The following is a 56676-nucleotide window of genomic DNA, read 5'->3' as shown; positions in this document are numbered from 1 at the left end:
GAATCAGGAAAGGATCAATGCGCCGTCCGTTGTCGGAACGGCAGCGCTGATGTGCGCCGTTCCTCTCGGAATGGTCTATATGCAGCCGAACCTGTCCACCACCATCGTTATTGCTTTTACGCTTGTCTGCATTGTGTATGCCGCAGGGCTCAGTTATAAATGGATTGTGGGAGTACTGGCTGCCGGAATCCCGCTTACGGGACTCTGTCTCTACCTGGCCCTGTTTGATATGGTACCGTTCCTTAAGAAGTATCAGGCACAGCGGATTCTGGCGAAAATATTTCACAGTGACAGCCAGTATGCCGATTTAAACCGGCAGCAGGATAATTCCATTATGGCCATCGGCTCAGGACAACTAAATGGCAAGGGGTTATTTAACAATACCCTGAGTTCTGTCAAAAACGGAAATTTCCTCTCAGAGGAACAGACCGATTTCATCTTTGCGGTAATCGGGGAGGAACTGGGCTTCATCCGCAGTGTCATAGTGATTCTTGTCTATGCTCTGTTGGTTTATGAGTGTCTTTACATTGCCAGCCGTGCCAAAGATACGGCAGGCAGACTTATTTGTACCGGTATGGCGGCTCTGCTTGCTTTTCAGAGCTTCGCCAACATAGCTGTGGCAACGGGAATATTCCCCAATACGGGACTGCCGCTGCCGTTTATCAGCTCCGGTATCAGTTCACTTCTCAGCATGTTTATCGGTATGGGAATTGTCTTAAATATTGGACTTCAAAGAAAAAGCAGCAATCATTAAGGAGGCAGGTTATCGATGAATATAGGATTAATCGCACACGATTCAAAGAAAAAACTGATGCAGAACTTCTGCATCGCTTACAAAGGGATTTTAGCCAAGCATTCTCTTTATGCGACAGGCACGACGGGCAGGCTGATAGAAGAGGTTACAAACCTGTCCATACACAAATATCTTCCCGGTCATCTGGGAGGATCTACTCAGCTTGGTTCACAGATCGAGCATAATTCCATTGATCTCACCATATTTTTAAGGGATCCGCTGTCACCAAAGTCACATGAACCGGATGCTGATATTGTTATCCGTCTTTGCGATGTACACAATATTCCTCTGGCCACCAACCTAGCCACGGCTGAGCTCCTGATCAAGTCTCTGGATCGCGGCGATATGGAGTGGCGCGAGATGTATAAATAGAGGTGCGCCATTGAAACGTATAATAATACAGAGCTCCGTTCTGCTTGCGGCAGCAGCGCTTTCACTTTCAGCCTGCGGTAAAAAAGGCGGGCTGGAGGAAGCTTATTCATATGAAGACCGATCACAGCTAATGTCCACACATGGGGGCAGTGAGCTGGCTCCTCTTTTCGCGGAGGATCTGTGCGTCGTCACAGACAGTCAGGACGGGGATACATCCATGAATGCGGAGGCCGGAGCTCTCTTTAATGTTACAGACCGCTCTGTTGTCTACAGTAAGAATGCATTCGAACGGCTGTATCCGGCCAGCACTACCAAAGTTATGACTGCCATCATCGCCCTGGAAGAGGGGAATCTCTCGGATCAGGTGACGGTGACAGAGGATGCGGTTATAACCGAGGCAGGCGCTACCCTCTGCGGAATCAAGCCGGGAGACGTGATTACAATGCAGGATCTTCTTTACGGCCTTATGATGCCGTCGGGTAATGATGCGGCGAACGCCATTGCCGTACATATGTATGGTAGCATTGACGCGTTTGCAGACAGAATGAATGTCAGGGCCAGGGAACTGGGCGCCACAGGGACCCACTTTATGAACCCCAGCGGGCTTACTGACGAGAACCATTATACTACCGCTTATGATCTCTATCTGATGTTCAATGAAGCGATGAAGCTCCCGCTTTTCAGAGAGATAATCGCTGAAGATTCTTACACAGCTAATTATCAGAACGGCGCCGGGGAAGCCGTATCGAAAACCTGGACTGTGGGGAACTGGTATCAGAAAGGAGAGCGTGAAACACCGGCCGGAGTCAGCGTCCTCGGCGGAAAAACCGGAACGACTCAGGCTGCAGGATATTGCCTGATTATGGCCTCTAACGACAGCCAGGATAAAGAGTATATTTCCGTTGTCCTTAAATCAGACAGTCGTCCTTCCCTCTATGATAATATGACAAATATAATTTCTAAAATTGTCAATTAGTGATTGCGCTTTTTATGAATTTATACTATAATTATTTATAGATTAAATGACTTTTTATACAACTTAAATAAAAAATCCAAGGAGGAGATTGTTATGGTTCAGATTATTGCGGGAAATAAGGGTAAAGGAAAGACTAAGTATTTACTGGACATGGCGAATACAGCAGTAAAAGAATCCAAGGGTTCGATAGTTTATCTTGACAAAAGTGCAAAGCATATGTACGAGCTGAATAATAAGATTCGTCTCATCAACGTACAGGAATATCCGATTACTTCCAGTGAAGGATTTATAGGTTTTCTTTGCGGAATCATCTGTCAGGATCATGATCTGGAACAGATGTATTTAGACAGCTTCCTCAAGCTGTCCTGCCTGGAGGGCGAGGATATCGAAGCGACCTACCGGACGCTGGAGACTATCAGTGAAAAATATCATATTACATTTGTTCTCAGCATTTCCATGGACGCAGATACGTTACCTGAGATTGCAAGACCAAATGTGGTTGTTTCGTTATAAATGGGTAACTTACAGTACCTTCATACGTTACCGCTTCGCGATGCGCAAAAACAGCGGAAAACTGTTTCGTGCCGTATGAGCAGTTACATTAATGGTACATAACTTACAGAAGAAAGAGTGCTGCGGCCGCGGCGCTCTTTCTTTTGCTTGAATTTTTTGACAATTACTCTTATAATACAAAGGAAAGGAGAACGGCATTACATCATGGCTAAAAACAAAAAAGTTATCCGCTATAAAAAACCACTGAACATAAACGTTGGCATGATTATTTTTGCCATGATATTCGTTTATCTTTCCTTCAGTGTTTACACGTATATCCGCCGCGATAAGATACAGTTCTATGAAGTGGTCGAGGGCAGTATCGTAAATGACAAGAGCCACACAGGGATTATTCTGAGAGAGGAGACTGTCAGACAGGCCGACAGGACAGGCTTTGTCAATTATTACATAAGGGAAGGCAAACGCGCCGCTGCGGGTGCCCGTGTTTATTCATTGGATGAAACAGGACAGCTGGGCAAATTTCTGGAGGAGAACCAGGAAAACGCCGCCCCTCTCTCCGATGAAAATCTCTCCGAACTGAAGAAGCAGCTCAGCTCCTTCTGCCTCTCTTACAGCGACAGCCGCTTCGGAGCTATTTATGATGAGAAATATTCACTCCAGGCCTCCGTGGCGGAGTATATGAACTTCAACGCACTTGACGGTATGGACGAGCTATTAAAGGAACGGGGGATTAATTACCAGCAGGTTTATGCGGATCAGCCCGGTATTGTTTCTTATGCGATAGATTCCTATGAAGGGATGACCGCCTCCGATATCTCCGAGGCATCCTTTGACCGCACACTCTATAAACGCTCCTTTGGCAAAGCGGGAGATTTAATCGAGAACGGCACGCCGGTTTACAAACTGATCACCTCAGAGAACTGGTCCGTTGTGTTTCCTCTCAGCGAAGAGGATCAGACGGCCTATGCAGACAGAGAGACGCTACAAATCAAGCCGGCAAGCACGGATTTCTCGATGCGGGGTTCCTACAGCCAGATCACGGGAAGCGACGGAAAGCTTTACGGCAAAGTAGATTTTGATAAGTTTATGGTACAGTTTGCTTCCGACCGGTTTATCGATTTTGAAATCGTGTCAGATGAGGCAGCCGGTCTCAAGATCCCTGTTTCATCCGTAACATCAAAAGAGTTTTTTACGGTTCCGGTCGATTATCTGACTCAGGGCGGAGACGCCACCATGTCGGAGTCCGGCTTCTTAAAGGAAGTCTATTCGGAATCCGGAGAATCCTCCATTGTATTTACACCGGCCGATATATATAATTCCACGGAAGAATATTATTATGTGGATAAAAGCGATTCCGGACCGTTTAAGAGCGGAGATTATATTGTAAAGCCGGATTCCAGTGAGCGTTATCAGATTGGTCCTGTCGCAACGCTTAAGGGAGTCTACAATATTAACAAGGGCTATGCCGTGTTCCGTCTCATATCGGAGCTGACGAATAACGGTGAATATTACATAATAGAAAAAGGGACAAAATATGGTCTTTCCGTGTATGATCACATCGTGCTTAACGCCTCTACGGTAACGGAAGGACAGATTATATACCAATAACGCTGGGAAAGGTGTGTCAGAATGATCAGAGAAAATTTAAATGATGTAAAAGAAAATATTGTTTCGGCCTGCCGGGCTTCAAACCGGCAGCCTCAGGATGTAACGCTGATAGCTGTCAGTAAAACAAAACCGGTGGAACTTCTCAGGGAGGCATATGATGCCGGCGTCCGTGACTTCGGTGAAAATAAGGTTCAGGAGATTCTTGAAAAGGCGCCCGCACTTCCGGATGACATCCGCTGGCATATGATCGGACATCTGCAAAAGAACAAGGTACGCCAGGTCATCGATAAAACAGTCCTGATCCACTCCGTTGATACAGTGGCTCTGGCTGAACAGATTGAAAAAGAGGCGGCAAAAAAAAACATTGATGTCGACATCCTTCTGGAGGTCAATATCGGGGAAGAGGAAAGCAAGTATGGGTTCAGGGCCGGCGAAGTTCTGGAGGCAGTTACCATTATTTCCAAATTCTCCCATGTACACATAAAGGGACTGATGACAATTGCTCCATTTGTTGAAAATTCTGAAGAAAATCGCGATATTTTTCTAAAATTATATCAATTAAATGTTGACATAAAAAGCAAAAACATCGATAATGTTAATATGGCTGTGCTCTCGATGGGAATGACCGGTGATTATATGACAGCAATAGAAGAGGGCGCAACCATGATTAGAGTCGGTACCGGAATCTTTGGTGCCAGGACAAAGATGGGAGAGAATTTAGTATGAGTATTCTGAACAAACTAATGGATACAATGCGTTTAACAGAAGAAGACGATGAAGACTACTTCATCGATGACGACTATGAAGATGAGAAACCTGCCAAAAAGCGGTTATTTAATAAAAAAGAAGAAGAAGACTATGACTATGATGAGGAACCGGAGCCAAAGCCCCGTTTTCTTTCACGTTCCTCAAGCAAAGTAGTCCCTATGAGGAGGGGGATGGAAGTGACTCTAATAAAACCTACCTCCATGGAGGATTCCAGGGAGATTTGCGATTATCTGCTGGCAGGAAAAGCTGTCGTCATGAACATGGAGGGCATCCATATGGAAGTGGCGCAGAGAATTATTGATTTTGCATCAGGCGCCACGTATTCGATGAACGGAAACCTGCAGAAGATTTCCAATTACATATTTATTGCAACACCAGAAACCGTAGAATTATCCGGCGATTTCCCGGAGCTTTTAGCTGACGGCTCTTTGAATATTTCCGGAATGAACCTTCACTTTTAACATTATTATGCAGGATAAAGACGAACAATTACTGAAAAAGCGTATATCGGAGCTGGCGGCGCTCTGCTATCAGCGTGATATACGGTCATATACCGATTTTCTGACGTTAAATGAACAGACAATTTTCCATTCCATGAAACGTACGCTTCCTCCTGTCACCTGGCTGATGGGCGGAGGTTATGAGACTGCCGAACGGAAAATTGTTTGTTTTCTGCCGTCTTATGAGGATGAAACAGCCGATTTACCAATCAGTATACTGGAAGCCGTTCCGGCCAGTCCACGCTTTGCAGAGGCTCTGACACACCGGGATTTTCTGGGGGCCATTATGAACCTTGGAATATCGCGAAGCTGTATTGGTGATATTCTGATGAATGAAAACGGCTGTTTTATTTTTTGTCTGGAGAAGATGGCTCCCTTTTTAATCCAGGAGCTTAAGATGGTGCGCCACACCCAGGTCAGCTGCCGGCCCGCCACGCAGGCCCCGGCGGCCGCTCCGAACTGCGAGACGGTGAGCGGAAGCGTGGCATCTCCGCGTCTGGACAGCGTGATTTCCCTCGTTTTTAAGACGTCCCGGTCAAAGACCCTCCCATTTATTGAGGGGGAGCGGGTATTTATAGACGGCCGCCTGTGCATCTCTCCCGGCCGGCAGTTAAAGGAGGGAGAGATTATATCGGTCCGCGGCCTCGGCAAGTTCCGCTATACCGGCGCCGGAAATCAGACAAAGAAAGGGCGCCTTTTCGTCAATGCCGAAAAATATATATAGTCCGCAAATACATGCCGAAAGTTACGATTCGTTTTCGCGCCGTTAAACTCGGGATTTTCACTCAAAATACGAGTGAAAACACCTCTCGGAATAGCGGCTGTAACAGTAACTGCCCAAATACGGATAAGGAGAAACGATTATGAATGGCAAAAATACATCTGAGAATACTACAGACAGACTTACCGTGCATTTGAACGGCGAGCCTGTATACGATATTGTTATGACACAAGATTTTAACGGCCTGCAGGAGGAGGTACGCAAACATGTCTCTGCTTCCGGTAAACTCTGCATTGTCACCGACTCTACAGTGTCGGAGCTTTACCTGAGGGAAGTGGCCGAAATCCTGTCATCCTGCTGCAGCAGCGTGATTTCTTATGTTTTTCCGGCGGGAGAGGCGCATAAAAATCTGTCTACTGTCCAAAAGCTCTATGAACGGCTGATTCTGGAGCGCTTTGACAGGAGTGATATGCTGGTAGCCCTCGGGGGCGGGGTCGTGGGCGATCTCTGCGGCTTTGCCGCCGCCACCTATCTGCGCGGAATTTCTTTTATCCAGATTCCAACCACCCTGCTCTCCCAGGTGGACAGCAGTATCGGCGGAAAAACAGGCGTTGATTTCGACTCTTACAAAAATATGGTCGGCGCTTTCCATATGCCGAAACTCGTTTATACGAATATCAGAACCCTTTTAACCCTGCCGGACAACGAGTTTGCCGCAGGGCTGGGCGAAGTGATCAAGCATGGCCTGATACGGAACAGGGAATACTATGACTGGCTGCTTTCACATGCCGGTGAAATTGAAACCAGGGATCTCACTGTCCTGAGACAGACCGTCGCCGGAAGCAATTTGATTAAAAGAAAAGTTGTGGAAACGGATCCGACGGAAAAGGGAGACAGGATGCTCCTGAATTTTGGACATACCCTGGGCCATGCCATCGAAAAACTCAAAAATTTTGAACTGCTTCACGGCGAATGTGTCGCCCTCGGAGCGCTTGCCGCCATGCGTCTGTCCGAGAGCAGAGGTATGATTACAGAAGCGGAAACTGAGCGTTTTAAAGAGGCATTAATGCGATTTCATATTGCGGTGCGTGTTTCCGGCCTGACGGCCGGCGATATTATCGAGGCGACAAAGAATGATAAGAAGATGGAATCCGGAGTGATTAACTTCATCCTTTTAAAAAGCGTAGGCTGTGCCTATGTGGATCGGACCGTCACGGACGGTGAGATGGAGGAAGCGCTTAAGTTCATCCTGACACAGGAGGAATTCAATGAATAAAAAAATACAGCAGTTTCTGTTTTTTCTCGCCGGTCTCGTTGTCAGCATCGGCTTCGACCAGTGGACAAAGTATCTGGCAGTCGTAAAATTAAAAGGAAAGCAGCCGTTTGTAATCTGGGATGGTGTCTTTGAACTGTATTACTCGGAAAACCGCGGGGCTGCATTTGGAATGATGCAGGGCAAACAGGGATTTTTCTTTCTGATCGCCATTGCCGTCATAGCTGTTGTGGTATTTCTCCTGTTTCGCATGCCGTCTGATAAAAAATATCTGCCGTTTACCGGATGTCTGTTCCTGCTCGTCTCCGGCGCCGCAGGCAATATGATCGACCGGGTGGCGAACGGCTATGTGGTGGATTTTTTATATTTCAAATTAATAGATTTTCCGATTTTTAATGTGGCAGACTGTTACGTAGTGATATCCACGCTGCTTTTGATTCTCCTTTTCTTTTTCGTTTATTCCGACGAGGAACTGGAATTTCTTTCATTCGGAAGACAGAAGAATAAAAAATCGGAGAATGGAGAATAACAGGAAAAGGAGAATGCAGTTTGAAACAGGAATACATTGTTCCGGAAGAAAGCTCCGGCCTGCGAATTGACAAATTTCTGACTGAAAGCTGTCCCAATTATACGCGTTCCTTTCTCCAGAAGCTCTTAAAATCAGAGCTGGTGGAGGTGAATGGAAAACCGGTAAAAAGCAGCTACAAAACAGCGGCCGGCGATACGGTCACTTTCGAGGTGCCGGAAGCTGTGGAAGCGAAGATTACGGCGCAGGAGATGCCCCTTGATATCCTCTATGAGGATGAGGATGTGATTCTGATCAATAAGCCCAAAGGCATGGTAGTTCATCCTGCCGCCGGACACTATGAAGGAACTCTTGTGAACGGCCTGATGCATCATTGCCGGGAGCAGCTTTCCGGTATCAACGGCGTCATGCGCCCCGGCATTGTCCACCGGATCGATATGGATACTACAGGAGTCCTTATCGTATGCAAGAACGACCTGGCCCATAATTCCATTGCGGAGCAGTTAAAGGTTCATTCTATCACAAGGAAATATTATGCCGTGGTATTCGGCAGTCTCAAAGACGATGAAGGGACAATTCGCGCTCCTATCGGACGTCATCCGAATGACCGGAAAAAGATGAGCATCAACAGTAAAAACGGCAAGGACGCCGTCACCCATTATAAAGTGCTGGAACGTTTTCACGGATATACACTCGTGGAGTGCAGGCTCGAAACAGGACGCACGCACCAGATCCGGGTTCACATGGCAAGCATCGGACATCCGCTTCTGGGCGATCAGGTATATGGCCCGGCGAAACAGCCCTTCCGTTTACAGGGGCAGACCCTGCATGCCGGAGTTCTCGGTTTCCTCCATCCGCGCACAGGAGAGTATATGGAGTTTTCAGCGCCGCTGCCAAAATATTTTGAGGAACTGCTTGAGAAACTGCGCCGCTTAACTTGAAACATCCGCAATACAGCCCGCCGCTTTTTGGCGGGGGTAAAGAGTAACATTTCTGGAGGGTACAAATGAATATTTTTGATATACTGGGTCCGGTTATGGTCGGCCCGTCAAGCTCCCATACAGCCGGTGCGGTGCGTATCGGGCTGGCGGCGCGCAAGCTTTTGGGAGAACCGCCGGTCAAAGCCGCCATCACTCTGTCAGGTTCTTTTTCTTCCACCGGAGCCGGCCATGGAACGGACAGGGCGATTGTCGCCGGGCTTCTTAACATGGAGCCGGATGATATGAAAATTCCTGAAAGCTTCAGGGAGGCTGAAAAAGCTGGGCTTGAATTCGGTTTTATTCATGACACAATCGGCGGAGCGCATCCAAACACGGCTCTTCTCGACATTTTGTCCGCGTCTGGCCGGAGGATCCGGATGCAGGCGTCCTCGCTCGGAGGCGGCCGTATCATGATTAACAAACTGGACGGTGTGGAAATCAACGTAACCGGAGAGCGTCCGGTGCTGATTATCCACAATATCGATAAGCCCGGCTACGTATCCGAGGTTACGTCTCTGATGGCCTCCGGCTCGGTCAATATCGCAACCATGACGCTCCACCGCAGCAAAAGGGGCGGTGATGCCGTGATGGTGATTGAGACGGATCAGAATATCCCGGTTGAGGCTGTGAGGCAACTTGAAGCCGTTAAGGGCATCTTTAAGGTTACCTGCCTGAATCTGTAGCTATTTTGTAACTGTTCATCTTATCGGAACGGATACGATATTGTATCCCAAACGTTACTATTCACGGCCTGTATCCCGCGAGGTGCTTTCGTGCGTATTTTGCGCGAAAATCACGAGTTACACGGAGCGAAGCTGTGAGTAGTAACCCCTAAACCATAACGGCACTGAAGCATGCCGTTTATTCTAATTTTCGGAGGTTCAAATCATATGGCATATAAATCACTTGATTCCATTGTGCAGTACTGCGCCGAACACGGAGCAGCTTTTGATGAAGCCGTGCTCGAGGACGATATGCAGGAGAGGGACGTCACCAGAGAGGACTCCTTAAGCAGTATGAAGTCCATGTGGCAGGCCATGAAGGAAGCGGCCTCTTCCTATGATCCGTCCCTCAAATCGGCAAGCGGCCTGTCCGGGGGGCAGGGTGCGCTGATGTCGGCTTATATGGAGCAGGGGGATACTCTGTGCGGACCATTCATTAATTCCGTCATCAGAGCGGCACTTCAGATGGGGGAATCGAATGCCTGTATGAAACGGATTGTGGCAGCCCCGACTGCTGGAGCCTGCGGAGTGCTTCCGGCCGTCCTGATTCCCGGCTGTGCCGAGTTTGGTTTTGAGGATGAAAAAATGATACGCTCCCTCTATGTTGCCGCCGGGATCGGACAGGTCATAGCGGAGCGTGCGTATATTGCCGGAGCCCTGGGCGGCTGTCAGGCTGAGATAGGGAGCGCATCGGCCATGGCTGCCGGAGCCCTCGTATTTTTAAAGGGAGGCTCACCGGATATGATTTTAAATGCAGTGGCAATTGCCCTTAAAAGCCTGCTGGGCCTTGTATGCGATCCGGTTGCCGGACTCGTGGAAGTGCCCTGTATCAAACGGAACGTCCTGGGAGCCGTCAATGCGCTGACCAGCGCAGATATGGCTCTGGCTGGGATTGTCAGTTTTGTACCCGCGGATCAGGTAATCGACGCGATGAAAGAAGTGGGCGATAAAATGCACGCTTCCTTAAAGGAAACAAGTCTGGGTGGATTAGCCGCTTCAAAATCTGCACGTAATTTGCAATTTTAATAATGACTTTTCAGAATTTTTGCGTTATAATAGAGGCAAGAAGCAGAATAGTTTTACAAATTGAAAGGAGTGAGATCGATGATGGGTAATTTAGTAATTACAATCGGTCGTGAATGTGGCAGTGCAGGACGACTGATAGGACAGAAACTGGCAGCAGATCTCGGTGTGAAGTGTTATGATAAGGAGCTTTTAACTCTCGCTGCAAAGAACAGCGGTTTGTGTGAAGAACTGTTTAAAACTCATGATGAGAAGCCGACAAGCAGTTTTCTCTATTCGCTTGTTATGGATACATATTCTCTGGGATACAATACCTCCGCATATATGGATATGCCGATTAACCACAAGATCTTTCTGGCCCAGTTCGATACAATCAAGAAGCTGGCGGAGGAAGAATCCTGTGTCATCGTAGGCCGCTGCGCTGATTATGCGCTGGCTGATTATCCCAATACCGTCAGCGTCTTTATCTGCGGCGACGAGGAGGATAAAATCCGCCATCTGATGGAACGCCACAATGTGGATGAGGCAAAAGCAAAAGATATCATGATCAAAACAGACAAACGCAGGGCCAGCTATTACAATTATTACTCCAGCAAACGCTGGGGAAGCTGTAAGAGCTATGACATGTGCATCAGCAGCAGCGCCGTAGGCTATGACGGAGCAGTTGATATAATTAAGGAATTCGCCAAAAAGAAACAAGAATTTCTTAAAACAAAGAATTATAAGTAACTGATATAATAAGACCGGTATGCCTGTTTGTTTTGAACAGGCGTATTGGTCTTTTATAATGTCAATAACTTAACTAGAAAAGAGTTACCCCAATGAGAAAGTTCCATCCACTGATAACGAGAATCCTGGTTATGACTGCATCCGGGTTTCTGCTTATTTCAATTGCAGGATCCTATAAGCCGGCTGTTTCACCAGCGCCGGAACAGGCAATTCGTATTTCTCATGATAATGCGGCGGATATATCACAGTCCGGCTCGCTGCCTGTCCGGATTATGAATCTATTAAATCAATTTGCCGGTAATTCAGCCTCCTATCTCTCAGGGCTGGATTCGAAAACGGAGGAAACCTATTCTCCTTCCGTTTTTAAGTATAATCTGATGGCGCTCTATCCCGATGAGCAGGAGATATCCCCGGAGGATGAGACGGCCACGCAGCAGGAGCGCGTTATGCGCCTGCTGAATTATAACCTGAAACCATTCTACGATTTTTTCAAGCTGTCCTTTCATACAAGGGCCTCTGATTCCTACGGCGGACAGATGTATGAGTATCTGAACCGTAAAGATGCGGAATGGACATCCGAGCTTTACCGGTGGCTGCAGGCGTCGCCAGAGCAGGCCGCTAAAATGCTCCGGCATCCGGCATCCTCCGTCACCGGTAAGTACGATCCGACCAACAAAGCCCACGATCCGGCCAATCCGGCTACGTGGCTGATCCCGTCGTGGAAAAACGTCTCTTTTCAATTTTACGATGGAGACGGCAAAAGTATTTCCCTCTATTCCAACGCACAGGAAATCGCTTCCATGGCCAGCGTTTACACCTGGTTTACCGGATGGACCGATGTGGATAACTTCAAAAGCTATATTGATGAATTATGGCAGTTATCCCACGGTTACAGCGTGAAAGTCGGTGCTGTTTATTATTGCGACGGCTGTGTGGATCCGAATGATGCGGAATCAGATGACGATGCAGAGACGGAACCCGCCTTATCAGCGCCTTCAGAGACCTCCGGTGAAAGTCAGGCGGAAATTCCTTCAGATGTCTTGCCGGAAGGGCAGAATGGGGCATCTGAGACTTCACAGGAAGCGGCTGCAGCCCAGGCATCACCGTCAGAGCTGTCCGGTCCCTCCGAAGATACCGCCGCCGCGGCAGGAGAGCATGCAGTGGGCGGCCAGGACGGTGAATCCAATGCTGTTCCGGCAGCCGAGGAAACGCAGATACAGCTCAACGAAGAAGGAAAATTTTGTCCCGGCCATGTCGATTTGACCATCACGGCCCGTATTACCGGGCTTTCAGAACAGAAAAACCTTTTTACCCTGGATAAGAGAGGCCACATGAAGACAGAGGCCTGGAACGGATGGTCCGATTACGGCAAAGCCTATGTCAACCGGCTGAACAGCCAGGACTGGGCGCTTTTATATAATCTGTCCCCAATTGAACTGGCACTCGGAAAGCCGCTGACCTTTACGGAGATCAGTGAGTATCTGAAACTGCTTCCCGACGATATATCGAGGGAGAGAAAGGCAGTCATTACATACGCCCTGCAGTCTGTCGGCAAAATTCCATACTATTATGGAGGTAAGGCAAAGGTGCCGGGTTACGAGGGCAATAATTTTGCCGTTATTACCCCGCCCGACAGAAAAGGACGTATCATATCAGGACTTGACTGTTCCGGATGGGTAAACTGGGTTTACTGGTCTTCCCTTGGAAAGATCCCGACTAATCTCGGCACCAGCGGTCTGATATATGCCGGAAGGGCGGTAAGCCGGTCCGACTTAAAACCAGGCGACATTATCATAAGACTGGGGGTAAATTCCCATGTCGTCATGTTCCTGGCCTGGGCGCCGAACGGCCAGATGATATGCATCCACGAGACAGGCGGAAGCGTCAGCAACGTCACAGTCAGTGTTATGGATGCAAACTGGCCTTATTACCGTTCTTTATTAGATTAAGATAACACGCTTTGCTTTGCATCATTTTATTGTTTATGATAAAATAAGAGCAGAGTAAACGTTACTGTTAATCATATTTCATCAGAAAGAAGGTATGTTCCATGGAGAAAGATATTTTAAGCTTCGCAGTTGAAAAAACTCATGAGTTAATCGGTGCGCCAACCTGCAGCAGCGAGACAAAAGCTGCAGCCGAGGCATGGCTGAATGCGGTGGGAACAGAGCAGGAGGCAGAAGAAACCAAAAAATATATTGATGAACTTGAGGCGGATATCATGCCGATTGACAATTTGATCAGCTTTGCGGGTTCGGAGGCCGGAGCTGCGCTTTTTGGAGCCGATACCGCTGCCAATATTGCAGTTCATGCAAAGGAAATCAAAGCTGCCGGAGCGAAGTTCTGTGACTGCCCGGCCTGTGCGGCTGTTGAGGCAATTCTTGAGAAAAAAGAAGACATACTTAAATAAAGAATCAATACGTATATAAACTTCCGTGAAAAGTAACGGCAAGTAATTAAGGCAACGCAAAATATATTTTATTGAAGTGCGGAGCAATCCGGTTTCAAAGGGGTCAAAAGACCTTTTGACCCCAACATCATATCATTCGGACGGAAAGGTGTATCCTGCGTTCTTGGACTGAGCGCAGGCTATGCCTTTTTGCCGATTCAGAAGAAGGAGTAATCAGAAATGAATAGAAATCCTGATAAAAAGAATGGAGGAAATCCGGCTTATTTCAATCCGATACAAAACGGTGAATGAAGCGGCAGCAAAGCTTATGCAGATGACCGTCGGATTGAGTTGCTGAGTCGCTTCTTAAGTGTTATAATATTATCCTATTTCGGATGAAATGTTCCGAATGATTTGCCCGTATATTTAAATATTAACAGAGAAGGACACAGACCATGATAAACAGAGAAGATATGCTGGAGCTTACAAGGCGGATGACCCTTGCCCGCACTTCCTTCACAAGGATTGCAGGATGCTATGTGGATAAGGATGGTGATTTTGATGGGAGTTTTAATACAAATTTTCTAAAACTATCGTCACCGGAACGGACGAAAAAGCTTGCACTTGCAAAGGAAATCCCGTTTTCACCGACAAATGTAAACCTGAAGAAATATGAATTTCCCCAAAGTGTCCGCAAACCGGGCAGCATGTGGCAGCTGCTTATGGCAATGAAAGAGTGCGGTCTGAAAAATGACGCCCTGATGGATACATTTTATGATATTGTCATGGAGAAATACAGGGCGGATAAAGAATATGCCATTCTGGTATTTCATGATCGTTTCGACATTCCCTCAAAGGCTTCCGATAAAGAAAGGCTGTGGGAATCGGAAGAGGTATTTGAATATATCATTTGCGCTGTCTGCCCGCTGTCCGGCGAGTATGAGCCAGGAAAACCGGAATACGGATTTTTGTTCCCTGCCTTTACCGACAGAAGCGCGGATCTGAACCATATTGATATATTCCAGATGGATGCAAAAAGGCCGCACAATGAACTGCTGGAAACTTTGGGAGTATGTCCCGAAAAATAGCGGATTTTGATGAATTGCATGTCCGGGAACTGCCTGAGTTTCAGCACAACATCGGACCGCACAAAATGTCAAGAGAAAACCTCCTTAATCCTTTAAGATATGTATATACGCAGCAACAGTTCAGACAGGTTTTCACACGCGGTAACATTCTTGCCGGCTGAATTGTGACGATGCGTAACGCAGGGAGAGGGGAAAGGAGAAAGATGGATTGGATTACAGGTATACAGAAAGCCATTGACTATGTTGAGGCACACATCACAGAACCGATTGATTATGAAGAGGCTGCAAAACGGGCTTATTCCTCAAGCTTTCATTTTCAACGTGTATTCAGTATTCTGTGCGGATTTACATTAGGTGAATATATCCGTTGGAGAAGGCTGTCGCTGGCCGGAAGCGAATTGCTTCAATCTAATGAAAAGATAATCGACCTTGCAATGAAATATGGCTATGATACACCGGAAAGCTTCAGCAGGGCATTCACACGATTTCATGGAATTGCTCCGTCACAGGCTAAAAACAACAGTGCCGTCTTAAAATCTTTTTCCCGTCTTTCCGTAAAACTTATTTTAAACGGAGGTAATACGATGGATTACAGAATTGAGACGAAAGAGGCATTTAAACTGATCATGAAAAAGAAAAAGGTTTCCCGCAGCCAGGAACTGACAGCAGCAGAGATTGGGGAATTCTGGAAGAAGTGCGGTTCGGACGGCACGATAAAATCTCTCTGCAAATATATTCCGGAGGAAAATATTTTTAAAGACTGCATTGTAGGAGCCAGCTTCGGCAAAGATGCCACTGATGAGGAATTCCCGTATGCAATCGGTGCTATGTACAATGGTTTACCGGTGGAAGAGGAAGATTTAATCGTGGAGGAGATACCTGCTCACACCTATGTTGTATTCCCATGCGTGGGAAAGATGCCGGAATCGTTCCAGAAACTGTATCAGCAGATTTACAGTGAATTTTTCCCATCAAGTGAATACCAGCCCTGCGGAGGAACCGACTTCGAAGCATACCCGTCGGCAGATGTCTATTCACCGGATTATCATTGTGAAGTCTGGGTCGCGGTTGAAAAGAAATAAGAGATAGAAAAACAGGCGCTGTGCTTATACATGACGCCTGTTTTTCATCTCTGTTTTTCATCTGCGGCCAGGAGCTTATTATATAAATATAAAAATTAATTCCTTCAATTTGATTGATTTTTATATAAAACAGTAGTATACTGTCCTATATCTAACTATTCGTGAAAGTCTACTTTATCGAATAGTTGGACAATAAAACCTACCAAGGAGCATTCTTCTTATGAAATTACAGCGATTACTCAGTCTTACCCGTCAGGCCGTGGATGATTACGCTCTGATTGACTCTGGTGACAAAATTGCCGTTGGCATCTCCGGCGGCAAGGACAGTCTGACTTTATTATATGCATTGCATGGACTTAAACGTTTTTATCCTAATGAATTTGAATTGTCTGCAATTACTGTAGACCTCGGTTTTGAAAATTTTGATTTATCACCGGTTCGATCCCTGTGCAGTGAATTATCTGTCCCATTTACCGTTGTACCGACGGATATTGGTAAAATCCTATTTGAAACCAGGAAAGAATCAAATCCCTGCGCCCTCTGTGCTAAAATGCGGAAAGGCGCCCTCAATGAAACGGCAAAACAACTGGGCTGCAATAAAATAGCCTATGCACATCACCGTGATGATTTGATTGAAACTATGTTATTATCTTTAATTTATGAAGGCCGCTTTTATGCGTTTTCTCCTAAAACCTTTCTGGACCGGACGGAACTTACGGTTATCCGTCCGATGATTTATGTATCTGAAGCTGATGTAATTGGATTTAAAAACAGATTTTCACTTCCTGTATGCAAAAATCCCTGTCCGGTGGATGGAAAAACGAAACGCGAATATGTTAAACAATTAACAAAACAACTGAATTTACAGGCGCCTGGGGTTAAGGAACGCCTTTTCCATGCCATAACCGAAGGAAACATTGAAGGATGGCCGGATAAAAAATTGCCAAATAATGCGAGGTGAAAATAATGGCTGCTCTCTCCTATCATGAACAGGAAATAATTGAGAATACAAAAAGGCTCCGCCAGATGTTAAAGGAACTGCCGCCCTTTTGCGCTGATTTCTTCAGAGGAATTGAACCCAGGACTTCTTCCCGGACCAGAATTGCATACGCTTACGATTTAAAGACATTTTTTGATTTTCTCAGACAGGAAAACCCGCTTTTTGCCAACTGTGAAATGCGTGACTTCTCTCTCACTGTTCTGGATGAAATCCAGGTGATGGATTTTGAAGAATACATGGAATTCCTGAAATGCCATTCCACGGAAAAAAGGGAAGATTTAGTTAATACAGAGCGGGGAATCATGCGGAAAATCGCATCATTAAAAAGCTTTTATAATTATTTCTACCGACACGAACGTATTAAGAATAACCCGGCCGCATTAGTTCAGCTTCCAAAACTTCATGAAAAGGAAATTATACGTCTTGAGGTCGATGAGGTCGCCAGCCTTCTTGACCAGGTTGAAGCAGGTGCGCAACTGACTGAAAAGCAGAAGGCGTTTCATGCCAAAACTAAAATCCGCGATCTTGCATTAATGACACTCCTGCTTGGAACCGGAATACGTGTCTCCGAATGCGTCGGCCTGAATATAAATGATGTGGATTTTAATACGGGCGGCATCAGAATCCACCGAAAAGGCGGCAAGGAGGTCATCGTCTACTTCGGCGCGGAGGTTGAAGATGCGCTGGCCGATTATATGGCAGAACGTAAACACATCACTCCCGAACCGGGACATGAAGACGCACTATTTTTATCCCTTCAGAAAAAAAGGCTCAATGTACGAAGTGTTGAAAACCTTGTTAAGAAATATGCCAAAATTGTAACCCCTTTAAAGAAGATTACTCCCCATAAGCTCAGAAGCACCTACGGCACGAATCTATATCGGGAAACCGGCGATATTTATCTGGTGGCAGATGTTCTCGGCCACGAAGATGTCAACACGACCAAAAAGCATTATGCTGCCTTAGAGGACGAAAGACGGCGGAGCGCACGTAATAAAGTGCAATTAAGAGATAAATAGTAACAATAAATAACATTCTCTCCCCTTCCGGCCCTTCATGTGGTTTTCATCCGGCATAAAAGCAAAAGTGCATCGGGAGGCAGGGGCATGGATACAAGCCGCTCTGCTTCATGCTCCTCCGCTCCCAGATACAATGTTTCTGAAATCAGCGGTCTCTCCTCACAAAATTACCGCCTTCGTAAATTCTCACCGGATTCCCCCTCTCCAGCCGGTTATGTTCCAGCCACGCCAGTTCTTTTTCCTTCCTTCCGCTCTCCATGTTCCTCTCGGCTAATATGTCACAGAGACGGTTGACTGCCAGTTTTTTATTCATATGCTGGCTCCGTGCTTCTGTGGATACCACTGAAATACCTGTGGGAATGTGGATAACGCGCACGCCTGTTTCCACTTTATTCACATTTTGTCCGCCCTTGCCTCCGCTCCTGAATGTTTCAAAGCGCAGCTTCAGCTCCTGCGTCAGCTTAGGCATATTTTCCAGAATGCTCACATCTATATACCAGTTCTTCCTCTTATGCTTTGGACGGTATGGACTTTTGCAGACCCAGAGTATGCTTCCCTCAAGACTGCTCATATCTTCTTCCGTCTCAAATATGACGGAGGAAAAGCCCTTCGCCTTACTTCCTCTGACGCATTGTACCATCCTTATATCTCCTATTTCCTTTTGAAGCTGCCTGTAAAAAAGCTCTGCCGCAAGTTCGCACTCTGCCGGGCCCTGGCCGGAACTGATTTGTATTCTCATTTTCCCCACCTACCCTTTATAAGTAATCAGCGGACGCAGTGTGGCAGCCACCTCGATCAATCCGAATTCCTGAAGGGATGCGATGACCTGTTCCACATTCTTATATGCCTCCGGCGCCTCCGCAAACAGCAGATTCGTGTCATGGCATACCACCTGGCTTTTGAACTTAGTACTGCGTATGGAATTCCTGTCATATTTGCGGTCAATCCGGCTTTTACAGACGCTGCGCGCCCATTTTCTTCCGGCTCCGTGTGAAAGGGAATCCAGGGAAATTCCGGTATCCTTTCCCGGAACACACACATAGGTCAGGCTGCCTCTGGAACCCGGGATAACCACCGCGCCGTGCTTTGCGGATACGCTTCCCTTTCGGTGAAGCCACCCGTCTTCGGTCTGTTCAAGGTAATTATGACAGCTTTCCATCAAAATATCCAGCTGACTGTCCGTGTTCAGATAATCCAGAAGCTTTCCGGCAGCCGCCAGTCTGTTGCGCCCCGCCCATTTAAGTGCATCATCATGAGCTGCCAGATAGGCCGCAGCCTGTATGGAATCTTCCTCTATCCCTTCCGGTCTGTTATAGCGGGAAAGGATCTCCTGTCCGTAACCTCTGGAACCGGAATGGACCAGAACCAAGACGTTTTCGCCTAAAAGTCCCATTGCCTTTGCGGCAGACTCATCATATACCTGTTCCAGGCATTGAAATTCAATGAAATGGTTTCCCGAACCAATAGTTCCAAAATCGCGTATCGGGCACTCTTCCTCATAAGGATTATCACAGGGGATATCTCCCAGTTCCCGGATAGAATTAAGCCGTGTGACCCATTTTTCCATCTTAAACCGTTTTCTTCTTACCTGTGTGGAAAAAAGGCTCATGCCGCAGCCAATATCATTACCAATTAAATGAGGATAAAATCTTCCCCGGCTCAAAGCCGCCATTCCCACAGGCGTGTTTCCCGGATGCAGATCCGGCAGTCCCACGGTTCTTATCATTCCCGGAAGTCTGCTGACGCCTCTTAACTGATCGACAGCCGCCTGTTCTACCCAATTTTTACCGCTGCTGATTAATATGCAATTTTCATGATTATTCAAATCGTATTTCTCCTTCATAAGCTGACAGGCTGTGAATGGCATACTAAAAAAAGGTACAAAAAAACACGACAACAAGCCGTGTGCAATAAAAAGTATACACCAGTCCCTGTCTGATTTGCATTGTTATTTTGTTCTCACCATACTCCTATCATTTGCCAACATAACAACCAACTCCTTTTCTTATGAAGAACTTACGTCTTCTTATTCTGAAATTTACTATAAGCTAAAATCCGGAAAATGTCAACTTAAAAGTTTGTAAGCCGTGATTTCACCGTGTATCACTGTAACAGCTGATGCTGCCTGAACTGTGACGGAAAACTGATATTGTCCCCGGTATCCTGCTTTTCATTTTCAGGAACCGGAAACAATGTCAGTACCTTTAAGTCATTGTATCATCGCGCAGGGCATCGGATAAATTTTCCCTGAGAACTCTTTTACCGCCGATATAATATGCCAGGGCCACAAAGCTCACAATAGCCAGGCTGAAGACAGCAATTGCGGCGGCAGGAACCTCCGGCCATACCTCCGCCGGATTTAAATAACTGGCTTTAGCGGTAAATACAATAAACAAATAAGTCAAAGGCAGGGTGATAAGAACCGGACGCCCGGCAATAACCAGCACTTCCGCATAAAACATCTTTCTTATGCCGGCAGGCGTCATACCCACAGACATATATTGGGCAAATTCCCGCCTTCTCTGACGCATAAATCCAAGCGTATAGGAAAACACATTGGCAATCCCAATCATCGCAAGCAGAGAACAGAAGGCTCCCATAACCAGCTTATAGCTGTCTATGATGGAATCATTCCTAATCCGGGCCTTAATGCGGTTCTCAGATTCTATCTCATAAGAACGTCCAAGCATCTGTGTAATCTGTTTCTCCAATAGATTCAGTTCCGTAAGGGTAACCCCTTTCCCGGCTAATATCCGGAGATTTGTATCTGCTTCGGCAGTTCCTGTCTTCCCCTTCATATTATGCCACAATGACACGGGAATGAACTGTACAAGAGAATAATCGGCATACTCTTCTCTTAAAACCGGCGGAACCTGCGTATAGCCGAGTACAGGGATTTCTTCTGTGTCCTTGTTCCCGGAATTTTGAAGTACTATGGTCTCCTGGTCTTCCCTTATATATGGAACATACTGCCTGTAACGAAAAACGCTGTTTATACTATCCCATATCCGGTTCAATATTATCGTCCCGTCAAGCCCCGGCGTGATACCGGTATCCTCACAGTACCTTATAAATGCCGCATCATCCATAACAATAACCGGAGCCCTTACCTGCCATACGCCTTCTGACTCAGATACGGAAGCGCCGGCAACCGCAGCAGGGCCTCCAAGTGCCGTAAGCTCCGGACTGACGGCATCCTTTGGCACCTGAATGAGTGCCTCTGCCTTCTGATATGCGACGGCATCACGTACTTCTGCCATCCCCTCCAGTGCCTGTGCCGGCCCGGATTGCCGGAAATCTTCAATTTTGGTATCTTTTATTGTTATCATAATATCCCAGACATCCTGATAACGCTGAAAATAAGTGTATTTGGTGTTGAGATCGGTAAGAGAGAAAAAACACAGCATCATTGTAAACCCCATAAATGACAAGGTCAGAGACAATGTGGAAGTGCGCAGCGCTTTCCTTTGCGCCTTCAGCGCATTTCCCGCCAGTTCCCCCTCTGTACCAAATAAAATTGAGAGAATTGGAGAATGCCTTTTTCTCCTCAGCCCTGTTACACCCGTTCCCCTGATTGCTTCCAACGGCGTCATCCTGCTTAATTTTCCGGCAGGAAGCCAGGCAGAGAACAGCACGGTTAAAACTGACAACAATACAGCAAGAATTAATACTAAAGGATGGTAATGGAAACCAATGGGCAATTGGCCCGGCATGCCGGCCGCAATGTACTCAATCCCTCTCTTTGCTGCAAAACTCAGCACAATTCCTATAATATTACCCGACAGTATCGGCAGTGCACAAAGCACGGCCGCTTCCTGCATCAGGCAAATCCGTATCTGTACCGGCGTAGCCCCAATGCTGGATAATATGCCGAACTGGTGTACTCTTGCATTCATTGATACCGCAAAAGAATTATGGATAATCAGAATCAGGGACAGGGAAACCAACGACAGAATCACAAGGTAAAGTGTCAGCAACAGCGGAGGTGTCTCATCCTGCGGGTCATGAATCAGGTATCTGGACAAAAGAAGTGTATGGCAGGATACCGCCTTTTCATCTAATCCCAGCCGTTTTGCGATCATTGGCATGTCCTTGTAAACAGTCCTGACATTGTGGAAATAAATATCAGCCACGATACCCTGTTCACCGGATAAAGCTTCGTTAACTACCGCTTTTTCCACATTAGCAAAATTCTCTATTGTGAGTAAGTCCCCCGCATCCGTTACTCCGGTGAGCCTGCCCTGCCAATCCCCTTCCTCCAAAACAATCTTTTCCACTTCATAAACCCATACATTATAAAACATGCTGCACAGAAAAGATAAAAACAAACTGGATATAAAAGCGGCCACCATGATGGATATACTGGATGCACGGTTGTTTCTGATAAACCCCACAGAATAATCTTTCCACATTATCTGCCACCCCGTTTCTGATCACGGATGATACGCCCATCCTCTATCGTAACGATACGGTCCGCTTCCAGCGCAATATTTTCATCATGCGTAATCAATAGTATCGTCTGCTTCAAGTTGCGGTTCGACAGCTTTAACATATCCATAATTTCCTTAGAATTTTTCCGGTCCAGATTACCGGTAGGCTCATCGGCCAAAAGCAGCGCCGGACGGTAGATTAGTGCTCTGGCAATCGCGGTCCTCTGCTGTTGTCCCCCGGATAACTGGTTTGGAAGTGCTTCCAGTTTATCAGAGAGTCCTAAGGAATTTACAACCTCATCAAAATATTCCAGGTTCGGTTTCTTTTTATCCAGTAAAAGCGGCATCAGTATATTATTTTTGACAGTGAGCGTAGGGATCAGGTTATAGAACTGATAAACCAGTCCCACCTTCCTGCGCCTGAATATGGCAGATTGCGCCGGGCTTAAAGAAGAGATATCCCTCCCCTCCACCACTACTCTTCCCTCCGTAGGTTTATCCACACTGCCGAGAATATGAAGCAGCGTAGATTTCCCGGAACCGGATGCGCCTACAATCGCAACAAACTCTCCCTTGTTGACTGCAATATTGATTTGTTCCAGAGCAACTACCCGGTTATCTCCGGACCCGTATACCTTATTTAAATTCTCACATCTTAATATTTCCACACATCTTCTCCTATCCTGTTATAATACTTAATGCAGTTTCATTATAACAGGCCAAAGTGACAGCTCAGTGACTGTAAAAGCGGATTTCAAAACATCCTCCGCCATCTGGAATATTGCTGGCCCGTATCGTGCCGTTTTGACGTTCAATAATTTCTCTTGCAAGGGAAAGGCCAATGCCGATACCATTCTTTTTAGCATTTTGGCCACAATAAAACCGTTCAAAAAGATGGGGGATATCCTCTCTTTGAAACCCCTTCCCCTCATCCCAGATGAGTATTTCCGTGTAAAGTTCATTTTGACCATAGGAGCAATGGACAGTTCCTCCAGCCGGAGAATATTCCATGCAATTTTTCAGCAGATTCATCACCGCTTCCATTGTCCAGTCTAAATCAGCCGTGATTTCCACTTCACCCGCTTCGGGGATATTCAGCGATACATCCGCTTCGGAAAATACCTCCTGCAGATTGTCGGCAGCCAGAGTAAGAACGGTGAAGACATCCACAGCCTCTTTCTCCAGGAAAAGGGTTCCGGCGTCAAGGCGCGACAGGAGCAGCAGAGACTCCTCCAAGTGTATCAGTCTTTTTATCTGCTTTTGTATTTGTGCAGGATAATTCTTATCCGGATGTGTCTCCATCATCTGGGCTGAAAGTGAAATGGCCGTTACGGGAGTTTTGAGCTGATGGGCAATATTGGACAGATTTTCCGCAAAATTTTGTTTTTCCTCCAGTGCGGACTCTCTTGTCTGATGCATCATTGTAACTGTTTTATATATCTCATCCTGCAGTTTTGAAAAACTGTCTTCCCCCGCCTCCAAGACGAGGTCCGGACTGCCGGAATTGATTTTTTCAAGCGCTTCGGCCATTGTCTGTATACGCAATTCTTCCTTCTTGCGCCAGGTTATAAAAACGGCAAGAAATAAAAAACTGCCTGCTGTAAAACCTGCCACAGCAAGCAGAAGCACATATTGATACAGGGGATTTATGAAATCAGACTGCCGGTACCCATAGGCAGTAAGTACATTTTCATATTCCGGTTCTGCATACCGGGATTTTTGGTTCTTATACGCCTTCAGAGCCGACAGTATGGACGGTTCCAGTGCCGGATCCTCCTCTATAATTGCACTGCTCACGCTGCTTATCATCTGAAACTGCCTGCGGTTATAAAATCCTGCCACGAAAACGGCGGTAAGGGAGGATGCAATCAGACCAGCCGACATAATGAGAGCAATAAATACCCCCGCATTTTTTCTGCCAATCATAAGGTATCCTCCATACGGTATCCGAAGCTCCTGACTGTTTTCAGGCATAACGGCTGATGCAGCTTCTCACGCAGGCGCTTAATTGTAACGGTAAGAGTATTATTATTCACAAAACTGCCATTACAGTCCCATACCTGTTCGAGCAGTCTTTCTCTGGTTATTGTTTTCCCCTTATTCCGCATCAGAAGCAATAGAACCTGATATTCCGGCTGACTCAGGCTAATCTCCTCTTCCCCCAAAAAAACCATCATCCCGGATTGGTCGAGCGAGATTCGATCGCAGGTGAGATATTGGCCTGATACGTTTCCTGCCCTGCGCAGCAGCGCACATATGCGGGAATACAGAATTTCCAGCTCGAATGGCTTTACTACGTAATCGTCCGCTCCCTTCCTGAATCCTGAAACAATATCATTGGAATCGCCCCGGACAGTCAAAAAGATAACCGGCAGTTCCCGCCACCTGGATCGTATCCAGCTGCACAGCATATCGCCTCGGCCATCCGGCATATTCCAGTCTACCAGTACAATGGCAGGCAAATGATTCGTAATCGCCTTCTTCGCATCTGTAATTGTTGCAAAGACCGAAACGATACAATTTTTTTCATACAGATATTCTTTCACCGCCTGCGCGATATTTTCATCATCTTCTATATAATAAACTTCAACCACGAGTGTGCTCTCCATTCCTCAAACATCTTGTGCAGACAAACCGTACCGCCGTCAGATTACTTCTCAAAATCTTTATACATTAAACTTGGCTGTATTCCCGTGTTGTTCTGGTATTTACCGCTTTTGTACAATTCATACTCGCCGTCGATATCGTGGTAATAAATCTGGCAAATCTCAACATTGGGATAGATTCTGACCGGCTGTACACAGAAAATTTCCAGAGTCCAGTAACCGGAAAATCCTATGTCCCCGAATCCGGCCGTAACATGGATGAACAGGCCCAGACGCCCGGTGGAGGAACGTCCCTCCAGCATGGGAACATAACGGCTGGTGCTGGTATATTCATTTGTCCGTCCCAGATATAATCTGTTCGGCTCCAGTAAAAGGCCATCCTCAGGAATAATGATACGCGAGACGGGATTCGGCTCTTTCATGTCTAGAACGTGATTATCATAAACCAAAAGTTCTCCAGCGAGTGACAGATTGTAACTGTTGGGATTAATTCTCTTCTCGTCAAAAGGCTCAATAATAATTTCCTTTCCCATATGCTTTTTGATCTCCTGGCCCGATAGTATCATAATTCACTCTCCCTTTCCATTTTATCTTTTATAGGGAAGTATATCATAAAATCTGATTGATTTCTATCAATTCTGAAGCTACCCGGCTTACGTCCGTTTAATAATGTCACTGTTCACATCATGCCAAAAAGCGGCATGATGTAAACAATAACACGCTTTGCGATGCACAGAAACGGCAAAAAAACGCCGTTGATTGTGGTGAAAAAGTTCACTGTTCATCGCGTCGCGCCGTGTAACTCGGAATTTTCGTGCAAAATACGCACGAAAACACCTCGCAGAACACAACCGTGTGAACAGTAACTAATAATCTTCCGGTTCTGCCTTATAATAAGTGACCGTCAGATAATTCCCTGCATGAATTGTGTCGTCTATCAGGCAGTTCATGCTCTTCAATTCGCGCACATAGGCTTCCATGCTCTTCTCCGAATGATTGTTATATCTTTCGGCCAGCTTCCAGAGCGTGTCGCCTTCTTCCAGACGTATGCTGGTATAATATTTGCTATAGCTGACCGCCGCTTCCTCCTCGGCCATGGCCTGCATCAGATTGTGGCCGAAAAAACCTGAGCTTAATATTGCAATCAGAACAAGTAAAACTAAAATCCCCTTTTTCATCCCCGTGTCCTCCTTGGTAAAACGAATCTATGTTCCAAACATTTGTTCTTTTCCGTAATTTTATTATAGTAAACGAACATGTGTTTGTCAATGGTTTTACGCAAAAAAAGCGAACAAAGGTTTGCATTTTTTTCGAACATATGTTACTATTATATCAATAGAGGAGGTACATATATGGCACAGGGTAAAATCACTGATAAACAGAGAGAAATTTTAGAATATATCAAAAAAACTATTTTAAAGAAGGGATATCCGCCGGCCGTTCGTGAAATCTGCGAAGCAGTCAGGCTTAAGTCCACTTCTTCCGTCCATTCTCACCTGGAGCAGCTTGAGAAGAACGGCTATATCCGGCGGGATCCCACCAAGCCGCGTACGATTGAGATTATTGACGACACCTTTAACCTAGCGCGCCGCGAAGTCGTCAATGTGCCGCTGCTGGGTACCGTGGCTGCCGGTGCGCCGATTCTTGCCCAGGAGAACATTGAAAATTATTTTCCGATCCCTGTGGAGATGCTTCCTAATAAAGAGATTTTTATGCTCAAAGTAAAGGGCGACAGCATGATAGATGCCGGAATTTATAATGGAGATCGTGTCATTGTAGCAAAAGCGGATACTGCAAGAAATGGCGAGATTGTCGTAGCGCTGGTGGATGACTCTGCCACAGTCAAGACATTCTATAAGGAAAAGGGCCGTTTCCGTCTGCAGCCGCAGAACGCATCCATGGATCCGATTATCCTTGATGAGGTCCAGATCCTGGGCAAGGTAATAGGATTGTTCCGGTTAATGTAACAGCCTCACCTCATTGCGCAGCGGCAGCGTATAACAGAAAGCGGAGTATTAAGAGGCGGCAGAAATTATTCTGTCTGCTTTCTCTTAAGACTCCGCTTTACAACTTCTCATTAGTTTGTTTATTACGATTTAATTTAAATTATTAAATATATGTATTATTTATTTTCCGTGACTTGGCACAAAGGTTTCAGAAGAACGGCAGAAATGCGCTTATAACGGCAAAAATCAATGCCGGAAGCATGTTGGCCACCTTAATCTTCTGATGGAACATCAGATTGACTCCCACACAGAATATCAGCATTGAACCGACTAAAGACATATTAGAGACAGCCTGGCCTGTCAGAAGAGGTTCTATGACCCGGGACAGCAGGGTGATGCCGCCCTGGAACAGCCCCAGAGGGATTACCGAAAAGATGCATCCTTTGCCGATAGACGAAACCATGACAAAGACAATAATGGCGTCGAGAACTGCCTTTGCACAGAGCATGGAGATATCACCGGTGATACCGTCCCGGATAGCTCCCACCACCGCCATGGCGCCGATACAGATGGTCAGGGACGTGCTGACAAAACCATCCACAAATTTGGTGTCACCGCCGCTGCCCGACTTGATTTTTATCCATTCCCCAAATTCTTCCGTATGTTTTTCAATATTCAGAAGCTCTCCCAAAAGCGCCCCCAATGACAGTGAGAAAATCATCATCATCGTTCCCCCTGATGCGATGCCTTTCTCCCCTACTGAAAAGATTTCCTGTAATGTGCCGCTGATGCCCAGAAATATAACGCAAAGCCCGACGGCCTGGATCAGTATATTCTGGAAACGCTCAGGCAGCCCTCTTTTTATAGTCAGTCCAAGAAGCCCGCCGCCGATTACCCCGGCGCAGTTTATAACGGTCCCTAATCCCGGCATAATATAACCTCTATTCTGCATACTTGTAAACCGATGAGAGACATGCTCTGTGAACGGTTGCTATTAAACAGCAACCTTCAGACAGCATATATTGTTACATGAAACGATAACCTGTACGCTCCGCGCACAGGCTACCGCCATCAATCCGCAGCAATCAGTTGACATAATTATATTATGTCAACTGATTGCTGATTTAAATCTTTTTATTCTGTTTCTAGCAATAAATTATTCAAGCCATAAATTATAATTCATCGATACTTGCGATCTGTTTGCCGTCTCTCCAGATACGTTCCAGATCATAGAACAGCCTGTCTTCACGTGAAAATACATGGACAATGATATCATTATAATCCATCAATATCCAGTTGGCCGTATTATATCCTTCGATTTGACGGCATTCATGCCCTTCCTTCAGAAGCTCTTCCTCCACGCTGTCAACCATGGCCTGAACCTGGCTGGCGTTATTTCCGTTTGCTATGATAAAATAGTCTGCCAAGATCGATACATCACGGATATCAATGATTCTGATATCTTCTCCTTTTTTGTCTTCCAGTGCTTTTACGGCGATTTTTGCCATTTTGCCTGCCTGTGTCATACTGCTGTATTTCCTCCTTAAGTTCTCCCAGAGTCTCGGCAGAAGCAGCCTCTTCCAATCGGCATGCTCTAGCCGCATCATAATATTCATAAGCGATTCTGGTCATTTCATCTATATAAGCGCCGGATTCATTTAAATATTCAAGAATCCCTTTCATAATCTGGTAAAGTGCCTCGTCCAGATCGGTGAATGCCAGTCTTCTCATCTCAGTGAGCAGAGGCGCCCTGTTTCTTCTCGGTTCTATATAATCTGCAACATACAAAATCTTGTCCAGAAGTCCCATGGCCGGTTTCCCGGTAGTATGGCATGCAATAGCCTGTAAAATCTCCGGATCGGTAATCCCGTATTTATTTTCGGCCATCCAGGCTCCCAGTTTTGCATGGATGGTAGCCGGTGCATTCAGCTCATTTTCTGTCAGCTCAATCCCTTTATTCCGGCATTTTTTAATAATCTCCGACTCGTCATAACGCTTGGCACAGTCATGAAGCAGTCCGGCCAGCTCTGCTTTGTTCAAATCATATCCATAGCGCATAGCCAGTGAAATGCAGGTAAAAGAAACGCCCAGCGTATGCTCGTAACGCATCGGATTCAGTTTCTCTTTCAGGTGCCCTCGGATTCTTATAAATTCCTGGTTTTCCGCCTCATAAGCCGCCTGCTTTAAAATATTTTTTATACTTTTTTTACCGGACTTCTTCGGTTTCGGATTCGGTGTCCCGTTTGTTGATTCTGTGTTCATCATTGCCTCCCTGTCAGAAGCTGTCAGCAGTAAAGTCCATGTTGTTTTATATACCGGTACACCGCGTCGGGAATCATCCCTTTCACCGGCTCGCCGGATGCAATTCGTTCGCGGATTACGGCTGATGCCACATCCATCTCCATACAGTGGAGCCTCCGGATTTTCGCCCCGTATTTCTGTTCCAGATACCGTATCTGGGTATCCAGTGAACGCTTTTGTTCTTCGCTTTCCCGGTCTGCAGCCAGGAATGTAACGGCCTGAAGTACATACTCTGGATGGTACCATTTTTCAATATCGTGGATAGAGTCGGCGCCTACAATAAAGTAAAATTCAGTATCCTGATATTCTTCCCTGAGAAGGCGCAGCGTATCCGCGGTATAGGTATATCCCGCCGTTCTTTTTATTTCAAAATCTGAAAGGCAGAAATATGGAATCTCTTCGATTGCCGCCGACACCATGGCACAGCGGTCTTTGGAAGAAGTGATTCTGTGATCTTTCTTATGGGGCGGAGTCTTTGAAGGCATATACCAGACCGAGTCCAGTCCATACTCTTCGAAGGCCTGACGCCCGAGCATCAGATGTCCCACGTGGATTGGATCAAAGGTTCCTCCCATAATTCCGATTTGTTTCATGGCCTGTCCGGACTCCTTTCTTTACTTAGGCAGAACGATCTTCCTTTTTTTCTCATCCTTTGCCTGCTTGTAAAGTACAATCTTTTTTCCGATTACCTGGACAACCTGTGACTGTGTCCTCTCAGCCAGAACTGAAGCTATCTCATTGCCGTCGTCCATACAGTTTTTCAAAATACTCAGCTTGATTAATTCTCTCGCTTCCAACGCCTCTGCCACGGCCGTGGTCAGCTCCGGCGTTACACTGGCTTTGCCAATCTGAAAGATCGGATCGATTGTCATTGCCAGGCCTTTTAAATAGGCTCTCTGTTTACTTGTCATGAATTTCTTACTCCCGCTTTCCTCTTAAACTTCCTTCATTACATCGGCCGGTACTCTTTACCGTTATTTATAATAATCAAATTCCAGGCCATACATACGGACGGTATCGCCTTCCTCAATTCCTGCCTGCTCAAGCTCCTGTAAAATACCACTGTCCTTTAAGAATTTCTGGAAGAACTGGAAGCCCTTCTCCGAATCCAGGTTGGTGTAGCCGAGCATCTTGTCGATCTTCGGACCTTCCACCACAAATACGCCGTCTTCCGGATGCTCCACCGTATAGGGAAGATTTTCCACCTGGAACTGGTATTCAAATTCTTTTTCGAATACAACAGGTTTTCTGTCCACGGTTTTTAACAGCTCATTGACATGGTATAAAAGCTCCTTCACTCCCTTGCCTGTGACGGCGGATATCGGGAATACCTTTATTCCCTCAGGTTCAAATTCCTCCCTGAGCCGTTCAATCGGGTCGATCTCCTCACCGGCATAGATGGCATCGGTCTTATTGGCGGCAATCACCTGCGGACGCGTCAAAAGCTCCGGATTGTATGATTCCAGTTCCGCATTGATCGCGCGGATATCCGCCACCGGATCACGTCCTTCCGTAGATGCGGCATCCACCACATGAACGAGAACCTTTGTCCTCTCAATATGCTTTAAAAAGGAATATCCAAGACCGATTCCCTGGGAAGCCCCCTCAATCAGTCCGGGGATATCCGCCATGACAAAGCCCTGTCCGTCGTTTAAATCCACCACGCCGAGATGGGGATTGAGGGTGGTAAAATGGTAATTTGCAATTTTCGGCCTTGCATTGGATACACGTGAAAGCAATGTGGATTTACCCACATTTGGAAATCCTACCAGCCCCACGTCGGCTATCACCTTTAACTCCATCTGAATCCACAGCTCCTGGGCAGGTTGTCCGGGCTGTGCATATTTCGGCACCTGCATTGTGGCAGTGGCAAAATGCATATTGCCAAGACCGCCTTTTCCGCCTTTTAAAATAACTTCGCGGCGGTTATCGCCGGACATGTCGGCAATTACCTTCCCTGATTCAAAATCCTTAATTACCGTCCCTTCCGGAACTTTGATCACCAGGTCTTTGCCGTTAGCGCCGTGGCAGCGTTTCTTTCCTCCCTGTTCTCCGTCTTCTGCAACATATTTACGGACATGACGAAAATCAGTCAGTGTATTGAGACCGTCATCCACCTCAAAAATAATATCTCCGCCTCTTCCGCCGTCCCCTCCGTCCGGGCCGCCGGCGGCTACATACAGTTCCCTGCGGAAGCTCACATGGCCGTCTCCGCCTTTTCCGGATTTTATAAATACTTTTGCACTATCGGCAAACATATATTTCTCCTTTCACCTGAGCCCAAAAAGCCCGGTATGCAATTTAACCCTGCTATGCAATTACTGCTGTAACTCTGCGCGCTACGCGCACAGGTCACCGCCTTCAATGCAAAAACAGCCCCATACATTATGGTATGGAGCTGTCTGAATTATTCGTTAATTGCTCTTGGGTAAACAGAAACCTGCTTTTTGTCTCTGCCTTTTCTTTCAAATCTAACAACGCCGTCAACCTTAGCGAATAATGTATCGTCTCCACCACGGCCTACGTTGATGCCTGGATGAATCTTTGTTCCACGCTGTCTGTACAGAATGTTGCCAGCTAATACGAACTGTCCATCGGCTCTTTTCGCTCCTAATCTCTTAGACTCGGAATCACGGCCGTTCTTTGTAGAACCAACACCTTTTTTATGAGCGAATAACTGAAGGTTCATTTTAAACATGACTTACACCTCCTTAAATCGAATTTTGATATATTCCTCTCCATATGCCTCTTCGATATTCTTAAGACCAAGAATAAGAGAGTCCATAAGAAGTTTTGATTCTTTACTGATGTCCCCGGTAAACCGGAATGTAAAATGCCCTGTCTCTTCTTCCACATTGCCGTCAAATCCGTCGTCCGTAAACTGTTCGACCGAATTCGCCATGTTGAGTACAAGCGCCGATGCGGATGCACATACAATGTCCTTTCCGTAATCATCATAGCCTGCGTGGCCTTTTAATTCTATTTTCCTGGTATTTCCCTCAGAATCTGAAAATACGTTTACTCTTATCATAATTTAATTAAGCATTGATTTTGTCAATCTTAACTTCGGTAAAGAGCTGTCTGTGACCATTTTTCTTATGGTATCCAGATTTTCTCTTATACTTGTAAACGATAACTTTCTTGCCTTTTCCTTCTTTCACTACGGTTGCGGAAACTGTAGCTCCGTTAACGGTTGGGCATCCGATCTGCATCTCTCCGTTGTTAACAGCAAGAACCTGGTCAAAAGTAACTGCTTCTCCAGCAGCCGCACCAAGCTTTTCAACTTTGATTACATCGCCCTCGGCAACTTTGTACTGCTTACCACCTGTTGCAATAATCGCGTACATATGGCACCTCCTATTATCATTACTCGCCAGCTTCGGCGGCTTTACGCACTTATAGCCTCGCTGTGCGGCACACTAGAAAATAATAGCATTCTTTTAAGAAGTTGTCAACATTTTTTTCAGCAATATGTTATGCAGGTGAGGACGCCGCCGGGACGGCCAGCGTTCGGGGTGGTGGTGTGTGTGTATGAGTCTTTCGTCCCGGGGGGAGGATTGCCGTGGTTTGGGGCTGCGGGCGAAGATAAAGTCTGCGGAGCACACTCCCTACCTCAGTTAAATCTCCATATATTTCAGTAACAGAGACCTGTCTGAACTGTTACAGCGGCTGTTTTCGCAGCAGTTCATCCTTCTTTTGAATTCTGCAATATAAGAGAAAGGCGGCCGCCGCTCCTGCTGTTTCAGCCACTATAAAAGATATCCAGATTCCGGTCAGACCGAACGGCCCGTGGAGGAACCAGGCAAGGTGAAGGGTGATCACAAACTGGCGGAGCAGGAACACAATCAGGGAATCAATCCCATTTCCCATGGCCTGAAACATCGTCGGCAGAATAAACCCGATCGATGCCGGCAGGAAGCTGACCGCAATAATACGCAGCGCCGGAATGCCGATTTCCAGCATCTCGCTGCTTGCGTGAAACAGGGACAAAAGATATCCCGCGGCCCCCTCAAACAGCAAAAAGCCAATCACCATAATCAGGAAACAGATTCCGATACTGTATTTGAGGCACTCTAAGAGACGTTTCCTGGAACGCGCCCCATAGTTATACCCCATGATCGGCATGGCCCCCTGAGAAAGGCCGCTGGCCGGCATGAAGACAAATGTCTGAAGCTTATAGTAAATGCCGAACAGGGAGACTGCCGTATTGGAAAACCGGATCAGGATGGCATTCAGTCCCATCACGAGCAGACTGCCTAGAGCATTCATACAGGCATTGGGAACGGCAACCGTAAGAATCTGCCGGATAATCGCTCCCTGAAAGTGAAAACCTTTTAAACGAAGCTTTACATCATGCTGAAAAGCCACCAACACGAAAAATGAAAGACCCATGGACGTCATCTGGCCGATTACAGTCGCCACGGCTGCTCCCGTCACGCCCATGACCGGTAAGCCAAAATAACCGAAAATCAAGATAGGATCCAGGATTATATTCAGTATGGCTCCAATAGCCTGCAGCGCCATCGGGAATATCATCTTGCCGGTTGCCTGAAAAATTTTTTCGATACAAATATGAATGAACGGTCCAAAGCAGAAGCCGACACAGATGCGTGCATAAATCAGCCCGTCTGCCAGAATCGCTCCGTCATCCGTAAACATCCTGAAAAACGGTTCGATACAGAATGCTCCGGCCGTTACAAAGAGTAAGGAGGCTGTGAGAGCAAGCAGAAGTCCGTGGATTACCGCACTGTCCGCTTCCTCCTGCCGCTGCTCCCCCAATTTCCTGGCAATATAGGAATTCACGCCGACTCCGATGCCGACGGAACATGCAACTATCAGCGTTTGCAGGGGAAAAGCGAGTGAAACCGCCGTCAGCGCATTTTCACTGTACCTGGCTACAAACATGCTGTCCACAATATTGTAGAGTGACTGAATCAGCATGGACAGCATCGGCGGGAACGCCATGGACAGAAGCAGAGGAAGCATCGTCCTGGTTCCCATTTTATTTTCCTTCATCGGTTCCTTTTTTTCAAGTTCCGTTAATTCTGTCGTTTCCATTGTTTACCTCCAGTCGTCGGCCTCAAAAAAACAGCCCTCTCCCTGCTTTGGTAACATAAAAGCAGTAAAGATGGGCTGTAAATTTCAGCACTTTTCAATTCACGCTTTAATCAGCGCTTTAATGATTCCTTCTAATTCGGTACACCGTTTGGCTTTACTCCGCGCCCATAAACCTCATGCAGCGGTTTTCTGACCTTTTTCCTGGTAATCTCGACGAGTCCCAGCTTTGTCATATCCACCAGAACCGTTTTAACCGGATCCTTTTTTAATTCCCCCTCCAGTGCGGTCAGAAGCTGTTGTTTATGTTCCTCCCTGGCCATATCTATGAAATCAACGATGATAATGCCGGACAGGTTTCGCAGACAGAGCTGGCGGGCCGTCTCGGCGGCTGCCTCCAAGTTGATTTTCAGTATCGTATCCTCGGCATTCTTTTTGCCGGAATATTTTCCTGTGTTAACGTCGACGACAGTCAGGGCCTCCGTCGGCTCTATGACAAGATAACCTCCCGATTTCAGCCAGACCCTCCGTTCCAGCGCTTCCTCCAGTGCTGCTTCCAGCTTGTAAAGCTTAATAAGGGGAAGAAGGGGATCCTGGTAAAATTGCAGTTTTTCCAGGTCGGCCTTCTGGTTCTTATCCAGGTACCGTCTCATTTCTTCATAGCAGATCTTATCGTCTGTTATCACGGACTGGAGACTGGCGGCATAGGTGTCCCGAAGGCTCAGGATAAACGAAGGCTCCGCTCCCTCAAGAAGCGTAAAACAGGTTCTGTTTTCCGCCTTGGCCAAAAGCTCATCCATCCTCTGTTTCAGGGCCAGCACCTCCTCGCCGATTACCTCTTTTGTGGTCTCCTTCGCGTTGGTTCTCACAATAACCCCAAAGCCGTTGCGGCCTGTCTCTTCTTTCAGGGCCAGGAGATACTCTTTTACTTCTTCCTTCCAGACAGGGTCCGTTATCTTAGCAGAAAATCCGATTTGCGTCTTTCCAAGCGTTACTACCGAGTATTTCCCGGTAAAGTTCAGATTGCTGCTGAGTACGGGATCCTTTGTCTTTACAGCATCCCTGATTACCTGGACAATTATCTCATCGCCCTGTTTCAGGACCCGGCCCTCCTGTGCCCCTGCGGCAGCCAGAGGGCTGGTGAATCGATGCTCCCTGTTCTCAGAGAGACTGTAGTATCCTGTTTTTCCTCCTCCGAGATCGATAAAAGCTGCATTTATATTTTTTACTATATTTTTTACTTTTCCAATATATATGTTTCCCAGAAGGCTGCCGCTCTCCTCCGGTTCCAGGCTCAGGGAACGGCATCTGCTGTCTGACATTAGCGCCGACAGGATTCTTCCGCGCCACCTTGTAACAATCAGTTTATTCAATGTCTGCTCCATATTCTTCCAGTGGGACAAATTTGTGGCTGCCGCCCGGGGCGCCGCCGTCACTTTCATCGGACGCATCGTTGCCCTCGTCGGCATAAACCTCTTCACGCTGGATCTGGAACGCGAAAGCAGGATATTCCATTCCGATGGACTCATAGTAGGCGCCGACAACCTGTTCCGGCTTTACATTGGCCGTGCTTCCCGAGGAAACTTTCATAAAAATCCCGGTATTATCATCCGTAAGCCGGACCTCATAGATGCAGGGACGCAAATCCATCGCCTTTTGTCCCTTTTTTGTCTTTTTTACAATCTCAATTTTATCGCTGTGGCAAAATGCCAGCAGATTTTTCATAAACCGGGGGACATCCTCCGGCTCATATCCTTCTCTGAACCACATCGTATAGTCGGCAGCCGCCACCTGTGACATCGCATTTTTCACGGAATCGTCCAGCTTTCTGTAGCTGAGTACACAGAATCCCTCCGCATTTTCCCTGTTGATCTGTTCAATCATCGTTTTGGAATCCTTTGTGGAATTCACTTCAATGTCCACATACTCGCCGTTGCTTAAAATACCGACTCCCAGCGGTGATGCAAAGGACATAATCTGATGGGGGCTGAACCCCTCACTGTAACGGATATCCACGTCCGCTCTGCGCATCACCTTCTGGAAGTAACGCATGATATCAAGATGCCCGATAAATTTGAGCGGGCCCTGCTTACTAAACTTCATTCTTATTTTCATAGCAGACCCCTCCTTTATATTTTGCCACACCGCAGCCGGAACATTTTGCACGGCAGTTCGGCGTCACCGATTCATTTACCGCATTGTTCCATTCGCGTTTTAAGAATTCCTTCGTCACGCCGGTATCGATAAAATCCCAGGGGAATATCTCGTCCAGGCTGCGTTCTCTCACCGTATAAAAATCGATATCCACACCGCAGGTTTCGAAGGCCTGCATCCAAGTTTCATTATGAAAGTGTTCAGACCATGAGTCGTAGAGCGCTCCGTTTTTATAAGCCTCCTCGATCACTGCCGCCACCTTCCTGTCACCGCGGGCCAAAACGCCCTCCAGCACCGTCAGATCCGCTTCATGCCAGTTGTAACGCAGACTCTTGCGGTTCAGCATCTCTTTCATCCTGGAATTGACAATGTGGGCCCGCTCCAGAAATTCTTCTTTGGTACACATTCTGGCCCACTGGAACGGCGTAAACGGCTTCGGTACAAAGAATGAGGTGCTGGCGGTAACCTGTACTTTTCCGGAACGCTCTTCCTTTGGAATATTATAGTACTCTTCGGCCACCTTCTCGGACAGCTCGGCAATCCCCCGCATATCCTCCGGCGTCTCGGTGGGAAGCCCCAGCATGAAATAGAGTTTTACCCGGTTCCAGCCGCCTCTGAACGCCTCGGCCGAACCGTTCAGGATGTCCTCCTCGGTCAGTCCCTTGTTGATAACGTTCCGAAGGCGCTGGGAACCTGCCTCCGGCGCAAAAGTCAGGCTGCTTTTTTTAACATCCTGTACCTTGCTCATTACATCTAAAGAAAATGCATCGATTCGAAGAGAGGGAAGGGATACGTTGATTCCTTTTCCGTCAAACTCCTCTATCAGGAAGGATACAAGTCCCTCCAGCTGTGTATGATCGCTCGAGCTTAAGGAGCTGAGTGAAATTTCCTCATGCCCGGTGCTCTTTAACATCTTATAAGCAAGAGCTTTAAGCTCTTCAAGGCTCCTCTCCCTCACAGGGCGGTATACCATACCGGCCTGGCAGAAACGGCAGCCGCGGATGCAGCCACGCATAATTTCCAGCACAACACGGTCCTGTGTTACCTTAATAAACGGCACAACCGGTTTTTCCGGATAATAGGTTGCGTCCATATCCATCACAAGCTGTTTTGACACCTTATCAGGCGCATGAGGATTGACGGGAACCATCTGGTCTATGGTTCCATCTTCTTTATACCAGACATCATAGAAGGAAGGAACATAGATGCCGGGAATCTCAGCCGCCATTTCCAGGAAGTCCTTCCTGCTTCCGCCATTTCTCTTATTCTCTTTGTAACGGTCCAGCAGGTCGAAATACACGACTTCGCCCTCACCGAGATAGAACAAATCAAAAAACGGCGCGATCGGTTCCGGATTGTAGCTGCATGGGCCGCCGCCGATTACAATGGGATCTTCCCCGGTTCTGTCTTCTGCATGAAGCGGAATATGGGACAGGTCAAGAATCTGCAGAATATTGGTATAGCACATTTCATACTGGAGCGTGATGCCTAAAAAATCGAAATCCTTTACCGGATCCTGGCTTTCCACAGCGAAAAGCGGAATGTTTTTCTCCCTCATCAACTTGTCTAAATCGGTCCACGGAGAGTAAACACGCTCACAATATACATCATCCCGTCTGTTAAACATATCATAGAGGATCTGGATGCCGAGATGGGACATCCCTATCTCATAAACATCGGGGAAACACATGGCAAAGCGGATATCCACTTTTTTAGGGTCCTTATTTACCATGTTTACCTCGCCTCCGATATAGCGGGCGGGCTGCTGGATACTTAGTAAAATTTCATCGTTTAAAGCTAGTTTTCTCATTATTTTTCCTTATTTATTGTGCTGATGCACAGTATTTTAAATCGATTGTATAGGCCAATTTGTATCGAAAGGAGCTTCTATTTGCGTCTTTATCTTATCCCAACTGAGAATCACGGGATAATACAATATGCCACAACGCATAATTATAAGGCATTTCCCGGTATTAAGCAATACTATTCGGCAGTTGTCGGAACACAAAATCAATTTGCATTAATTATTTGTTTCTCCGTTTAACTCTCCAACAACCTGGAAGTTATAATTGTTTGAAATAAGATTTTAATTCTGATTTACAGTTGTCGTCCAGTTGTTTAATTTCAATGCCACGGATAGCACTTTCTAAATGATAAAGAATGACAACACAAGTGTTTGGATATTGCTCCTTGAGTCGAAAAACAGCTTGCCTGCTACCAATTTCAATTAATTCTTCGGCTGAATGAACACCAACTGAATGAAGTTTCTTTTCCATTGTCTTCCCTAATCCTAAAGCTGTAACTGCCGCCATGTCTTTCTCCTTTTCGTTAGCTTATGTTAATTGTTAAATTTCCAATTCATGCTCTAAACAACTTCACACACAACCGGAACAGGAATCGGGGCGGAGTGAAAATCAATCAGATAGCCGTCTGCAATTTTTTTAATTTCCTCCATATTGTGTTCTGAATATTTCTCAAAGACCCCGTAGACAATCATCCCGGCCTGCTTTGCACTTCTGACCGCGGGCAGAACATCATCAAAGACAAGGCACTGCTCCGGCGGCACGCCCAACCGTTCTGCGCAATGTACAAATATGTCAGGATATTCCTTCCCGCGTGCCATATCATCTGTTGAACAGAGAACATCAAACAGGTCATAAATCCCATTCTTTTTCAGACAAGGCTCATATAGCTTTTGGGGAAGCCCGGTTGCGACAGCCAATTTTATGCCTGCATGTTTCAACTGCCGGAGATAATCCCCAGTAAACGGGGACAGCGCTACATTGTGCGCGTATTCATAGGCGGCCATTTCGTTCTATTCACGAATGATCGCATCCACTCTTTCAGACAGATGGAATAAAGCGATTGTATATTCCGCTGCCTCTATAAAGCTGCGGGCGCAAATTTCCGTGACATAGCCGCTGGGCACGGGTAACCCGCACTTTTTCAGAAAAGCGATATCAATGCTTTCCCACACGTCCATAAAGTCAAGAAGTGTGCCGTCCAAATCAAATACTGCTGCGCGGAAATTCATCAGCTGCCAAAAGATTGTTTTGAGTTCACGCATGGTCTTGTGTAATTTGCTTAGTCCCATACAATCTCTAAACAATTAAAATTCTCCGGAATGAATGGCATGCATGAATAAATGTCCAATTCTGTCGGACTTATTTCAATTACACCGTCAGAACATAGCCATTTAAAATTAACCATTTTTTCTAATTCAGACGGCTGCATGTTCGTACCTATTACGATTGAGTCTCCCGCAAGAGTTAATACCTCCTTCTCTCCGCCCTCTTCAATTTGAGTATCATCATGCAAAGCAACACGAACCCATACTATATTTGACATTAACTCAATTTCCCGCATACTATCCCATATTTCAGCAAGCGTAGAGCGACCTTCTTCCTTTTCCACCGCTTCATGAGACCATGCCGAAATATAAAGATGCAGCTCTTCAGCCATCGCTTGCCATGCCTCTGTAGTTCTTTCATGGCAATCACCTTTCTTAATTATATGCGTCTGGCATATAAATCAAATTTGACATGCCATTCACCGTCCTCTGTTACCGTAACATCCTGCCAGTGAAACCGATCGTCCTCAATTTTGGCAAAGACCCATTTTCTCCGTTCGTCCTCTATGTTTGTAAGAACGATAATTACGTCCTGTTTTCTCGCTTCAAACCGCATGATTCTTCCTGTATAGCAATAAGCCACATCCCAGGCGTGTGTGTCCGGGTTGTAGACTCGAAGGGTCGTTCCGTATTCAAAGCCGGGCAAAATGATCACATCCTGTACCGCCATTCCCTCAAGGACCCATGAAAAATGCCATTCGCCTTTGAGTACCTGGGAAGTGCTGTTGTCAACATAGTCAATGTTCCAGCTGCCGATCAGCTTCCCGAAAAAATCAAATTCCTCGGGTAACACTTCATTTTTTGTACCGCTTGTGAGTGCCTTATAAAAACGCTCCATATGTAAATCCTCCTGCCTCTGTAAACTCTATTCCGGACTAACCGGTACTTCTCCATAAACTGCCGCAAACTATAATCGCCCGATTCGCCTGATTTGCCCGTTACAGGTAATTCTCAATTCTGCACTGCTCATGCAGGGTATCGCCCAACAGTGTAATTGCCTGATGGGGACAATGACAGATGCAGCGATAACACATGGTGCAGCGGTTATGGTGTACTGCCATTTGATTTTCAACTGACAAATTACCCATTGGACACAGCTTTATACATACGCCGCAGCCTACGCATTTTTCAGAACTGATTTTCAGTTTATCGGAATAATGCTTTGTTTTGTGAGAAAACCACAGTCTCTGCCCAAATAATCCCGCCATGTGGGATAGAAATGAAAGCCCCTCCCGCGGGGCCTGGCCGCTTTTGAATGCCTGTGCCGCTTTTTTTATCTTTTCTTCAGCCTGCTTCACAAGGATGCGATTCTCTTCTTTCGTTTTTTTCAGCAGTTTTTCATCGCCAATGCAATCAGGCATTTTAAGATGTAAGCCGCCAACGATTTCAGCGCCATATTTTTTCAACAGTCTTGCTGCATTTGGCGCAGCATGTCTTACTCAACGATAACCTGCACGCTCCGCTTACAGGTCACCGTCATCAATAAAAGCATGGCTCAAAATATAAAACTCTTCCTGACTCGGTTGATGTTTCTTTTCCATTTTCTCTAATGTATCGTCATACTTCCGGGCTTCTTCCTCGGAAATTGCCATAACAGGGCTGTCATAATAGAACCATTTTCTGCCGTCTAACCGATTGGGTGCCAATTCCTTCACCATCATGGCAGCCGGATATCTCCCATCTTCCATGCTGACATTCAATTTCTTACAGCTTTTAAAGCCATGGCCCACATAGTTCATCGGACTTCCCAGGATAACAATTACATCATATCCAAGCAGCACGGCCTGTTCAAAGGAATGCTCGATAAGCATCTTTCCATAACCCATTCTCTGATATTCAGGCGTAATGCTGACCGGACCAAAGGTTAAGATTTCTTTTTCTGTCCCGGCTACATCAACCAGCCGGGCTTTTGTATACATTATATTACCAATCACCTGATCGTCCAGTTCGATTACAAAATCCAGTTCTGGTATGAAATCCTCATGTCCGCGCATGGTGTGAACCAGATAATGCTCTACACACCCCGGAACATAGAGATTATAAAAGGCCTTCCTCGTAATTTCTTCTACAGCCTTGTAATCGCTTTCTTTTTCATTTCTAATCTTTATCATTTCAACCTCTCATTTTACAGCAGGTAGTTATTTTCCCGATTTGCAACTTGCAAAGTAACTAATTTATATGTTGCATATCCACCAATAACCAAAGGCTCCATTTTACAAAGTTCTTCTGCTTCTTCACGGCTATCTGTTTTCAGAATATACATACCTGCCATTCCTGGATAGCCTTTAAACACACCACAGATTTCCAGTTTTCCTTCATCGTCCAGCTTTCTTATATTTTCAACATGTTCTGTAACTGTCTTCTTTGTTAATTTATTATAGGTCTTGCTTTTCTCAATCAGCATCACATACATCAACTTTTCCATTCTAATCTCCATTCCGCACGCCTTCAGGCCCATCACAAAATAGTGGCTCTATAAGACGTATGCTCTTCATTTTAAGACTGCCGGTATTTCATCTCATACATCTTTCTGTCTGCCTACCGAAGTAAATGTTCAATCTCCGACTGTTCATCCGGATACCTCGAAAAACCGCAGATGACGCCCGGATACAATGTAATGCCCGATACCAGATAGGGCCTGGCAATATCCGCAGGATGGTCCATCCCCCGTACACCAGCAGGATAAACAGCACATCGATTAGCACCGCCGCAATACTTTCCAACATAATATTTTTACATGAACCTCCCTGTTTTCGGCATCATTTTAAAAAACCACGTTCCATTGGGAACCGATATGCTGCCTTCAATCGATCTCGACATATCGTCTTCTGTATTGGCGGATAAGATTTGAATTTAATCTTCTGGCGTTATCTTATATATCTGATAGGCATAACCCCGGTTTGACAGATTTTTAAGTTCTGCTCTGTTAAAGATTTCCGGTACATTCAGAACGGCCACGCTGAAGCCCCAAAAAGTATGTTCCCGCCATTCATTGTCTAAATAAATCGGTTTTCTGGCCACCAGCCCAAGACCTCCCTGGGAAAGCCCATATGGGCCTGACAGCGTCATCTTTCCGGTGTCTCTGGCATATTCAGCCTCCGCCCTTCTCTCCGGGTGGTATACAGGATATTTACATCAATGGGCTTTGCGATATGGGCATCCATCCCCGCTTCCATAGCCGTTTTGAGGTCCAGCTCAAATGCGTTGGCAGCCATGGCGATGATGGGAATGACTTTGGCATCGGCCCTGCAGTCCGCACGGATGGTCCGGGCAGCCTCATATCCGTCCATCTCCGGCATCTGGATATCCATCAGGATGGCATCGTAAGTTCCCGGAGCCGCGGCAAAGAACGCTTCGACAGCCAGGGCCCATTGCTTTCCACCTCAGTTATTATACCGCACATACGCAGGATTTTGCAAATAATTTCAGCGTTGATTTCATTGTCCTCCGCTATCAGGATACGTCGCCCTGTGAAAAGTCCTTTCCCCGCTGTCTCCGGCAGCTGTGGCTCCCGCAAGGGCCTCCATTCGCCGGACGCCACGACTTCTCCTCTCATCTCGACAAAAACACTTCGTTCCCCTGGAAGAACCCGTCCAGTACGAAAGCGCCATTCTGGTGAAAGAAAACCACAGGGCGCTTCTGGTCCATGCTTCTAAGCCTTTTACAATCTTCGAAATTTCCCAGCCTGAGATTGTAGCGCTTTACAGGGAATATCTGCTCCGTCTGGCGGAAAAGCAGGGATATACCGAGATACACCGCAAGCGGATTAAGTCGAAGATCCGGGAACTGATACGGGAACTTTCCGATGACTAAATATATAACCGCAAAAAATAACCGCCGGAAACGGTAACCTGCACGCTCCGCGCACAGGTTACCGCTGTCTACAAGAAAGAATCCCGCTCGCGATATTCTCCGCGGAGCGGTTTTTATTTAACAGGAGAACTTTCCTGTTAAATAAAAAAGGACACTGAAAAATGCTGTTTTCAGTGCCCTCTTGTGGAATCTAAAGAATCCTTTCGTTGCTGCTCCCTCCCGGCAGCTTTCATAGCCGGATTAAATACCGATCCGCTGCATAAGCTGTGTGACCGTACGTGTCCGTTCCTCCAGGTTTTTACCGGAAAACTTAGACAGCCTGCATTCACTTGCGATTGCGCCGTCGCACAGGAACAGGACCCGTTCTGTTCTGGCCGCAATACCGGGATCATGTGTGACCAGCAGAATTGCGGTGCCGTCCTTATTAATCCGGGTAAAAAGCTCCATAATTTCACGGGCCGCCTTTGTATTTAAAGCTCCGGTCGGTTCATCTCCAAATATGATTCCCGGGCCGCCCAACAGAGCGCGGCAGATGCCCGCCCGCTGGAGCTGGCCGCCGGAGGCCTGAGTAATCTCCCTGTCCTTAAGCTCACCGATACCCATCTGTTTCATCAGCATTTCGGCTTTCTCCGTAAGTTTTTTTATATTTCTGCGGTTGTCCCGCATCTGCGGCAAAAGGATATTGTCCAATATACTCAGATTTTTTAACAGGGTTGGCTGCTGGAAGACAAAGCCCATTCTGTTTCTGCGCAAATCAGAAAGCTCGTCATCGGACAATTCCGACAGCTTCTGATTCTCAAAGATTACTTTTCCGCTGTCTATAGGTTCCATGCCGCTCAGAGTATAAAGCAGCGTGGATTTTCCGGAACCAGAGGGGCCCATAACCGATACAAACTCTCCCTCTCCGATCTCAATGGATACCCTGTTAAGCACGCTTCGCTTTTCAGCTCCGTTTCCCAGGGATTTGATAATTTCAATGCCGGCTAACAATTGGTTCATATCTACTCCTTTATGGATTCAAATAATTTGACGTCGCCCGCACGGGATGTGCCCAGTACCACCGCTAACAGAGCGGTGAGAAGCAGAATCAGCGGGGAAAGAAAATAAGTGGATAGCGGATCGACTGTAAACCGGAAGGTTTCTGCTCCGAATGAGGATATCGCGGCGGCAGCCAGATTTTCCCCAAGAGTTCCGGCCAACACGGTTCCCAAGATAATCCCTATGCTCAGAACAGATACCGCACGCCACGCATACTGGAGGCCGATATCGGATCGGGTATAGCCTATGGCCCGCAGTACGGAAATGGAATACCGGTCTTTTGCCACTAAAAGCTTCATAAACAGCAGGGTCACCAGCAGGGTGATTACCGCCGCCGACAGGCCGGCAGACAGAGAGGCTGAGCGCACGGAACGGAGTGTCTGGCCGAAGGTCTGCGCCATATATTCATCTATTCCCGAAATTTTCGCATAAGGAAATTTCTTTGAGTACTTCAGGTTAATGCGGGACAGCATGCTCTTATCGGCCAGATTGGCGCAGACGATGCTCCACTCTGCTTCCTTTGAACGATCCGCGAAAGCGGCCTTTGCGGTCTTTCCGCCGTTTGTGATGTCCGAATAGATACCGCAGACTGTAAGGCTGCGTTCCCCGTCAGGCGACAGCAGGATAATTGTATCGCCGATATTTTTCCCCAGCTCTTTCGCGTTGAGCGCCGATAAGGCGATATCACTCTCCTTAGCCGGCATTGTGCCGGACGCGTACCGGAGGGGGAATGCGGTATGCTCTCCAAGTTCTACCTTCAGGTTTTCGGCCGCTCCATCCTCCGTCCTGATCTGGTAAGTCTTTGAGACAAAGAGGGCATAGTCTGCAATTTCCGGGTCCTCTCTCATAAACGCTCCTACTTCCGCCGTCTTATCTTCGATTTGGCCGGTCTGCCGGATATCGAGCCTGAGGTCACAATCCCCAACTCCAATATATGTGACAAAATCTTCTCCAGAAATAGTATGGTACAGATTCTGGGGCACAATCATGATAAAGCTTGACAGCATAATAACAAACAGCATCGTGGCATAAAGCCGTTTTCTGGCAAGGACATCATTTATCGCAAGCAGAAAGTTCACCGAACATCTGCTTTTATTTGACAGCCTAACCACTCTGAAGCCGTCCGACGCACCGGTTCTGCAGCCAAACCTGATTGCCTGTACGGCAGAAATCTGATGGAAACGCCGCAGGTTCCAGTTAACATACAGAAGAATTAACAGAAATACAAGCGCCGCACCGACCAATCCGGCCAGCAGAGAGGACGCCCCGCCTCCTCCGTCGCCAAGATTCAGCCGGATGCCCTCACGCAGCGGTTTCAGCAGCAAAATTGAAAGCAGGAATCCGGCAGCGCTTCCGGCGGCGGCAAGAAACCCATAAACCGCCAGGTAAATCCTCCTGATGTCGGTTACCCGCATTCCGACTGCCTTCATAACTCCAATCTCCCGGTAATCGTCCTCGATTTTGGCCAGAAGCGTAAAACGGACACAAAGCAGTGCAATAAAGATGACAAGAATGCCCACCAATACAATAACAGCAATCATAATACCGTCTGAAACGGCGCTTATCATCCGAAACAGGGGCCAGGTGAGCGCAGGCCCGTTGGATGCAAGCCCGGCGGCACTGTAAGCCGCCTCAAAAGTGCCGAGGCCTGATAAGTCCTTCAGACGGAATTCAATCAGGTATTCGACGGTGCCAAGGGGTTCTAACAGGGAGTAATCCGCTTCGCTCACAACAAAGCGTTTAGAGGATGCAAGGGAAGAATTCATCTGGGAATCCCTCACGAATCCGGCTACGGTAAAAATATGGCCGGACAGGACGGCTTTATCGCCCGCCTTTGCCACCCCATTCTTGTAATAACAGACAGGAACATAGATTTCACCCCTTCCCGGTCTCACCGGCTGGTTATCCGGGCCGAGAAGGAAATCGAACCGGCCGCTCTGGACGCAGACACCATTATCCTGTACGCTGCCGGCAAGGGAATTTCCTCCGATGCTTATATGAGCGTTATTGAGATTCAAAAAATTCAGAACCTGAAAATCCGCCACATTGGCATTATCTTTTGCAAAGGCTTCCAGCTTTGTTATGCCCGGGTCGCCGGTATGCATCTGCATAAAATGTGGCGTCTGGGCATCCATCATAAGCTGTTCCACCGCTCCGGCCAGGTTTGCCGTGAGAAGAGCCGAAAGCGAAAGCAGCATGGAGGCGGCAGCGATAAAAAGCATCGTAATAAGTGAAACCGCCTTATTTCCTGAGAGGTTCTTCCGGATCATTCTGCAGCATACCGCATTCTTATGGCTTATACGCTTTAAACGGCTCATATGCTGCTTTTGCTTTCATTTGCCTGAAATGCTGCTTCAAGCTCCGTAAGCTCCCCTGATTCAGCCCCGAGAAGGCGTTCCAGCAGACAGAGGAAAGCCCTGATTTTTTCCGAACGCTGTGTCTTACCGAGTTTTAATATATTGTCATCCAGCATCACATCCAGATAGCACAGTGCCATCTCCATGGATTCCAGAGGATACGGTGCATCAAAAATGCCTTGCGCGATTCCGTCCTCGACAATGCCGGCCATTATGGCAGGCACCTGTCTGAAGATAACCCGCTTTGTCTTCTCGTGCATGAGTGCATTTTGAGGCTCGTGCAGATGCCGTATCATTTCCCTCCCCTCCGTCTGTTCCGTGTCCATGTGAAGGGCCAGGACAGTGCGGAGCATTCTCTCATTTACCGGCATGCTTTGATCTCCGGCTGCCATTTTAGCTTTTTTAAGCAGAACGGAGGTCTGACGCTCAATCAGCGCATCCATTATTTCCTCTTTTGACTTAAAATGATGGTACAGCGTTCCTTTCGCGATACCTACAGCCGTCATAATATCAGCAACGCTTGTATGATCGGCTCCTTTTTCGGCAAATAGAATCGTAGCCGCATCCAATATCTCATTTTTCCGCACATCGGCGTCCTTTATTACTCTCATACTTATCCTCCTACAATAGACCGACGGTCGGTCTATTGTAGATAATAACATACGTGAGCCATTGCGTCAAGGAAAATGGCAGTTTGCTGCCTCCCCCTTTGCGGGGCATCTCTTATTTTAGTGAATCAACAAATGCTTTCTTATATACCGGATATAAATACCTGGCAATAATCATCAGATGAGTGATTAGTAACAGGGCAAAAAATACTCTCGCAGGCAGTTCCGGTATAAGCAGCCTGATCCCGTTCATGTCACCGCCGCCTACATAGGGATAAAGAATTGACAGATAAAAGGGATCATTTAAAAGAAATACTAGCGTAGTATAAAAAGCCGCCGCCCGGAATGTAAGGGACCGGCTCTCCAGAATTCTGTCCGTCGCAAGGAGCAGCATCCAGCCGGCCGCTGTTGTTGCCGCAGCCCCTGCGATACAGAAAGCGGCAGTCTGTACCTGATTCATCTGTTCCCGATACGTATCAATCTGGATACCCATTCCAATAAACTTAATCTGCCGGAATGTGCCGAACAGCAGGGCAAGGAGAAGATGGGCCCCTTCATGGATGATGTAATACAGGAGTACTGCAATAAAAAGTCCTCCCAGTTTTCTGAAATTCTGTTTCGCCGCCGTCATCATGTCTCCTCCTTTTCCCGCTGCTGCCGCCCATCCTTCAAACGGCGCAGGACAGCCTGAAATTCCGGCTCGTTTCTGAGCGGTTCAAACGCCAGTTCGTCCAAAAGCCCGGTCAGAAGCTCATTCTGGATTGCCCGCCGGCTTTTCATCGATGTACTGTCCATTTTTTTCGCTGCCAGCCAGTTTTCCACCTCATCAAAAAATCCGTCTCCCCCGAGCCGGGCCATATCTGTTGCCGAGCATTTGATATCTGCAAAATGCTCCAGCAATTCATATGCTTTCCTGCTGTTTCCCTCCATACTGTAGACACCGGCTGCAATTATACAGGCCCGGAGTACAATCGCAGGATTTAACTGCTCCAGGTTAAAGTTCTCACAGAGCAGCAAAAACCGGTTCCAGGTTTCTTCAAACAACTCCGGATTGCCGGAATTTAAAAAAAGATAAGAAACAAGATGGGCGGCTGCCGCATTCACGTGCTGATAAATACTGACCTGTATGACCCGTTTGGCTTTTCCGGTATCTCCAAGGTTTTGATAGGCCAGGGCAATGAGACTCTCATCCTCCGACAATACCGCCGCGTCAGGGCCCAGCAGCTCCAATACTTTTTCAGGTCGGTCCAGCAATAGCTGACAAGCAGCTTCAAGCCCGACAGCCTGTTTTCTGATAAAAATATCTTCGCATTCCAGTCCGATCCGGCGGCACAGGGCGAGGGCCTCCTCGAGAAGTTCTTTTGCACGCTCCTCCGGTAGTATGCCGCTGTGATTAAGATAAAAGAGAACCATTCTCAACAGAACAGGGAAACAGGAGGAGTAGCGGTAAAGCACATCTCGACATTCTTCCAGAAGAAGTTCTGCGTTTTCCTGAGAGAATTCCCGGGCAAGACGGCTGAACAGTTCCTGTATTTCCTCCTCCGTCATCTGCATCGAACAGCCCATCAGTTCATCGATGCTCATATTGAAATACGAGGCCAGTCCCGGAAGCAGTGTAATATCCGGATAGCTCTGTCCGGTCTCCCATTTTGAGACGGAAGCTTTGGACACTCCCATATGAGCAGCCAGCGCTGCCTGTGTAATGCCCCTCTCCCTTCTCTTTCTAATAATCTGCCGGGCTATATTCAGTTCTTTCATCGTATCTTCCTTTCGGTTTATTTGATTTAAGTATAACCAAAAGACCGTTCCTCCACAATGGAGTCATTATTAACTTTACATCCTCAAAATCAACCGTAACGATACATAAAATCTTCGAATAGTTCCGCTGCTCAAATAAGGTGGTACTCGCCGCAAAAAAATGTTATATTATAGCTGGCATACCAATTTAGTTATACGACAGGAGGAGCAGAAATTGGAAAATGAAATGGAATTGCAGCAGATTATTTATAAAACTCTGGCTGTGCAGATAGAGTTTGGAGTGTACCGCTTTGAAGAGCAGCTACCAACCATAGAGGAAGCCAGCCAGCTATTTTTAGTTTCTACCGATACTGTCCGTTCGGCCTACCTGCGTCTGAAACATGATGGCTATATCACCCTTTCCAGAAGCGTGGGCGCATTGGTGAAGGTCTGCTATGACACAGAGGATACCGACCGCCATATACAGAACTTCTATGCCATCAGAAAAGATGCTCTGATTGAATTGAGCCGCTCCATGCGTCCGCTGTTAAGCTATGCCCAGTGGGTTGGTTTCAAAAAGGCTTCACCGGAAACCCTGGATCAGATGGAGGCTCTGGCTCTCCGTACGGATATTCTCCCGCCCTACAGAATGATCCGCCACCTGCAGCTTATTTACGGTTCTCTTCAAAATGAGCTTCTCATGCGCATGGTTTGGCAGATCTTTATGTTCTTTCAGGCCCCACTCTTCAGCATCAGGTTTACTGCAAGACGGTATGAGGGTGATAATTCCCTGTTGTATATGATCCGGCTGTGCCGTCAGAAAGACTGGGCCGCACTCCGTTCATCCATAGAAACCTTTCAGGAGCAGCTTTCCCGTGCTTTGTGCAGTTTCTATGACAGCAAAATCACAGTGCAGGCTCCGGAACAGCAGATCCCCTTTCAATGGACAAGCTACAAAAAAGCAACCCAGCGCTGTTACTCACTCGGCATGGAGCTTTTGAAGGCCATCAACCGGGAAATTTATCCGGCCGGAACCTTTCTTCCTTCCCTTGAAAGACTGGCAAAGGAACGGCAGGTTTCCGTCAGCACAATCAGAAGGACTCTGACACTGCTTAACAGTATCGGCGTTACGAAATCCTTCAACGGTCTGGGAACACAGATTCTCCCACAAGAAGAAATAGCGGAAAACTGTGACTTTACCAACCCTGTTTTGCAAAGGCGTCTTCTGGACTATGCACAAAGCATGCAGATTATTGCCCTGTCCTGCCGTGAAGTATCGAGAATCACTGCTGCCGCTTTTACCCCCGCCGACCGGGCCCTTGTTATGGAACGGCTGAAATTACTGCAGCGGCTTGGACGGCAGGAACTGGCTTCCTACGGCATTCTTGAGCTCTTCACGCACATGGCTCCTTACCAGGCAATCCGAAATATATACACTGAACTGTACCAACAGCTATTATGGGGATATCCGCTGCGCAGCATCATTACGGATCAGGCGCGCCGTACTGCCTGTATTGCGTATCTTGATACGTTTATGGAGTGTCTGGAGCAATCCGATGTTGAAGGTTTATCGGCCCATCTGGAGGAATTTATTTTTTCAGAATTAAGATTTGCGTCAGCGGAGCTGGAAAAGCTCGGCATCGGGAATGTTTCGCCGCTGGCGCTGCGTGATTTTAATTTATCTTTCTGATGACGGACCTGAAGGCTGACACACAATAAGCAAGTGTTGAAGAACATTCAGATTGGGCAGTCGGCAAGCGGAATGTGATAACAAAAGAAGGGCTATCGGCGGTAAGCTGATAGCCCTTCTTTTGCATTGAGAAGGCCACGGCTATACCGTAGCCCTCTCAATGGGTTTCCGGATCAGCCGTTGTTATCTTCCTCTGTCAGCCTGCTATAACGAAGCTTCGTCTGCTTGCAGGACACCGGCGGTTTTGGCATGCGCTCCCGGCTGGTACTTATCCACGATTTCAGCCTTGCCAACTCCTAGATAAACTAGAATTTACTTCATCGAATCTAATTGCTTTTTGGAATCACAAAATACTTGCCATGTTTGAATCTGATTTCCATTAACAATCACTTTCCAACAAGCAGGAAATTCCCAATACTTTTCTTTGATTCCCATATATGAAGCACTTGCTTTACCTATAATCATAGAAAACTTATCACTTTCAATATAATCAAAAACTTCAATAAGATAATCAGGAAACCAATCAAAATACCCTTTCCATCCTGTTTTCATTTGTTCCTTATTTTCTTTATTACCATAGGTATCAATGAAATGGAAATCTTCTGACATCATATCAATAATAAGCGGCATATTTTGAGTGTTAATTGCTTCCACAAATTTCATTACAGTATCTTGCTTCACGCCATACCCTCCATACAACTTCAAATTCGCTGCTATGAAGCTGCCTTACGCACATTAACCTCTGCGCAAATCAGTTTCGCTATATGCTCCGCTGTTTCATTTGTAAGCAGGAAAAACATTCCATCATTCCGGCATTTTTTATGCGCGTTGCCATTCAAGGTATAAACAAAACCTTTCACACAGGTATCGCTGCAAGCATTTGGATCAATAAGTCTCTTGCAGTCACGGGAAGTAGTCATTTTCTTCTGCATATCGGCAGGCAGGGAAGCGATGATATCTTCATATCTGCCCGCATTGTCGCCATAAATCCGTGCCAGAATGCCCGACTTGCGAAATACCCAGTTCATTACTGTTTTCTTCTCTAGTCGATATGAAGCGGTATAACCGCTTTTCGCTTCTTTGATGACGAGTTCACAGCCCTGTTCCATAAGTTTGTTATCAAGTTTCTTGACAAACGCTTGGTATTCTGGTGCAACTGCCGAAAGAAACTCCTTGAATGAACCTTTTTCTTTTGCCATTATCTTTATCTCCCTCAAATTCATATTTATCATTCTGCTTTCTTCCATTCTACCACAATTCCGAGAGCGTGGAAACAGAGTGTTTTCCGAACAGCATTTATTTCAGAACAGCCAGCGGCGTTATTCTGCCTGTATATGTGAGTGTCAGCCTATGCATGGCGCGTGTACAGGCAATATACAAAAGACTTCTGTCATAGCGGGATGAATATGTTCTGTCATCCGCCTGGGGGATTAGAACTTCATCAAATTCCAGACCTTTTGACATTTGAACCGAAGTTATGGTGACTCCGTTTCGAAAAACCGAGCTCTCCGGCGTGAGCAGATTTGCTTCACACGATCCGCCCAGCTCATTATATAATGCTCCTGCCAATATGTTTGTTTTTAAAATGATTCCAAGTGAAGCGCTGCCTCCCTTCCGGAATTTTTGGATTGCCTCTTTGATCACTCTGATTTCTTCCACTGTGTCCTGGCACGCGATTAGTTCCGGCTGTTCCCCATGGCGTTCAACCGGCTCTAAAGCCGCCACTTCCTGAATGCGCTTCGCGAAGGAGATAATCTCATAGGTCGAACGGTAGCTTTTGTTAAGCTCCACAAACTCCGCTTCTTTATATAGCTCCTGAAGATCCGCCAGACTGTGCAAATGGTTGGGATTGATAAATTGTCCGAAATCCCCGAGTATCGTTTTCTGGCAGGGGAACATGCGGTTTAGGGCCGCATACTGAACCGGCGTGTAATCCTGCATCTCATCCACCACCAGATGTTTCGTAAGACTGCTTTCCTTCACTCCCTCGATCACGGAATGAAGATAGAGAAAGGGATAAACGTCGGCCCATTCGAGGGTCTTTTTAAACGGCATGACAAGCATTGACCGGTTCCCAGTTCTTTTATAAAAGTCCTTATATACGGCAAGCGTATTTTTCATTGTAAGCATGGAACCCAGGCTTTTTGCTACCGTCCTGGTCCGCAGCGGGGCGCCTTCAGCCTCCATAACAGCCTCCGTTTCGTAGCGGTCACGGATATCTTCAGCAACCATCAAAAGCCGCTTTCTGACAGGATATTTGCTATACGCGCGAAAACGTTTCATTATCCATTCTCCTTCAGCGGTAAAGCTGCCGAAAACGAAATCGGCGGGTTTGAAAATCAAGTCCGGCAATTGTTCTATGTACCGATCCATCATGGAAACAAATTCCATCGTTGATTTAAACTGCACTCTCTGCGCCCACGCTTCATCCTGCCGCTCAAGCGGATCTTTATCAGGTTCAAATTCAATCAAACCTTCAAGCTGAATCTTCGCAAGCTCCGACAGATTAAGTTCGAAAATCGGCTCCTCCCCAAGCTCCGGTATTACATTTGAGATGTAATCGCCGAAGACACGGTTAGGGGACAGGATTGTCACATTCCGAGCGTTCAGCCTGTCCTTAAACCGGTAAAGCAGGAACGCTATCCGGTGCAGGGCGATGGATGTTTTTCCGGAACCGGCTGCTCCCTGAATAATCATGGTACCTTCTTTTTCGTTTCTGATAATCCGGTTCTGCTCCTTTTGTATAGTTGAAATGATTGATTTCATCTTTTCATCAGATGTCTGGCTTAATTCTTTTTGAAGCACCTCATCCTGCACATGAGAGGAAGTCTCCAGCGCATATTCCATATGACCGTTTTTTATTTTGAACTGCCGCTTGCGTGTTATCTCCCCGAAAACAGGGCCGTCCGGAGCCTGGAATCCGGCTTTTCCCACATTGAAATCATAAAACATGCCGGATATAGGGGCACGCCAGTCGAATATAAGCGGTTGATTTTCATAATTGAACGCAAACCGCCCGATATAATATCTGTCTTCTGTCTTCCGGGACTCTTCCCTGAAATCAATGCGGGCAAAATAAGGGGATTCTTTTATCTTTACAATCCGGTCGCGGCGCTCCACCGCAAAGGCACCGCTTCGGTCCGTCTGCTTCAGAAGCATCTCATTTTGAAACATCTCATGAGGATCAATATCCCCCCGGTGTTCCACCATATACCGTTTCGTGTCCATATATTCCCGTTCTGATTTCCTGACGGATTCCTCCGCTTTCTCCAGGGCCTCCTTAAGCTTCATGTTAATTTCTTCCAGATGCAGAAGCTCGTCGGGAAACGGGACTGTCATACCGTCACTCATGAAGCCTTTCCTCCTGTCCCATCACAAACCGTTGGGTCGGGTAGCCGTATTCGACCAGTAATTCCGCTTCAGCAAATCCAAGCTCCTTAATCTCGTCACGGTACCCGGTATCTGCTTTGTCACCTTCCCGGTAAGTGGTAATACTAACTTTTCTGCCTCTCAGAAGCTCACCCATTACCTTGTCGAGAAGTGCTTTGGGGACCCCTCTCTTTCTGTAAAGCGGGTGACTCCCCATAAAATCAATGCTGCCGTTTTCATAGGAGAACAGCAGGATACCGGCGGCAAGCCCTCTGTCCTTTAGAATCAGCGCCTGTTTTGTCCTTATTTTCTGCTTCAAAACCCGGATATATTCCTCCTCGTCCAGGTACGGGAATCCGTCTATCACAAGCCTCACCAGCTCCATCCAGCACGGAATTTCTGCCTCGGTGGCAAATGTAATTTTCCACCCGGCACTTTCTGTTCTGTCCAGCATCTCATAACTCCTTTCAAAATCAAACCTAAGCTGCAGCGGATAAAACCGTTCGTTTTCCCGGTACATATTCGGCGGCATTTTATACATGGCCGTGAATGCACTCGTAAATGCCTGCTGGCTCCTGTAGCCCGACAGAAGCGCAATATCCACGATTGGCTTTTCAGAAAAGACCAGCAGCTTTGCAGATTCTGTCAGCTGCCTGCGTTTCATGTACTCATGAACCGTCAGGCCGACCGTATCGGAAAACACCCGGTGCAGGTGGTATTTGGAATAATGGACTGCGTCCGCAATCCGGTCCAGATTAAGCCTTTCAGTCAGATTTGCTTCAATAAAGTCTATCGCCAGAGACACCTCCTCTATGCGGTCCATCATTCAACACCTCCTTTTGCCAGATTAGTATATATGATTATGGGATGCGTGTCTTAAGAAATCTTGCTCTTCTTCCATGAAACGATAACCTGCACGCTCCGCACACAGGCCCCCGCCTTCAATGAAAAACTGCCCCTCATTAATCTATAATGCGGAGCAGCCGTGTGATTTCTATTCTTATATATTATTTTTCAATCTTCTCAAACTTCCTTACGATGGTCAGCAAAAGCTCCACCACCTTCTCCATAGACTGAACCGGAATAAACTCGAATTTGCCATGGAAATTGTAACCTCCTGTGCAGAGGTTGGGACACGGAAGGCCCATATAGGACAGTCTGGCTCCGTCGGTGCCTCCGCGGATTGGTGATACTTCGGGAGTGATCCCCACTTCCTCCATCGCCTCTTTCGCGATATCAATCAGGTACTTATAGGGTTCAATCTTTTCCTTCATATTGTAATAGGAGTCTTTTATCTTCAGCTCAACGGTTCCCTCACCGTATTTCTTATTCAGGAACTCTGCGGCAGAAGCAAACAGCTCCTTCTTCTGCGTAAATTTATCCATATCATGGTCACGGATCAGATAATCCATCTTGGCATACTCCACGTCTCCGGCAAACTGATCCAGATGGAAAAATCCCTCATAACCGTCCGTATACATCGGATTCTCAAAAGCGGGAAGAAGACTTTGGAATTCCATTCCAATCAAAAGTGCGCTTTTCATCTTGTTCTTTGCCCCGCCCGGATGTATTCCAACGCCATGAATGTAGACTTTTCCGGATGCCGCATTGAAATTCTCATATTCCAGCTCTCCCAGAGGACCGCCGTCCACCGTATAAGCCACATCCGCTCCGAACCCTTCCACATCAAAGAAATCAGCTCCTCTGCCAACCTCCTCATCAGGGGTAAAGCCAATTCGGATTGTACCGTGGGGAATCTCCGGATGCGCCAGAAGCCAGGCCGCCATCGTCATAATCTCGGCAACTCCTGCCTTATCATCGCCTCCCAGCAGAGTCGTACCGTCCGTCACAATTAAATCCCGGCCCTCACAGTCGGCCATGAACGGAAAATCCTTTACCGTCATCACAATGTGCTTCTCTTCATTCAGAACAATATCTCCTCCGGCATATTTCTCCACAATTCTGGCTTTCACATCCCGGCCGGACATGGCAGGTGCCGTATCCATATGGGCTACAAAGCCCAGGGAGGGGACATTCTTTTCAGTGTTGGCTTCGATTGTGGCATAGACATAGCCATGCTCACTCAGGCGTACATCCGATGCACCCATCTCCTCCAGTTCCTTAACCAGTTCCTTTGCCAGAACAAGCTGTTTTTCCGTGCTGGGGACCTGTTCCTCCTCGTCTTTTGACTGCGTGTCAAAAGAGACATACTTCAGAAAACGTTCTGCTACTTTGCTCATATCTTCACCTCGTTATTATTTTAAAAAATTCCACACATACATACTTTACCATAAATTTTGATTTTCTGCGAGTCCCGGCATAATATTTTAGTTAAGCAGGTGAGGACGCCGCCGCAGGCC

At 46.8% G+C, this 56676-nt stretch carries 63 protein-coding genes and 2 pseudogenes (1 of these 65 only partly in view); 23 read left to right on the top strand and 42 right to left on the bottom strand.

What is annotated here, in order from left to right:
* The 20 genes from CLOSYM_RS05490 to CLOSYM_RS05395 form a co-directional block, all read left to right on the top strand.
* Positions 1-754, top strand: partial view of an FtsW/RodA/SpoVE family cell cycle protein gene (locus CLOSYM_RS05490; protein ID WP_009298261.1) — the 3' portion only. It extends 371 nt beyond the left edge of the window; 754 of the gene's 1125 nt are visible here — the last part of the coding sequence; its start codon lies off the left edge, out of view; the stop codon is at positions 752-754.
* Positions 755-769: 15 nt separating this feature from the next.
* Entirely contained in the window at positions 770-1165 is a 396-nt protein-coding gene (gene mgsA, locus CLOSYM_RS05485; protein WP_003504021.1) for a methylglyoxal synthase, read from the top strand.
* A 10-nt stretch (positions 1166-1175) separates the two neighbouring features.
* A complete protein-coding gene (locus CLOSYM_RS05480; RefSeq protein ID WP_021641290.1) occupies positions 1176-2141 on the top strand; it encodes a D-alanyl-D-alanine carboxypeptidase family protein in 966 nt (321 codons plus the stop codon).
* 93 nt (positions 2142-2234) lie between these two features.
* Entirely contained in the window at positions 2235-2654 is a 420-nt protein-coding gene (locus CLOSYM_RS05475; RefSeq protein ID WP_003504019.1) for a hypothetical protein, read from the top strand.
* 204 nt (positions 2655-2858) lie between these two features.
* Positions 2859-4262 carry a biotin/lipoyl attachment domain-containing protein gene (locus tag CLOSYM_RS05470; RefSeq protein WP_021641289.1) on the top strand — a complete coding sequence of 468 codons (1404 nt, stop codon included), beginning with the start codon at positions 2859-2861 and terminating at the stop codon, positions 4260-4262.
* Positions 4263-4283: 21 nt separating this feature from the next.
* The gene (locus CLOSYM_RS05465) at positions 4284-4988 is read left to right on the top strand and encodes a YggS family pyridoxal phosphate-dependent enzyme (RefSeq protein WP_003504017.1); all 705 of its coding nucleotides are present in this window, start codon (positions 4284-4286) and stop codon (positions 4986-4988) included.
* Entirely contained in the window at positions 4985-5491 is a 507-nt protein-coding gene (locus CLOSYM_RS05460; RefSeq protein WP_003504016.1) for a cell division protein SepF, read from the top strand. Before CLOSYM_RS05465 ends, CLOSYM_RS05460 begins: the two co-directional genes overlap by 4 nt.
* A gap of 7 nt (positions 5492-5498) precedes the next feature.
* Complete coding sequence (locus tag CLOSYM_RS05455; protein WP_003507151.1) at positions 5499-6254, top strand: YlmH family RNA-binding protein; 756 nt, start codon at positions 5499-5501, stop codon at positions 6252-6254.
* Between the two features lie 139 nt (positions 6255-6393).
* On the top strand, positions 6394-7527 hold the full coding sequence (gene aroB, locus CLOSYM_RS05450; RefSeq protein WP_021641288.1) for a 3-dehydroquinate synthase: 1134 nt from the start codon (positions 6394-6396) through the stop codon (positions 7525-7527).
* Complete coding sequence (lspA, locus tag CLOSYM_RS05445) at positions 7520-8053, top strand: signal peptidase II (RefSeq protein ID WP_003504008.1); 534 nt, start codon at positions 7520-7522, stop codon at positions 8051-8053. The genes aroB and lspA overlap by 8 nt, the downstream gene beginning before the upstream one ends.
* Positions 8054-8073: 20 nt before the next feature.
* Complete coding sequence (locus CLOSYM_RS05440) at positions 8074-8991, top strand: RluA family pseudouridine synthase (protein WP_021641287.1); 918 nt, start codon at positions 8074-8076, stop codon at positions 8989-8991.
* Between the two features lie 65 nt (positions 8992-9056).
* Positions 9057-9713: an L-serine ammonia-lyase, iron-sulfur-dependent subunit beta gene (gene sdaAB / locus CLOSYM_RS05435; RefSeq protein WP_021641286.1), complete on the top strand. Its 657-nt coding sequence runs from the start codon at positions 9057-9059 to the stop codon at positions 9711-9713.
* 207 nt (positions 9714-9920) lie between these two features.
* Positions 9921-10778, top strand: coding sequence for an L-serine ammonia-lyase, iron-sulfur-dependent, subunit alpha (sdaAA, locus tag CLOSYM_RS05430; protein WP_003507144.1), 858 nt, complete (start codon positions 9921-9923; stop codon positions 10776-10778).
* Positions 10779-10856: 78 nt separating this feature from the next.
* On the top strand, positions 10857-11504 hold the full coding sequence (locus tag CLOSYM_RS05425) for a cytidylate kinase-like family protein (protein ID WP_021641284.1): 648 nt from the start codon (positions 10857-10859) through the stop codon (positions 11502-11504).
* Positions 11505-11596: 92 nt separating this feature from the next.
* Complete coding sequence (locus CLOSYM_RS05420; RefSeq protein WP_021641283.1) at positions 11597-13453, top strand: C40 family peptidase; 1857 nt, start codon at positions 11597-11599, stop codon at positions 13451-13453.
* A gap of 101 nt (positions 13454-13554) precedes the next feature.
* Positions 13555-13914, top strand: a complete 360-nt coding sequence (locus CLOSYM_RS05415; RefSeq protein WP_003503996.1) for a hypothetical protein — start codon at positions 13555-13557, stop codon at positions 13912-13914.
* Positions 13915-14348: 434 nt separating this feature from the next.
* Positions 14349-14981 carry a DUF4317 family protein gene (locus CLOSYM_RS05410; protein WP_003503994.1) on the top strand — a complete coding sequence of 211 codons (633 nt, stop codon included), beginning with the start codon at positions 14349-14351 and terminating at the stop codon, positions 14979-14981.
* Positions 14982-15184: 203 nt separating this feature from the next.
* A complete protein-coding gene (locus tag CLOSYM_RS05405; RefSeq protein WP_044902157.1) occupies positions 15185-16063 on the top strand; it encodes an AraC family transcriptional regulator in 879 nt (292 codons plus the stop codon).
* A gap of 220 nt (positions 16064-16283) precedes the next feature.
* A complete protein-coding gene (locus tag CLOSYM_RS05400; RefSeq protein ID WP_009298238.1) occupies positions 16284-17024 on the top strand; it encodes a tRNA 2-thiocytidine(32) synthetase TtcA in 741 nt (246 codons plus the stop codon).
* A 5-nt stretch (positions 17025-17029) separates the two neighbouring features.
* Entirely contained in the window at positions 17030-18082 is a 1053-nt protein-coding gene (locus CLOSYM_RS05395) for a tyrosine-type recombinase/integrase (protein ID WP_003503989.1), read from the top strand.
* A gap of 145 nt (positions 18083-18227) precedes the next feature.
* Here CLOSYM_RS05395 and prfH read toward each other — a convergent pair whose 3' ends face one another.
* The 8 genes from prfH to CLOSYM_RS05355 all read right to left on the bottom strand — a co-directional run bounded on the left by prfH (position 18228) and on the right by CLOSYM_RS05355 (position 26296).
* Positions 18228-18821: a peptide chain release factor H gene (prfH, locus tag CLOSYM_RS05390; RefSeq protein WP_003503987.1), complete on the bottom strand. Its 594-nt coding sequence runs from the start codon at positions 18819-18821 to the stop codon at positions 18228-18230.
* 9 nt (positions 18822-18830) lie between these two features.
* Positions 18831-19925, bottom strand: a complete 1095-nt coding sequence (locus tag CLOSYM_RS05385) for an RNA ligase RtcB family protein (protein ID WP_003507127.1) — start codon at positions 19923-19925, stop codon at positions 18831-18833.
* A 361-nt stretch (positions 19926-20286) separates the two neighbouring features.
* The gene (locus CLOSYM_RS05380; protein WP_044902156.1) at positions 20287-22494 is read right to left on the bottom strand and encodes an ABC transporter permease; all 2208 of its coding nucleotides are present in this window, start codon (positions 22492-22494) and stop codon (positions 20287-20289) included.
* A complete protein-coding gene (locus tag CLOSYM_RS05375) occupies positions 22494-23180 on the bottom strand; it encodes an ABC transporter ATP-binding protein (protein WP_003503981.1) in 687 nt (228 codons plus the stop codon). The genes CLOSYM_RS05380 and CLOSYM_RS05375 overlap by 1 nt, the downstream gene beginning before the upstream one ends.
* Positions 23181-23244: 64 nt before the next feature.
* The gene (locus tag CLOSYM_RS05370; protein ID WP_021641276.1) at positions 23245-24438 is read right to left on the bottom strand and encodes a sensor histidine kinase; all 1194 of its coding nucleotides are present in this window, start codon (positions 24436-24438) and stop codon (positions 23245-23247) included.
* On the bottom strand, positions 24435-25106 hold the full coding sequence (locus CLOSYM_RS05365; RefSeq protein ID WP_003503977.1) for a response regulator transcription factor: 672 nt from the start codon (positions 25104-25106) through the stop codon (positions 24435-24437). The genes CLOSYM_RS05370 and CLOSYM_RS05365 overlap by 4 nt, the downstream gene beginning before the upstream one ends.
* A 56-nt stretch (positions 25107-25162) precedes the next feature.
* Positions 25163-25684 carry a dCTP deaminase gene (dcd, locus tag CLOSYM_RS05360; protein ID WP_003507122.1) on the bottom strand — a complete coding sequence of 174 codons (522 nt, stop codon included), beginning with the start codon at positions 25682-25684 and terminating at the stop codon, positions 25163-25165.
* A gap of 300 nt (positions 25685-25984) precedes the next feature.
* A complete protein-coding gene (locus tag CLOSYM_RS05355) occupies positions 25985-26296 on the bottom strand; it encodes a LysM peptidoglycan-binding domain-containing protein (protein WP_003503973.1) in 312 nt (103 codons plus the stop codon).
* 174 nt (positions 26297-26470) lie between these two features.
* Between CLOSYM_RS05355 and lexA the strand changes: the two genes are divergently transcribed.
* Positions 26471-27085 carry a transcriptional repressor LexA gene (lexA, locus tag CLOSYM_RS05350; protein ID WP_044902155.1) on the top strand — a complete coding sequence of 205 codons (615 nt, stop codon included), beginning with the start codon at positions 26471-26473 and terminating at the stop codon, positions 27083-27085.
* A gap of 187 nt (positions 27086-27272) precedes the next feature.
* On the opposite strand, the gene CLOSYM_RS05345 is transcribed toward lexA, so the two are convergent.
* From CLOSYM_RS05345 to CLOSYM_RS24220, 24 genes and pseudogenes are all read right to left on the bottom strand, one after another.
* On the bottom strand, positions 27273-27995 hold the full coding sequence (locus CLOSYM_RS05345; protein ID WP_044902154.1) for a DUF554 domain-containing protein: 723 nt from the start codon (positions 27993-27995) through the stop codon (positions 27273-27275).
* 241 nt (positions 27996-28236) lie between these two features.
* Positions 28237-28590, bottom strand: a complete 354-nt coding sequence (gene rsfS, locus CLOSYM_RS05340) for a ribosome silencing factor (protein WP_044902153.1) — start codon at positions 28588-28590, stop codon at positions 28237-28239.
* 79 nt (positions 28591-28669) lie between these two features.
* A pseudogene (gene yqeK / locus CLOSYM_RS05335) lies at positions 28670-29254 on the bottom strand (bis(5'-nucleosyl)-tetraphosphatase (symmetrical) YqeK); the annotation flags it as partial.
* 95 nt (positions 29255-29349) lie between these two features.
* Entirely contained in the window at positions 29350-29958 is a 609-nt protein-coding gene (gene nadD, locus CLOSYM_RS05330; RefSeq protein ID WP_003503964.1) for a nicotinate-nucleotide adenylyltransferase, read from the bottom strand.
* Between the two features lie 21 nt (positions 29959-29979).
* Positions 29980-30276 (bottom strand): ribosome assembly RNA-binding protein YhbY, encoded by a 297-nt coding sequence (gene yhbY / locus CLOSYM_RS05325; protein ID WP_003503962.1) that lies wholly within the window; start codon positions 30274-30276, stop codon positions 29980-29982.
* A gap of 63 nt (positions 30277-30339) precedes the next feature.
* The gene (obgE, locus tag CLOSYM_RS05320; RefSeq protein ID WP_021641270.1) at positions 30340-31623 is read right to left on the bottom strand and encodes a GTPase ObgE; all 1284 of its coding nucleotides are present in this window, start codon (positions 31621-31623) and stop codon (positions 30340-30342) included.
* A gap of 149 nt (positions 31624-31772) precedes the next feature.
* On the bottom strand, positions 31773-32063 hold the full coding sequence (gene rpmA / locus CLOSYM_RS05315; RefSeq protein WP_003503958.1) for a 50S ribosomal protein L27: 291 nt from the start codon (positions 32061-32063) through the stop codon (positions 31773-31775).
* 3 nt (positions 32064-32066) lie between these two features.
* Positions 32067-32396 carry a ribosomal-processing cysteine protease Prp gene (locus CLOSYM_RS05310; protein ID WP_003503956.1) on the bottom strand — a complete coding sequence of 110 codons (330 nt, stop codon included), beginning with the start codon at positions 32394-32396 and terminating at the stop codon, positions 32067-32069.
* A gap of 7 nt (positions 32397-32403) precedes the next feature.
* Positions 32404-32712: a 50S ribosomal protein L21 gene (rplU, locus tag CLOSYM_RS05305; RefSeq protein ID WP_003503953.1), complete on the bottom strand. Its 309-nt coding sequence runs from the start codon at positions 32710-32712 to the stop codon at positions 32404-32406.
* A 313-nt stretch (positions 32713-33025) separates the two neighbouring features.
* Positions 33026-34423 (bottom strand): MATE family efflux transporter, encoded by a 1398-nt coding sequence (locus CLOSYM_RS05300; RefSeq protein ID WP_021641268.1) that lies wholly within the window; start codon positions 34421-34423, stop codon positions 33026-33028.
* A 131-nt stretch (positions 34424-34554) separates the two neighbouring features.
* Positions 34555-35742: a ribonuclease E/G gene (locus tag CLOSYM_RS05295; protein WP_044902161.1), complete on the bottom strand. Its 1188-nt coding sequence runs from the start codon at positions 35740-35742 to the stop codon at positions 34555-34557.
* 43 nt (positions 35743-35785) lie between these two features.
* Entirely contained in the window at positions 35786-36535 is a 750-nt protein-coding gene (locus CLOSYM_RS05290; protein ID WP_003507117.1) for a TIGR03936 family radical SAM-associated protein, read from the bottom strand.
* A complete protein-coding gene (locus CLOSYM_RS05285; protein WP_021641266.1) occupies positions 36513-38384 on the bottom strand; it encodes a TIGR03960 family B12-binding radical SAM protein in 1872 nt (623 codons plus the stop codon). The genes CLOSYM_RS05290 and CLOSYM_RS05285 overlap by 23 nt, the downstream gene beginning before the upstream one ends.
* A 253-nt stretch (positions 38385-38637) precedes the next feature.
* Entirely contained in the window at positions 38638-38886 is a 249-nt protein-coding gene (locus CLOSYM_RS05280; protein WP_003505245.1) for a TfoX/Sxy family DNA transformation protein, read from the bottom strand.
* 53 nt (positions 38887-38939) lie between these two features.
* The gene (locus CLOSYM_RS05275; RefSeq protein WP_021641264.1) at positions 38940-39383 is read right to left on the bottom strand and encodes an HAD family hydrolase; all 444 of its coding nucleotides are present in this window, start codon (positions 39381-39383) and stop codon (positions 38940-38942) included.
* 6 nt (positions 39384-39389) lie between these two features.
* The gene (locus tag CLOSYM_RS23365) at positions 39390-39668 is read right to left on the bottom strand and encodes an HAD family hydrolase (RefSeq protein ID WP_021641263.1); all 279 of its coding nucleotides are present in this window, start codon (positions 39666-39668) and stop codon (positions 39390-39392) included.
* On the bottom strand, positions 39659-40036 hold the full coding sequence (locus CLOSYM_RS05270; RefSeq protein WP_021641262.1) for a hypothetical protein: 378 nt from the start codon (positions 40034-40036) through the stop codon (positions 39659-39661). The genes CLOSYM_RS23365 and CLOSYM_RS05270 overlap by 10 nt, the downstream gene beginning before the upstream one ends.
* Positions 40037-40083: 47 nt before the next feature.
* Positions 40084-40542, bottom strand: coding sequence for a hypothetical protein (locus CLOSYM_RS05265; RefSeq protein ID WP_021641261.1), 459 nt, complete (start codon positions 40540-40542; stop codon positions 40084-40086).
* Positions 40543-40642: 100 nt separating this feature from the next.
* Positions 40643-41119 (bottom strand): annotated as a pseudogene (locus CLOSYM_RS05260) (EFR1 family ferrodoxin); the annotation flags it as partial.
* A gap of 48 nt (positions 41120-41167) precedes the next feature.
* Positions 41168-41815 (bottom strand): GNAT family N-acetyltransferase, encoded by a 648-nt coding sequence (locus tag CLOSYM_RS05255; RefSeq protein WP_021641259.1) that lies wholly within the window; start codon positions 41813-41815, stop codon positions 41168-41170.
* Positions 41816-41829: 14 nt separating this feature from the next.
* Positions 41830-42129, bottom strand: a complete 300-nt coding sequence (locus CLOSYM_RS05250) for a YciI family protein (RefSeq protein ID WP_044902151.1) — start codon at positions 42127-42129, stop codon at positions 41830-41832.
* Between the two features lie 113 nt (positions 42130-42242).
* Complete coding sequence (locus CLOSYM_RS23615) at positions 42243-42368, bottom strand: hypothetical protein (protein WP_021641257.1); 126 nt, start codon at positions 42366-42368, stop codon at positions 42243-42245.
* A gap of 189 nt (positions 42369-42557) precedes the next feature.
* Complete coding sequence (locus tag CLOSYM_RS23360) at positions 42558-42773, bottom strand: CHASE domain-containing protein (RefSeq protein WP_021641256.1); 216 nt, start codon at positions 42771-42773, stop codon at positions 42558-42560.
* Positions 42770-43015: a response regulator gene (locus CLOSYM_RS24220; protein WP_021641255.1), complete on the bottom strand. Its 246-nt coding sequence runs from the start codon at positions 43013-43015 to the stop codon at positions 42770-42772. The genes CLOSYM_RS23360 and CLOSYM_RS24220 overlap by 4 nt, the downstream gene beginning before the upstream one ends.
* Before the next feature lie 304 nt (positions 43016-43319).
* Between CLOSYM_RS24220 and CLOSYM_RS05230 the strand changes: the two genes are divergently transcribed.
* Positions 43320-43517: a hypothetical protein gene (locus tag CLOSYM_RS05230; protein WP_044902149.1), complete on the top strand. Its 198-nt coding sequence runs from the start codon at positions 43320-43322 to the stop codon at positions 43515-43517.
* A gap of 240 nt (positions 43518-43757) precedes the next feature.
* Here CLOSYM_RS05230 and CLOSYM_RS05225 read toward each other — a convergent pair whose 3' ends face one another.
* The 5 genes from CLOSYM_RS05225 to CLOSYM_RS05205 all read right to left on the bottom strand — a co-directional run bounded on the left by CLOSYM_RS05225 (position 43758) and on the right by CLOSYM_RS05205 (position 49278).
* The gene (locus CLOSYM_RS05225; RefSeq protein ID WP_003505220.1) at positions 43758-44516 is read right to left on the bottom strand and encodes an ABC transporter ATP-binding protein; all 759 of its coding nucleotides are present in this window, start codon (positions 44514-44516) and stop codon (positions 43758-43760) included.
* Between the two features lie 2 nt (positions 44517-44518).
* On the bottom strand, positions 44519-46873 hold the full coding sequence (locus CLOSYM_RS05220; RefSeq protein ID WP_044902148.1) for an ABC transporter permease: 2355 nt from the start codon (positions 46871-46873) through the stop codon (positions 44519-44521).
* Complete coding sequence (locus tag CLOSYM_RS05215) at positions 46870-47523, bottom strand: TetR/AcrR family transcriptional regulator (RefSeq protein ID WP_021641251.1); 654 nt, start codon at positions 47521-47523, stop codon at positions 46870-46872. Before CLOSYM_RS05215 ends, CLOSYM_RS05220 begins: the two co-directional genes overlap by 4 nt.
* Before the next feature lie 112 nt (positions 47524-47635).
* Positions 47636-48154, bottom strand: a complete 519-nt coding sequence (locus CLOSYM_RS05210; RefSeq protein WP_021641250.1) for a hypothetical protein — start codon at positions 48152-48154, stop codon at positions 47636-47638.
* Positions 48151-49278: a helix-turn-helix domain-containing protein gene (locus CLOSYM_RS05205; protein WP_021641249.1), complete on the bottom strand. Its 1128-nt coding sequence runs from the start codon at positions 49276-49278 to the stop codon at positions 48151-48153. Before CLOSYM_RS05205 ends, CLOSYM_RS05210 begins: the two co-directional genes overlap by 4 nt.
* A 214-nt stretch (positions 49279-49492) precedes the next feature.
* Here CLOSYM_RS05205 and CLOSYM_RS05200 point away from each other — a divergent pair, with 214 nt between their 5' ends.
* Positions 49493-50947: a GntR family transcriptional regulator gene (locus CLOSYM_RS05200; RefSeq protein ID WP_044902147.1), complete on the top strand. Its 1455-nt coding sequence runs from the start codon at positions 49493-49495 to the stop codon at positions 50945-50947.
* A 312-nt stretch (positions 50948-51259) separates the two neighbouring features.
* Here CLOSYM_RS05200 and CLOSYM_RS05195 read toward each other — a convergent pair whose 3' ends face one another.
* The 5 genes from CLOSYM_RS05195 to pepT all read right to left on the bottom strand — a co-directional run bounded on the left by CLOSYM_RS05195 (position 51260) and on the right by pepT (position 56556).
* A complete protein-coding gene (locus CLOSYM_RS05195; RefSeq protein ID WP_003507051.1) occupies positions 51260-51628 on the bottom strand; it encodes a nuclear transport factor 2 family protein in 369 nt (122 codons plus the stop codon).
* A 32-nt stretch (positions 51629-51660) separates the two neighbouring features.
* A complete protein-coding gene (locus tag CLOSYM_RS05190; protein WP_003507049.1) occupies positions 51661-52146 on the bottom strand; it encodes a hypothetical protein in 486 nt (161 codons plus the stop codon).
* Between the two features lie 97 nt (positions 52147-52243).
* A complete protein-coding gene (locus tag CLOSYM_RS05185; RefSeq protein ID WP_021641245.1) occupies positions 52244-54298 on the bottom strand; it encodes a HelD family protein in 2055 nt (684 codons plus the stop codon).
* Positions 54291-55142, bottom strand: coding sequence for a helix-turn-helix domain-containing protein (locus CLOSYM_RS05180; RefSeq protein WP_021641244.1), 852 nt, complete (start codon positions 55140-55142; stop codon positions 54291-54293). The genes CLOSYM_RS05185 and CLOSYM_RS05180 overlap by 8 nt, the downstream gene beginning before the upstream one ends.
* A 181-nt stretch (positions 55143-55323) precedes the next feature.
* The gene (gene pepT, locus CLOSYM_RS05175; RefSeq protein ID WP_009298187.1) at positions 55324-56556 is read right to left on the bottom strand and encodes a peptidase T; all 1233 of its coding nucleotides are present in this window, start codon (positions 56554-56556) and stop codon (positions 55324-55326) included.
* Between the last annotated feature and the right edge of the window lie 120 nt (positions 56557-56676).

The organism is [Clostridium] symbiosum ATCC 14940, assembly GCF_000466485.1.
Lineage (GTDB): Bacteria > Bacillota > Clostridia > Lachnospirales > Lachnospiraceae > Otoolea > Otoolea symbiosa.
Note: the sequence above shows the minus strand (reverse complement) of the source record. Positions and strands in the feature narration are given on the sequence as shown.

Coding starts and splice junctions, on each gene's coding strand:
- mgsA (WP_003504021.1), top strand. CDS start 770: ATGAATATAGGATTAATCGCACACGATTCAAAGAAAAAACTGATGCAG.
- CLOSYM_RS05475 (WP_003504019.1), top strand. CDS start 2,235: ATGGTTCAGATTATTGCGGGAAATAAGGGTAAAGGAAAGACTAAGTAT.
- CLOSYM_RS05470 (WP_021641289.1), top strand. CDS start 2,859: ATGGCTAAAAACAAAAAAGTTATCCGCTATAAAAAACCACTGAACATA.
- CLOSYM_RS05465 (WP_003504017.1), top strand. CDS start 4,284: ATGATCAGAGAAAATTTAAATGATGTAAAAGAAAATATTGTTTCGGCC.
- CLOSYM_RS05460 (WP_003504016.1), top strand. CDS start 4,985: ATGAGTATTCTGAACAAACTAATGGATACAATGCGTTTAACAGAAGAA.
- CLOSYM_RS05455 (WP_003507151.1), top strand. CDS start 5,499: ATGCAGGATAAAGACGAACAATTACTGAAAAAGCGTATATCGGAGCTG.
- aroB (WP_021641288.1), top strand. CDS start 6,394: ATGAATGGCAAAAATACATCTGAGAATACTACAGACAGACTTACCGTG.
- lspA (WP_003504008.1), top strand. CDS start 7,520: ATGAATAAAAAAATACAGCAGTTTCTGTTTTTTCTCGCCGGTCTCGTT.
- sdaAB (WP_021641286.1), top strand. CDS start 9,057: ATGAATATTTTTGATATACTGGGTCCGGTTATGGTCGGCCCGTCAAGC.
- sdaAA (WP_003507144.1), top strand. CDS start 9,921: ATGGCATATAAATCACTTGATTCCATTGTGCAGTACTGCGCCGAACAC.
- CLOSYM_RS05425 (WP_021641284.1), top strand. CDS start 10,857: ATGATGGGTAATTTAGTAATTACAATCGGTCGTGAATGTGGCAGTGCA.
- CLOSYM_RS05420 (WP_021641283.1), top strand. CDS start 11,597: ATGAGAAAGTTCCATCCACTGATAACGAGAATCCTGGTTATGACTGCA.
- CLOSYM_RS05415 (WP_003503996.1), top strand. CDS start 13,555: ATGGAGAAAGATATTTTAAGCTTCGCAGTTGAAAAAACTCATGAGTTA.
- CLOSYM_RS05410 (WP_003503994.1), top strand. CDS start 14,349: ATGATAAACAGAGAAGATATGCTGGAGCTTACAAGGCGGATGACCCTT.
- CLOSYM_RS05405 (WP_044902157.1), top strand. CDS start 15,185: ATGGATTGGATTACAGGTATACAGAAAGCCATTGACTATGTTGAGGCA.
- CLOSYM_RS05400 (WP_009298238.1), top strand. CDS start 16,284: ATGAAATTACAGCGATTACTCAGTCTTACCCGTCAGGCCGTGGATGAT.
- CLOSYM_RS05395 (WP_003503989.1), top strand. CDS start 17,030: ATGGCTGCTCTCTCCTATCATGAACAGGAAATAATTGAGAATACAAAA.
- prfH (WP_003503987.1), bottom strand. CDS start 18,821: ATGAGAATACAAATCAGTTCCGGCCAGGGCCCGGCAGAGTGCGAACTT.
- CLOSYM_RS05385 (WP_003507127.1), bottom strand. CDS start 19,925: ATGAAGGAGAAATACGATTTGAATAATCATGAAAATTGCATATTAATC.
- CLOSYM_RS05380 (WP_044902156.1), bottom strand. CDS start 22,494: ATGTGGAAAGATTATTCTGTGGGGTTTATCAGAAACAACCGTGCATCC.
- CLOSYM_RS05370 (WP_021641276.1), bottom strand. CDS start 24,438: ATGATTGGCAGAAAAAATGCGGGGGTATTTATTGCTCTCATTATGTCG.
- dcd (WP_003507122.1), bottom strand. CDS start 25,684: ATGATACTATCGGGCCAGGAGATCAAAAAGCATATGGGAAAGGAAATT.
- CLOSYM_RS05355 (WP_003503973.1), bottom strand. CDS start 26,296: ATGAAAAAGGGGATTTTAGTTTTACTTGTTCTGATTGCAATATTAAGC.
- lexA (WP_044902155.1), top strand. CDS start 26,471: ATGGCACAGGGTAAAATCACTGATAAACAGAGAGAAATTTTAGAATAT.
- CLOSYM_RS05345 (WP_044902154.1), bottom strand. CDS start 27,995: ATGCCGGGATTAGGGACCGTTATAAACTGCGCCGGGGTAATCGGCGGC.
- rsfS (WP_044902153.1), bottom strand. CDS start 28,590: ATGACACAGGCAGGCAAAATGGCAAAAATCGCCGTAAAAGCACTGGAA.
- nadD (WP_003503964.1), bottom strand. CDS start 29,958: ATGAAACAAATCGGAATTATGGGAGGAACCTTTGATCCAATCCACGTG.
- yhbY (WP_003503962.1), bottom strand. CDS start 30,276: ATGACAAGTAAACAGAGAGCCTATTTAAAAGGCCTGGCAATGACAATC.
- obgE (WP_021641270.1), bottom strand. CDS start 31,623: ATGTTTGCCGATAGTGCAAAAGTATTTATAAAATCCGGAAAAGGCGGA.
- rpmA (WP_003503958.1), bottom strand. CDS start 32,063: ATGTTTAAAATGAACCTTCAGTTATTCGCTCATAAAAAAGGTGTTGGT.
- CLOSYM_RS05310 (WP_003503956.1), bottom strand. CDS start 32,396: ATGATAAGAGTAAACGTATTTTCAGATTCTGAGGGAAATACCAGGAAA.
- rplU (WP_003503953.1), bottom strand. CDS start 32,712: ATGTACGCGATTATTGCAACAGGTGGTAAGCAGTACAAAGTTGCCGAG.
- CLOSYM_RS05300 (WP_021641268.1), bottom strand. CDS start 34,423: ATGGAAACGACAGAATTAACGGAACTTGAAAAAAAGGAACCGATGAAG.
- CLOSYM_RS05295 (WP_044902161.1), bottom strand. CDS start 35,742: ATGTCAGACAGCAGATGCCGTTCCCTGAGCCTGGAACCGGAGGAGAGC.
- CLOSYM_RS05290 (WP_003507117.1), bottom strand. CDS start 36,535: ATGAAAATAAGAATGAAGTTTAGTAAGCAGGGCCCGCTCAAATTTATC.
- CLOSYM_RS05285 (WP_021641266.1), bottom strand. CDS start 38,384: ATGAGAAAACTAGCTTTAAACGATGAAATTTTACTAAGTATCCAGCAG.
- CLOSYM_RS05280 (WP_003505245.1), bottom strand. CDS start 38,886: ATGGCGGCAGTTACAGCTTTAGGATTAGGGAAGACAATGGAAAAGAAA.
- CLOSYM_RS05275 (WP_021641264.1), bottom strand. CDS start 39,383: ATGGCCGCCTATGAATACGCGCACAATGTAGCGCTGTCCCCGTTTACT.
- CLOSYM_RS23365 (WP_021641263.1), bottom strand. CDS start 39,668: ATGGGACTAAGCAAATTACACAAGACCATGCGTGAACTCAAAACAATC.
- CLOSYM_RS05270 (WP_021641262.1), bottom strand. CDS start 40,036: ATGGCTGAAGAGCTGCATCTTTATATTTCGGCATGGTCTCATGAAGCG.
- CLOSYM_RS05265 (WP_021641261.1), bottom strand. CDS start 40,542: ATGGAGCGTTTTTATAAGGCACTCACAAGCGGTACAAAAAATGAAGTG.
- CLOSYM_RS05255 (WP_021641259.1), bottom strand. CDS start 41,815: ATGATAAAGATTAGAAATGAAAAAGAAAGCGATTACAAGGCTGTAGAA.
- CLOSYM_RS05250 (WP_044902151.1), bottom strand. CDS start 42,129: ATGGAAAAGTTGATGTATGTGATGCTGATTGAGAAAAGCAAGACCTAT.
- CLOSYM_RS23615 (WP_021641257.1), bottom strand. CDS start 42,368: ATGGACCATCCTGCGGATATTGCCAGGCCCTATCTGGTATCGGGCATT.
- CLOSYM_RS23360 (WP_021641256.1), bottom strand. CDS start 42,773: ATGACGCTGTCAGGCCCATATGGGCTTTCCCAGGGAGGTCTTGGGCTG.
- CLOSYM_RS24220 (WP_021641255.1), bottom strand. CDS start 43,015: ATGGATATCCAGATGCCGGAGATGGACGGATATGAGGCTGCCCGGACC.
- CLOSYM_RS05225 (WP_003505220.1), bottom strand. CDS start 44,516: ATGAACCAATTGTTAGCCGGCATTGAAATTATCAAATCCCTGGGAAAC.
- CLOSYM_RS05220 (WP_044902148.1), bottom strand. CDS start 46,873: ATGAGCCGTTTAAAGCGTATAAGCCATAAGAATGCGGTATGCTGCAGA.
- CLOSYM_RS05215 (WP_021641251.1), bottom strand. CDS start 47,523: ATGAGAGTAATAAAGGACGCCGATGTGCGGAAAAATGAGATATTGGAT.
- CLOSYM_RS05210 (WP_021641250.1), bottom strand. CDS start 48,154: ATGATGACGGCGGCGAAACAGAATTTCAGAAAACTGGGAGGACTTTTT.
- CLOSYM_RS05205 (WP_021641249.1), bottom strand. CDS start 49,278: ATGAAAGAACTGAATATAGCCCGGCAGATTATTAGAAAGAGAAGGGAG.
- CLOSYM_RS05190 (WP_003507049.1), bottom strand. CDS start 52,146: ATGGCAAAAGAAAAAGGTTCATTCAAGGAGTTTCTTTCGGCAGTTGCA.
- CLOSYM_RS05185 (WP_021641245.1), bottom strand. CDS start 54,298: ATGAGTGACGGTATGACAGTCCCGTTTCCCGACGAGCTTCTGCATCTG.
- CLOSYM_RS05180 (WP_021641244.1), bottom strand. CDS start 55,142: ATGATGGACCGCATAGAGGAGGTGTCTCTGGCGATAGACTTTATTGAA.
- pepT (WP_009298187.1), bottom strand. CDS start 56,556: ATGAGCAAAGTAGCAGAACGTTTTCTGAAGTATGTCTCTTTTGACACG.